Origin of the sequence: Viridibacillus arvi (genome assembly GCF_001274945.1) — a bacterium.
Taxonomy (GTDB): domain Bacteria; phylum Bacillota; class Bacilli; order Bacillales_A; family Planococcaceae; genus Viridibacillus; species Viridibacillus arvi.
On record NZ_LILB01000001.1, the window covers coordinates 650,610 to 702,315 of the forward strand.

53 protein-coding genes are annotated in these 51,706 nt (G+C 34.2%); 17 read left to right on the forward strand and 36 right to left on the reverse strand.

The genetic code is table 11. The annotated features are described in order from the left end of the window. Nucleotides 1-249: 249 nt before the first annotated feature. Complete coding sequence (locus AMD00_RS03075) at nucleotides 250-669, forward strand: hypothetical protein (protein WP_053415613.1); 420 nt, start codon at nucleotides 250-252, stop codon at nucleotides 667-669. Nucleotides 670-837: 168 nt separating this feature from the next. Here the strand turns inward: AMD00_RS03075 and AMD00_RS03080 are convergent, their stop codons facing one another. Together AMD00_RS03080 and AMD00_RS03085 are read right to left on the reverse strand one after the other, a co-directional pair. After that, nucleotides 838-1,449 (reverse strand): DUF4304 domain-containing protein, encoded by a 612-nt coding sequence (locus AMD00_RS03080; RefSeq protein ID WP_053415614.1) that lies wholly within the window; start codon nucleotides 1,447-1,449, stop codon nucleotides 838-840. A gap of 141 nt (nucleotides 1,450-1,590) precedes the next feature. Next, the gene (locus AMD00_RS03085) at nucleotides 1,591-1,848 is read right to left on the reverse strand and encodes a hypothetical protein (RefSeq protein ID WP_053415615.1); all 258 of its coding nucleotides are present in this window, start codon (nucleotides 1,846-1,848) and stop codon (nucleotides 1,591-1,593) included. 358 nt (nucleotides 1,849-2,206) lie between these two features. On the opposite strand from AMD00_RS03085, the gene namA reads away from it, so the two are divergent. Then, nucleotides 2,207-3,226 (forward strand): NADPH dehydrogenase NamA, encoded by a 1,020-nt coding sequence (gene namA / locus AMD00_RS03090; RefSeq protein ID WP_053415616.1) that lies wholly within the window; start codon nucleotides 2,207-2,209, stop codon nucleotides 3,224-3,226. Between the two features lie 110 nt (nucleotides 3,227-3,336). Here the strand turns inward: namA and AMD00_RS03095 are convergent, their stop codons facing one another. The 13 genes from AMD00_RS03095 to AMD00_RS03155 form a co-directional block, all read right to left on the reverse strand. Then, complete coding sequence (locus AMD00_RS03095) at nucleotides 3,337-6,414, reverse strand: AAA family ATPase (protein WP_053415617.1); 3,078 nt, start codon at nucleotides 6,412-6,414, stop codon at nucleotides 3,337-3,339. Beyond that, nucleotides 6,411-7,580, reverse strand: a complete 1,170-nt coding sequence (locus tag AMD00_RS03100) for an exonuclease SbcCD subunit D (protein WP_053415618.1) — start codon at nucleotides 7,578-7,580, stop codon at nucleotides 6,411-6,413. Before AMD00_RS03100 ends, AMD00_RS03095 begins: the two co-directional genes overlap by 4 nt. A 354-nt stretch (nucleotides 7,581-7,934) precedes the next feature. Further along, on the reverse strand, nucleotides 7,935-8,246 hold the full coding sequence (locus AMD00_RS03105) for a CHY zinc finger protein (RefSeq protein WP_053415619.1): 312 nt from the start codon (nucleotides 8,244-8,246) through the stop codon (nucleotides 7,935-7,937). Between the two features lie 3 nt (nucleotides 8,247-8,249). After that, the gene (locus AMD00_RS03110) at nucleotides 8,250-9,056 is read right to left on the reverse strand and encodes an energy-coupling factor transporter transmembrane component T family protein (RefSeq protein ID WP_053415620.1); all 807 of its coding nucleotides are present in this window, start codon (nucleotides 9,054-9,056) and stop codon (nucleotides 8,250-8,252) included. After that, complete coding sequence (locus tag AMD00_RS03115; protein ID WP_053415621.1) at nucleotides 9,056-9,931, reverse strand: ATP-binding cassette domain-containing protein; 876 nt, start codon at nucleotides 9,929-9,931, stop codon at nucleotides 9,056-9,058. The genes AMD00_RS03110 and AMD00_RS03115 overlap by 1 nt, the downstream gene beginning before the upstream one ends. After that, nucleotides 9,916-10,722 carry an energy-coupling factor transporter ATPase gene (locus tag AMD00_RS03120; RefSeq protein ID WP_053415622.1) on the reverse strand — a complete coding sequence of 269 codons (807 nt, stop codon included), beginning with the start codon at nucleotides 10,720-10,722 and terminating at the stop codon, nucleotides 9,916-9,918. The genes AMD00_RS03115 and AMD00_RS03120 overlap by 16 nt, the downstream gene beginning before the upstream one ends. 26 nt (nucleotides 10,723-10,748) lie before the next feature. Then, nucleotides 10,749-11,558 (reverse strand): SDR family NAD(P)-dependent oxidoreductase, encoded by an 810-nt coding sequence (locus AMD00_RS03125; protein WP_053415623.1) that lies wholly within the window; start codon nucleotides 11,556-11,558, stop codon nucleotides 10,749-10,751. A 4-nt stretch (nucleotides 11,559-11,562) separates the two neighbouring features. Next, a complete protein-coding gene (locus AMD00_RS03130) occupies nucleotides 11,563-11,961 on the reverse strand; it encodes a MaoC family dehydratase (RefSeq protein WP_053415624.1) in 399 nt (132 codons plus the stop codon). Then, nucleotides 11,962-12,405, reverse strand: a complete 444-nt coding sequence (locus AMD00_RS03135; protein WP_053415625.1) for an FAS1-like dehydratase domain-containing protein — start codon at nucleotides 12,403-12,405, stop codon at nucleotides 11,962-11,964. Between the two features lie 2 nt (nucleotides 12,406-12,407). After that, nucleotides 12,408-13,565 (reverse strand): thiolase family protein, encoded by a 1,158-nt coding sequence (locus tag AMD00_RS03140; protein WP_053415626.1) that lies wholly within the window; start codon nucleotides 13,563-13,565, stop codon nucleotides 12,408-12,410. A gap of 4 nt (nucleotides 13,566-13,569) precedes the next feature. After that, on the reverse strand, nucleotides 13,570-15,045 hold the full coding sequence (locus AMD00_RS03145) for an AMP-binding protein (RefSeq protein ID WP_053415627.1): 1,476 nt from the start codon (nucleotides 15,043-15,045) through the stop codon (nucleotides 13,570-13,572). 73 nt (nucleotides 15,046-15,118) lie between these two features. Continuing rightward, nucleotides 15,119-15,697 (reverse strand): biotin transporter BioY, encoded by a 579-nt coding sequence (locus tag AMD00_RS03150; protein WP_157059159.1) that lies wholly within the window; start codon nucleotides 15,695-15,697, stop codon nucleotides 15,119-15,121. Between the two features lie 249 nt (nucleotides 15,698-15,946). Beyond that, on the reverse strand, nucleotides 15,947-17,290 hold the full coding sequence (locus AMD00_RS03155; RefSeq protein ID WP_053415628.1) for a sodium-dependent transporter: 1,344 nt from the start codon (nucleotides 17,288-17,290) through the stop codon (nucleotides 15,947-15,949). Between the two features lie 190 nt (nucleotides 17,291-17,480). Between AMD00_RS03155 and AMD00_RS03160 the strand changes: the two genes are divergently transcribed. Beyond that, nucleotides 17,481-18,677, forward strand: coding sequence for a multidrug effflux MFS transporter (locus AMD00_RS03160; protein ID WP_053415629.1), 1,197 nt, complete (start codon nucleotides 17,481-17,483; stop codon nucleotides 18,675-18,677). A 209-nt stretch (nucleotides 18,678-18,886) separates the two neighbouring features. Continuing rightward, nucleotides 18,887-19,684 (forward strand): enoyl-CoA hydratase/isomerase family protein, encoded by a 798-nt coding sequence (locus tag AMD00_RS03165; protein ID WP_053415630.1) that lies wholly within the window; start codon nucleotides 18,887-18,889, stop codon nucleotides 19,682-19,684. Nucleotides 19,685-19,878: 194 nt separating this feature from the next. On the opposite strand, the gene AMD00_RS03170 is transcribed toward AMD00_RS03165, so the two are convergent. Beyond that, on the reverse strand, nucleotides 19,879-20,640 hold the full coding sequence (locus tag AMD00_RS03170; protein ID WP_211258602.1) for a GNAT family N-acetyltransferase: 762 nt from the start codon (nucleotides 20,638-20,640) through the stop codon (nucleotides 19,879-19,881). Between the two features lie 424 nt (nucleotides 20,641-21,064). Between AMD00_RS03170 and AMD00_RS03175 the strand changes: the two genes are divergently transcribed. From AMD00_RS03175 to AMD00_RS03190, 4 genes are read left to right on the forward strand one after another with little or no spacing between them, the layout of a single operon-like run. After that, complete coding sequence (locus AMD00_RS03175; protein ID WP_053415631.1) at nucleotides 21,065-21,370, forward strand: YfzA family protein; 306 nt, start codon at nucleotides 21,065-21,067, stop codon at nucleotides 21,368-21,370. Nucleotides 21,371-21,385: 15 nt separating this feature from the next. Then, entirely contained in the window at nucleotides 21,386-21,757 is a 372-nt protein-coding gene (locus AMD00_RS03180) for a GntR family transcriptional regulator (protein ID WP_038183445.1), read from the forward strand. A 5-nt stretch (nucleotides 21,758-21,762) separates the two neighbouring features. Beyond that, nucleotides 21,763-22,629, forward strand: a complete 867-nt coding sequence (locus AMD00_RS03185; RefSeq protein WP_053415632.1) for an ABC transporter ATP-binding protein — start codon at nucleotides 21,763-21,765, stop codon at nucleotides 22,627-22,629. Then, nucleotides 22,622-23,227 carry an ABC-2 transporter permease gene (locus AMD00_RS03190; protein ID WP_053415633.1) on the forward strand — a complete coding sequence of 202 codons (606 nt, stop codon included), beginning with the start codon at nucleotides 22,622-22,624 and terminating at the stop codon, nucleotides 23,225-23,227. The genes AMD00_RS03185 and AMD00_RS03190 overlap by 8 nt, the downstream gene beginning before the upstream one ends. Before the next feature lie 152 nt (nucleotides 23,228-23,379). Here the strand turns inward: AMD00_RS03190 and AMD00_RS03195 are convergent, their stop codons facing one another. The 10 genes from AMD00_RS03195 to AMD00_RS03250 form a co-directional block, all read right to left on the reverse strand. After that, nucleotides 23,380-23,898 carry a GNAT family N-acetyltransferase gene (locus AMD00_RS03195; protein ID WP_053415634.1) on the reverse strand — a complete coding sequence of 173 codons (519 nt, stop codon included), beginning with the start codon at nucleotides 23,896-23,898 and terminating at the stop codon, nucleotides 23,380-23,382. Nucleotides 23,899-24,280: 382 nt separating this feature from the next. Then, complete coding sequence (speB, locus tag AMD00_RS03200; protein WP_245639427.1) at nucleotides 24,281-25,141, reverse strand: agmatinase; 861 nt, start codon at nucleotides 25,139-25,141, stop codon at nucleotides 24,281-24,283. Further along, nucleotides 25,131-25,985: a polyamine aminopropyltransferase gene (gene speE / locus AMD00_RS03205; protein WP_053415635.1), complete on the reverse strand. Its 855-nt coding sequence runs from the start codon at nucleotides 25,983-25,985 to the stop codon at nucleotides 25,131-25,133. Before speE ends, speB begins: the two co-directional genes overlap by 11 nt. Then, a complete protein-coding gene (speD, locus tag AMD00_RS03210; protein ID WP_179078254.1) occupies nucleotides 25,985-26,416 on the reverse strand; it encodes an adenosylmethionine decarboxylase in 432 nt (143 codons plus the stop codon). The genes speE and speD overlap by 1 nt, the downstream gene beginning before the upstream one ends. Beyond that, nucleotides 26,417-27,916 carry an aminotransferase class I/II-fold pyridoxal phosphate-dependent enzyme gene (locus tag AMD00_RS03215; protein WP_245639428.1) on the reverse strand — a complete coding sequence of 500 codons (1,500 nt, stop codon included), beginning with the start codon at nucleotides 27,914-27,916 and terminating at the stop codon, nucleotides 26,417-26,419. Further along, nucleotides 27,913-29,103 (reverse strand): methionine adenosyltransferase, encoded by a 1,191-nt coding sequence (metK, locus tag AMD00_RS03220; RefSeq protein WP_053415636.1) that lies wholly within the window; start codon nucleotides 29,101-29,103, stop codon nucleotides 27,913-27,915. Before metK ends, AMD00_RS03215 begins: the two co-directional genes overlap by 4 nt. A 1,763-nt stretch (nucleotides 29,104-30,866) precedes the next feature. Beyond that, nucleotides 30,867-31,055, reverse strand: a complete 189-nt coding sequence (locus AMD00_RS03230) for a hypothetical protein (protein WP_169786302.1) — start codon at nucleotides 31,053-31,055, stop codon at nucleotides 30,867-30,869. Nucleotides 31,056-31,291: 236 nt separating this feature from the next. Continuing rightward, nucleotides 31,292-32,098 carry a nucleoside/nucleotide kinase family protein gene (locus AMD00_RS03240; RefSeq protein ID WP_053415640.1) on the reverse strand — a complete coding sequence of 269 codons (807 nt, stop codon included), beginning with the start codon at nucleotides 32,096-32,098 and terminating at the stop codon, nucleotides 31,292-31,294. Nucleotides 32,099-32,219: 121 nt separating this feature from the next. Next, complete coding sequence (locus AMD00_RS03245; protein ID WP_053415641.1) at nucleotides 32,220-32,453, reverse strand: hypothetical protein; 234 nt, start codon at nucleotides 32,451-32,453, stop codon at nucleotides 32,220-32,222. 104 nt (nucleotides 32,454-32,557) lie between these two features. After that, on the reverse strand, nucleotides 32,558-33,376 hold the full coding sequence (locus AMD00_RS03250) for a Cof-type HAD-IIB family hydrolase (RefSeq protein WP_053415642.1): 819 nt from the start codon (nucleotides 33,374-33,376) through the stop codon (nucleotides 32,558-32,560). Nucleotides 33,377-33,505: 129 nt separating this feature from the next. Here AMD00_RS03250 and AMD00_RS03255 point away from each other — a divergent pair, with 129 nt between their 5' ends. Beyond that, the gene (locus tag AMD00_RS03255; RefSeq protein ID WP_053415643.1) at nucleotides 33,506-33,727 is read left to right on the forward strand and encodes a hypothetical protein; all 222 of its coding nucleotides are present in this window, start codon (nucleotides 33,506-33,508) and stop codon (nucleotides 33,725-33,727) included. A gap of 32 nt (nucleotides 33,728-33,759) precedes the next feature. Here the strand turns inward: AMD00_RS03255 and AMD00_RS03260 are convergent, their stop codons facing one another. The 4 genes from AMD00_RS03260 to AMD00_RS03275 all read right to left on the reverse strand — a co-directional run bounded on the left by AMD00_RS03260 (nucleotide 33,760) and on the right by AMD00_RS03275 (nucleotide 38,443). Further along, nucleotides 33,760-34,176: a hypothetical protein gene (locus AMD00_RS03260; RefSeq protein WP_053415644.1), complete on the reverse strand. Its 417-nt coding sequence runs from the start codon at nucleotides 34,174-34,176 to the stop codon at nucleotides 33,760-33,762. A gap of 63 nt (nucleotides 34,177-34,239) precedes the next feature. Next, on the reverse strand, nucleotides 34,240-35,943 hold the full coding sequence (locus AMD00_RS03265; RefSeq protein ID WP_245639429.1) for a methyl-accepting chemotaxis protein: 1,704 nt from the start codon (nucleotides 35,941-35,943) through the stop codon (nucleotides 34,240-34,242). A 228-nt stretch (nucleotides 35,944-36,171) separates the two neighbouring features. Next, nucleotides 36,172-37,857 carry a methyl-accepting chemotaxis protein gene (locus AMD00_RS03270; protein WP_053415646.1) on the reverse strand — a complete coding sequence of 562 codons (1,686 nt, stop codon included), beginning with the start codon at nucleotides 37,855-37,857 and terminating at the stop codon, nucleotides 36,172-36,174. Nucleotides 37,858-38,200: 343 nt separating this feature from the next. Then, entirely contained in the window at nucleotides 38,201-38,443 is a 243-nt protein-coding gene (locus AMD00_RS03275) for a hypothetical protein (RefSeq protein ID WP_053415647.1), read from the reverse strand. An 821-nt stretch (nucleotides 38,444-39,264) separates the two neighbouring features. On the opposite strand from AMD00_RS03275, the gene AMD00_RS03285 reads away from it, so the two are divergent. The 5 genes from AMD00_RS03285 (at nucleotide 39,265) to AMD00_RS03305 (ending at nucleotide 44,901) form a co-directional block, all read left to right on the forward strand. Next, the gene (locus AMD00_RS03285) at nucleotides 39,265-40,920 is read left to right on the forward strand and encodes a peptide ABC transporter substrate-binding protein (protein ID WP_053415649.1); all 1,656 of its coding nucleotides are present in this window, start codon (nucleotides 39,265-39,267) and stop codon (nucleotides 40,918-40,920) included. A 133-nt stretch (nucleotides 40,921-41,053) separates the two neighbouring features. Continuing rightward, a complete protein-coding gene (locus AMD00_RS03290) occupies nucleotides 41,054-41,983 on the forward strand; it encodes an ABC transporter permease (RefSeq protein WP_053415650.1) in 930 nt (309 codons plus the stop codon). Beyond that, a complete protein-coding gene (locus AMD00_RS03295) occupies nucleotides 41,983-42,927 on the forward strand; it encodes an ABC transporter permease (protein ID WP_053415651.1) in 945 nt (314 codons plus the stop codon). Before AMD00_RS03290 ends, AMD00_RS03295 begins: the two co-directional genes overlap by 1 nt. Nucleotides 42,928-42,941: 14 nt before the next feature. After that, on the forward strand, nucleotides 42,942-44,015 hold the full coding sequence (locus AMD00_RS03300) for an ABC transporter ATP-binding protein (RefSeq protein ID WP_053415652.1): 1,074 nt from the start codon (nucleotides 42,942-42,944) through the stop codon (nucleotides 44,013-44,015). Next, the gene (locus tag AMD00_RS03305; protein WP_053415653.1) at nucleotides 43,990-44,901 is read left to right on the forward strand and encodes an ABC transporter ATP-binding protein; all 912 of its coding nucleotides are present in this window, start codon (nucleotides 43,990-43,992) and stop codon (nucleotides 44,899-44,901) included. Before AMD00_RS03300 ends, AMD00_RS03305 begins: the two co-directional genes overlap by 26 nt. A gap of 63 nt (nucleotides 44,902-44,964) precedes the next feature. Here AMD00_RS03305 and AMD00_RS03310 read toward each other — a convergent pair whose 3' ends face one another. Together AMD00_RS03310 and AMD00_RS03315 are read right to left on the reverse strand one after the other, a co-directional pair. Beyond that, complete coding sequence (locus tag AMD00_RS03310) at nucleotides 44,965-45,345, reverse strand: hypothetical protein (RefSeq protein ID WP_053415654.1); 381 nt, start codon at nucleotides 45,343-45,345, stop codon at nucleotides 44,965-44,967. Nucleotides 45,346-45,648: 303 nt separating this feature from the next. Further along, a complete protein-coding gene (locus AMD00_RS03315; RefSeq protein ID WP_053415655.1) occupies nucleotides 45,649-46,305 on the reverse strand; it encodes a DUF4085 family protein in 657 nt (218 codons plus the stop codon). A 376-nt stretch (nucleotides 46,306-46,681) separates the two neighbouring features. On the opposite strand from AMD00_RS03315, the gene AMD00_RS03320 reads away from it, so the two are divergent. Next, nucleotides 46,682-47,083, forward strand: a complete 402-nt coding sequence (locus AMD00_RS03320; RefSeq protein ID WP_053415656.1) for a hypothetical protein — start codon at nucleotides 46,682-46,684, stop codon at nucleotides 47,081-47,083. A 120-nt stretch (nucleotides 47,084-47,203) separates the two neighbouring features. After that, entirely contained in the window at nucleotides 47,204-47,626 is a 423-nt protein-coding gene (locus tag AMD00_RS03325; RefSeq protein WP_053415657.1) for a DUF4395 domain-containing protein, read from the forward strand. A gap of 100 nt (nucleotides 47,627-47,726) precedes the next feature. On the opposite strand, the gene AMD00_RS03330 is transcribed toward AMD00_RS03325, so the two are convergent. From AMD00_RS03330 to AMD00_RS03345, 4 genes are all read right to left on the reverse strand, one after another. Then, nucleotides 47,727-48,449, reverse strand: a complete 723-nt coding sequence (locus AMD00_RS03330) for a nucleotidyltransferase domain-containing protein (RefSeq protein WP_053415658.1) — start codon at nucleotides 48,447-48,449, stop codon at nucleotides 47,727-47,729. Between the two features lie 170 nt (nucleotides 48,450-48,619). Beyond that, a complete protein-coding gene (locus tag AMD00_RS03335) occupies nucleotides 48,620-49,162 on the reverse strand; it encodes a hypothetical protein (RefSeq protein WP_053415659.1) in 543 nt (180 codons plus the stop codon). A gap of 284 nt (nucleotides 49,163-49,446) precedes the next feature. Beyond that, on the reverse strand, nucleotides 49,447-50,259 hold the full coding sequence (locus AMD00_RS03340; RefSeq protein ID WP_053415660.1) for a DUF1835 domain-containing protein: 813 nt from the start codon (nucleotides 50,257-50,259) through the stop codon (nucleotides 49,447-49,449). Nucleotides 50,260-50,269: 10 nt separating this feature from the next. After that, complete coding sequence (locus tag AMD00_RS03345; protein WP_169786303.1) at nucleotides 50,270-50,803, reverse strand: hypothetical protein; 534 nt, start codon at nucleotides 50,801-50,803, stop codon at nucleotides 50,270-50,272. An 83-nt stretch (nucleotides 50,804-50,886) separates the two neighbouring features. On the opposite strand from AMD00_RS03345, the gene AMD00_RS03350 reads away from it, so the two are divergent. Continuing rightward, nucleotides 50,887-51,609, forward strand: a complete 723-nt coding sequence (locus AMD00_RS03350) for a DUF981 family protein (protein ID WP_157059162.1) — start codon at nucleotides 50,887-50,889, stop codon at nucleotides 51,607-51,609. The last annotated feature ends 97 nt before the right edge of the window (nucleotides 51,610-51,706 follow it).

Consider the following 51,706-nt stretch of genomic DNA (forward strand, 5'->3'; position numbering starts at 1 on the left):
ATTTAGGTGGTAGGGGTACCCCTACCACCTAAATCAAAATCATCTATTCCAATAAAATTCTTTCAAAAGTACTTGACTGGAGGTAAGAAAAGAGCTGTCTGAACAACTCAACGATTTTTTGCTAAAGCACCCCGTTAGTTGAAGAAGAAAAGTGAAACAATCGCGCCCTATTGTTGAAATATATGCCCTTAATATAAGGATAAACTTCATCATAAAGGGAATCATATCTTTCAAAAAGGTGATTTGCTGATGAATAAAATTATACTACCCATAATTGTTTTTACTTTTCTTTTACTTAGTTTTGGTGGAACAACTACGGAAGCAAAAGGAAAGACCGAAATTATACCCCAGAATCAATTCCCAAGTTTAATGGAAAGAGCGTTTCTTAGGAGCCTTGGTGAAACTATCCTTGATATAATGAGTAAGCACGGTGATAATCAGTTATTCGAATACGGGAGAATAGAAAAAATATCTGGAAACGATCCATATGATGTCTCATTAAGAGTCATCGGATTCGAAGGAGCGCATAATCCACCATACAAATTAATTCGTATGACCATTCGTATACCAGGGGATAAGGATGCCAATTATAGTGTTTTGTCTTATTCTCATCGGCCCATCTCTGACAAGGAATTTGATAAGCTAACTGAATATCCTGCATATGATTAAAGTGCTATCCTAAAAGCTTTATGTTTTCCGCAATCTGGCCCGATTGTTGAACACAAGATAAACAACACTCTTCAACTAACCTGCCCTTAAGTTGAAGAAGAAAAAGGCTCTACTCCTAAAATTGAAGTAAAGCACCCGTTGCTTAACAAGACTTTCCATTTAGTGAAATCATTTTATCATTAACCCTAAATATTCAGCGAGTTCTTTGGTAAATTCTTTTTGCGAATCCAACTCGGATTCAGTATATTCTTTATTTATTCTATTTTGGGCTTCATTATTATAACCATATGTTTTATATAGAATTGTTAGGAAGTGAGGGCATTCTTCCCAGCCCTGTTCTTCTTTTCTTTTCATCCCTTGGATTACATCTTCAATTGTTTGGAATTTATCAAAGTGTGGAAAAATCACATTTTGTAAGTCACATTGGACTTCTCTTTTAACTTCATCTAAATCGCTTGAGAGACCAATTTTATACCAAGTATCTGGTTCATTTTTTAACTCAGAAATGCGAAGTCTAAGAACAGAATTAACTTCTGTTGGAAATTTTGGTGGTTCCTCTTTATAAAATGGTCCAAACAATTTATCAGTAAAAATTCCAGTATTAAAAGTAAACTCAACATTTTCTTTCGTATTCCACTTAGAAGATTGGATATTTACAGTCCAAGCAAAATCCGAGAATATCTTTGCGAAATTATTTCCTTTCTTTATAAAACCTTTAGCCTTAAATAAAGAAGTAATATCTTCTTTAATAATCTGCTTCAATACATCCTGCATAATCATCGTCTAATTCTCCATTTCCTATTTTCTCCACGAATAATATTCTCCCTTGTTAATTGAATTTCCTGCATACCCTTATTGAACTAAACTGCCCCGTTAGTTCAATAAGAAAAAGGCTCTACTTTTTATTGAAGTAAAGCATCTTTAGTTAAATAATGTTTTATATGTAAATATTATAATTCCGCAAATTACAGCTCCCCCTACTAAAGTGAATAAGTAAAGAAAAGGAGAATTAGCCTTACTAAAAACCACTTCACTTTGAAGTGTCTCTACATTATCCCACGCACTTGTAAAATCGGGTTTATAGTTTCTTGTTTTTATATAACTGACTAACATCATACCGACAAAATAGACTATGTGAATTGCAATTGAACCACTAAATGCTTGGAGAACCAACCTCATTTAGACACCTCCTTATCACGATTATAACCCATATGCCTTATTCAACTAACCTGCTCCGTTAGTTTAAGTACATTTTTTCACAATCTTTATCGTGATTTACTTACATACCTAATTTTGCTAAGAGCAACACCTGTAAGTGTGATTGTAGTTTTGTTAATAACACTTTCTTTATCTTATATAAAGTTCAGATTTTGAAAATCAAGAAAGTTGAAGTGGAATTTCATCATTCTTTCCCTCTTACTAAGAAAATAATAATATTACAAATAAAAAATCCAGGTGTACTTAAGTCTTTTTAATAAACCAATCCCTACTATTTTGCTATAATATAGGCAACAAGAGAATTGGAGTGATTTCATTCATGGCAAAATTATTTGAAAATTATAAAATAGGTAATTTAACGCTAAAAAATCGCATTGTAATGTCTCCTATGTGTATGTATGAATGTCATAATAAGGACGGTCTTGTTCAAGACTTCCATAAAATTCACTATGCAACAAGAGCGGTTGGGCAAGTAGGCTTGATCATTGTAGAAGCAACCGCTGTTCAGCCAGAAGGTCGTATCTCACCTCAAGACCTTGGCATTTGGAGTGACGAGCATACTGCTGGTCTTACTGAACTGAATCGATTAATGCATGGTGCAGGTTCCAAAACAGGTATCCAATTAGCACATGCAGGGCGTAAAGCTGAACTTGAAAGCGATATTTACGCACCTTCTGCTATTGCATTTAGTGAAAATTACAAAACACCGATTGAAATGACAACCAATGATATAAAAAACACGGTAGATGCGTTCAAAAAAGCCGCAATCCGATCAAAAGAAGCCGGCTTTGATGTAATTGAACTGCATGGTGCACATGGTTATTTAATCAATGAATTTTTATCCCCACTGTCAAATAAACGTACAGATGAATACGGTGGCTCAGTAGAAAACCGCTATCGTTTTTTACGTGAAGTAATTGATGCAGTGAAAGAAGTATTTGACGGTCCTCTATTTGTCCGAATCTCTGCGAAAGATTATGCAGAAGGTGGAATGGAACCTGTCGATTATATTACGATGACAAAATGGATGAAAGAGCAAGGTGTCGATTTAGTGGATGTTAGTTCTGGCGCAGTCGTGCATGCAAGAATTCCAGTATTCCCAGGCTATCAAGTACCATTTGCTGAGACGATCAAGCATGAAACACCGATTCCAACAGGAGCAGTTGGTCTCATTACTTCTCCAGTACAGGCTGAAGAAATTCTGCAAAACAACAGAGCAGATCTAGTCTTCATGGCTAGAGAATTACTACGTAATCCATATTGGGCTTACCAAGCTGCAAAAGAATTGGGCGTAGATATTGAAGCTATAAACGATTCATATAAACGTGGTTGGAAATAAGGTCTAACTTGAAAATAAATAAACCTACATGATGATTGAGTGAAACTACTCTAATCATCATGTAGGTTTTTTTTAATATAGCTTCTACATTTTCGTTCTATTCCAATCTCTTACTTTACATGAAATGTTGTATGGCTATGTCCTTCTCGTGATTTTGTGACTTCTAAAATAGCTGGCATTGCTGCTTTTAGTTCTGCAACATGGGAGATAACACCGATCATACGACCAGACTTCTGAAGATCAATCAGTGTATCGATTGCTTTAGTCAATGATTCCTCATCTAACGTACCGAAACCTTCATCTATAAACATCGTATCGATTCTGATATTTCCTTGGAAGCTTTGAATCACGTCTGACATACCAAGTGCTAAACATAATGAGGCATTGAACTTTTCTCCGCCGGATAACGTTTTGACATCACGAGTTTGCCCCGTGTAAGCGTCATAGACATCTAAACCTAATCCACTTTGTTTCCCTCTTGCTTCTTGACGATCACTACGAATCAAATTGAATTGCCCGTTCGTTAGTGGTTTAAGACGTTCATTTGCGGCATGAATAATTTGCTCCAAATACTCGATTTGAACATAACGCTCAAATGAGATTTTCATATGATTTTGACCTCGTAGTAAATCATAAAGACCAATAATTCGGCCACAAGAGGCTTCAAGATCAGCTATATTTTTGCTTACTTCCGATAAATCAATAATCAGTTGGTTTGCATTCTGACGATATTTTTTTGAGTTATTCCATTGTTCGAAAGCCATTTCATAGTTTTGTTTCAACTGATTTACTGCCTCAGTTACTAAAGTAAGATCCACTAATTCTTTACCTGCAACTTGTTCTTTTTCTTCATCAATTTGTGTCGATAATGCATGTATTGTGTTTTTATATTGCTGACATTCTTCTTTTAGTTTTTGACACTGTGACTCGTCTCTTCTCGCTGCTAAGTAATCTTTTCCTTTTTCAAAGCCTGCGTTCTCAACAGCTTGTTTAAAGTCTTCTTGCGCTTGTTCAAGCAATTTACTGGATTCCGCTAAGTCCGTTATCGCATGCTGTAAATTCGCTTGTGCTGTTGTATTTCGTTCATTAGCTTGTTGCATACGCTTTTGAACAAGTGTCCAACTTTCCTCTAATTGAGTTCTTTGTTGTATAGCTTCGTTCGTTAACTGATATAAATGATGTAACGACGTAATGTCTTGAGGAATGGATTTGTGTTTTTCATCATAAATTGCCGTTGCATTATTCAGTGCCTGAAGTTGAGTTTGATAAGTCTTTTCCAGTTGTTGAAGTTGTAGCTGAAATTCATCTACAGCTTGTTTTTGAGATTTCGTTTTCTCTTTTAGTTGGTTCCAAAGCTCTTTTTCTTTCTTCAATTGCTGAACACTTGCAAATAAGTCTTGATATTGATTAGTTAATGTTGGTCCTTCTTCCACTGTAACGCTAAGTTCTTTAAGGTTTTGCTCTAGTGCATTAAATGCTTGCATTTCAGCCTTCAGTTGTCCATTAGTCACAAAGTATTGTTGTTCTATATTTGATGCATATTTGCGAATTTGCTCTAATTGTTGCTCATCAACGACTTCCACTGTTTCTTCATGCTTTGCAACATGCTCCGTGCTGCCACATACCGGACACGGTGCACCGTCTACTAACTGTGATGCAAGAATACTCGCTTGGCTGGCAACCCATTTATCTTGTTCAACCTTCGCTTTTTGCTGCGCTTCTATATATACTTTTTCTTTTGTAATGACTTGACCTTTTAAATCTTGTACCTTTTTTTGTTGTGTAGACCAATGGTGAAAAGCTGCTGCTCGGTCTTTTAATTGAGCTAATTGATCAATTTTGTCATCTAGAGGTTGTATTGTCTCCTCTAAAGTTGCTGATTGTTCTTCTAATGCTTGAAGTGCGAGCATTCGCTCTTTATGTTGTTGACTTTGTGCAGTAAATACTGCTTGCAATTGTTGAACCTCTTGCTGTAATTGATTTTTTATTTGATTTTGCTTTTCTAAATCTTTAAATATAGGTTCTAAAGATTGTAAATGCATGACCCTTTTTAAACTGTCATTACGCTCAGTTTCTTTTTGTTGTTGGACTACAAATTGAGCAGTTACTTCTTCTAATTGAAGTTTCATTTTTTGTTCTGATATTTTGGCTTCTTCAAATGTAGCTTCTTTTTGTAAAACCTTCTGCTTCGCTACACGGTAATATTGCTCTATTGGAATAATGTGAATAGCCTTTTCAGCAGCAGCTAGCTCACGTTCTTTTTCTAGGAACAGAGGCTCTTGCTGTCTTAAAGAAAGAAGTTTTTGTTCCTTCTCTTTAAATGCCTCTATTTTCTGATTTAAAGTGACTGCTTCAAATTGTTGACGTTGCTTGTCTTCAAGTTGTTTGCCGACCGCTTTATAATTAGCTTCATCTTCCGTAATTTGCTTCTCATAGAAGTCTACTTCAATTTTTAATGCATCTACTAGTTGATACATATTAAACTGGTTTGTTTCGAGTAAATCAAAAAGAGCAGATTCTCTCTTCGGAAGCGTGCTTGCAATTTTACTTGTGTGTAAGTTACGGACTGCTATAGCCTGCTGTAGTTGCTTGTCAGCTTCTTCTTTTTTCACTTTAAGCTGATCTGCAATATGTCGATAAGATTCAGTCTTGAAGATTTTACGTAATATCGCTTCTTTGTTTTCTGTTTCAGAAGTTAGTAATTTACGAAACTCCCCTTGAGGCAACATGACAATTTGTTTAAATTGATCCTTTGATAATCCGATAATATCTTCAATTTTTTTATTAATTTCTCCAACTTTTTGTGATTCAACGACTGGTTTTTCTCCTGTAGGTAGAATCTCAACAAGTTCAAATGTTTCACCCGTTGCAGTTTTATTGCCATTTTTTCTATGAGCTAACTGGCGAAGTACACGATATTGACGATTATGAATTTCAAAAATGAGTTCAGCAGATGTGTGGGTATCATCGTCAGCAAAATCGCTTCGAATTTCTTTAATATCTGCACGATCTTCACCACTCGCACTACCATACAACGCAAAACTAATACCATCGAAAATAGTTGTTTTCCCAGCTCCCGTTGCACCAGAAATAACAAATAAACGATGGTCGCCTAATTCACGAAAATCAATTGTTTCTGTCTTTTTATACGGACCAAAAGCGGTCATTTTCAGTTGAATTGGCTTCATTTCACATTACTCCCTACTTCACGTTCTTTCGCTAATCCTTCTTGTAACACTTCTTGGAATAGCTGTTTTGTTGCATCTTCTACTTCTTCCCCAACTATTTCCTTGTAAAACGCTTCAAAAAGCGTCAAATCGTCCATCTTTTGACGAGATGTCGTTAGTTGCTCAGTACCGTCTATTTTTTGATGAATCATTTTACGTTCCACATGCATGGCATTCGGAAAGACTGTACGAATTTTCTCCATGGGTGAAATAATTGGTGTATCATCAAGTAATTTAACGTAAATATAATCTTCACTTACTTCTGATTTAAGTAAATTATCAATTGTATCCTCAACTGTTCGCATATCTCTGCGAGGTTGCAATAATTTCTTCTCAATTGTTACTTGTCCATCTTCTGCTAAATCCACGATTAAATAGCCCTTTTTATGATTCTCTTCAGAAATCGAATATTTTAAAGGTGAACCAGCATAGCGAATTGTTTCATTTAATACGAAATGAGCTTGGTGTAAATGTCCAAGAGCTGTGTAATGAAATGGCTCAAAAAGCGCTGCATCTATACATTCTGTACCACCGATCGCTAATGGTCTCTCAGATTCACTTGTATTCTCCTCTTCTTGACCGTGGGAAGTTACAAATGCATGTCCAACAAAAACATGTCTTTTTTCTGGATCCATCTTCTTTTTCAACTCATCCGTTATACGTTTCATCGCAGATTGGTGTGTTTTAATGGAATCATCATCAAACACATATCTAACTTGAGAAGGGTCAGCATATGGAATTAGGTGAAAATGTACTTCTCCAAACTCATCATTTAGAACGACTGGTGATAGCTTGTCATCAAGATTCCCTACTATATGTAAACCGCTTTCCTTCATTAACTGACTACCGAAATGTAAACGACCTGGACTGTCATGATTTCCCGCAATGCTGATGAGTGGAATATGTCTTTTTAACACAATCTCTGCGAAAATATCATCTAATAATCGAACGGCTTCTGTCGGAGGTACAGCTCTGTCGTATAAATCACCTGCAACAATGATGACATCTGGCTTCTCTTGGTCTATATCTGCCAAAAATTGTTGTAAAATATAAGCTTGATCCTCAGTCATATATACCCCTTGTACAAGCTTCCCTAAATGCCAATCAGCTGTATGAAATATTTTCATGAAAATTCCTCCTTTTAAATCATATTATCTATTTTAACATTCAATTGATGTGGTCGTGATTGAAAAATAGCACACAGAATATACTGCAAATTTATTGTATCACAAACACAATTAAAAGAACGAATGTTCCTATTTAATCTAATGATTTAAATAACTTTCAAATTGTAGATCTTCTGAGAGATGATACAGATTTGGTTGATAATTCATATATACTGAATTTCAGAGAATACATAGTACTGATTATTACTACAAATATGGACCTAACAGAATCAAAAAGAGCGCTCTCTTATGCCGAATTCCGACTAAAGGACGCTCTTTTTGTTTTTCAACTCAAATACTCTTTCGTTATTACTTCTAAACATCAAAATATAAATGATAATGATCTTCACACCGCTCGTTAAATCTAGATCCACATTGTAAACAATGATTTGTCCCAATATACTCTGTAATCGTATGTTCTTTCTTACAAATACCACATAGCACGGCTAACTCATCTGATTCATTTTTTGACCAAACTTCTGGTTCATGAAGTTCACATGCAGCATGACATTCAAAACAAGGATAATATTTATTACAACATTTAAATTTCAATGCTACAATATCCTTGTCCGTATGATAATGTATACAACGCGTTTTATCATCAACTAATAATCCATAAACTTTCACTTTCTAACCCCCTACCATTCTTAGCAAGAAAAAAACACCTACTACTAAAAGACTTATACCAATCACTTGATAATCTCGGTTCTCAAAATGTAATACCTTATAACGTGTACGTCCACTTCCATCACCATAAGCTCTAGCGTCGATAGCATTTGCCAAATTTTCCGCTCTTTGAATTGAAGTAAACAAAAGAGGGATTATGATAGGTATGTAACTAAGTACCTTTTTCACAAATGATTTATCTTCAAAATTAACACCTCTCGCTTTTTGCGCTTCTATGATTTTATCCAACTCCATTACTATTGTTGGTATAAAACGTAATGTTATAGCTAGCATTAATGAAAATTGCTCGACTGGAAAACGCAATCGTTTCAATGGTTTGCAAAGTATTTCAAACCCATGAGCTAAGTCAAGTGGCTTTGTTGTTAAGGTTAGCAAAGATGTGATTAATACGAGTAAAAAAATCCGCAACACTATGCTAAATCCCTCAATAATGCTCTCTTTATATATAGATAAAATACTATACTGAAACAGTAAGTTCTCACCTTTAGTGAACAAAATATGATAGAAAACCGTAAATGCTAGAATAATTAGAATTGGCTTTAAACCCTTTAGAAAAAAGCGTAATGGAATTTGCGATAAAGTAATACAACCAACTACTAAAAGACTAGCTAGTATATATCCTGATATATTATCTATTAATAAAAATGCAATAATGATACAAAATAAACTTATTAGTTTCGAGCGTGGATCTAGACGATGGAAAATAGAAGATGCATCAATAAACTGTCCAATCAATACATTTTCAATCACTAAACTTCAGCCCCTTGTTTCTTAAAATAAGCTATTACTTCCCTAAGAACAACTTCTTCCTGTAAAGACTCTACTTTAATATAATCACCGAAACGTTGCTCAATTAGTTGCAGTAGTTTCACGGTATCTGGTGTATCTAATCCGAATTCCTTTAATTCATAATCATGGTTCAGAAAAAGTGAGAGCGGACTATCTAGGAAAGCGATTTCTCCATTGTTCATCACGAGTACTTCATCTGAATACTCAGCAACTTCATTCATCTCGTGTGTCACGAATATAACTGTACGGTGTCCGCCCCCAGCTTTATACCAATCATGTATTAATTGTAAAATAAGTTTACTTCCAAGTGGATCTAGTCCAGCAGTGGGTTCATCTAAAATAAGAACCTCAGGATTCATCATAAGTACAGTAGCTATCGCCACACGTCGTTTTTCTCCCCCACTTAATTGTAAAGGGGCCTTTTGAAAGTACTCTTCGGATAAGCCTACTAGTTTTATCATCTCCTTCGCTCTCTGATTGACTTCTTTCATTTCGATACCTTGATTTTTTGGGCCAAATACTAAGTCTTTTAAGACAGTTGTTTCAAATAATTGATGTTCAGGATACTGAAATACCAATCCGATATCGGAAATAATTTGAGCTTTACCTTTTTTTGAAAGCTCATTTACTCTTCCATTAATCAATAAATGACCAGTAGTTGGAGCTATTAAGCCTTTTAATAACTTCATTAATGTAGATTTCCCCGAACCAGTATGACCTATAACGGATATCCACTTACCAGCTTCAATTGATATATTAATATTTCGCAAGCTTTCGTAACTATTAATTGAAGAGTTCGGATAAATATAAGAGGCTCTTTCTAACTTGATGTCCATAAATAATCAACAACCCCTTCCAAAGTCATTACCTGTTCTGGTACTTTAATGCCCGTTGAACGTAAGCGTTGTTTTAATTTCAAAGCAAGCGGGACTTCCAATTCATTACTTTCAATATTATTATTAAAAATAGATGCAGGTGTACCATCCGCCACAATAAGACCATCTTTTAAAACAAGTACCCTTGTTGCCACTAGTACTTCTTCCATGTGATGAGTAATGTGAATGATAGTAATCCCTTCTGTATGTAGTTGTTGCATAAGTGTAATAATATTCTGCCTACCTTCTGGATCTAGCATAGCTGTTGATTCATCAAATACAATATATTTTGGCTTCATAGCTAATATTGCTGCTATTGCCACACGTTGTTTTTGACCACCTGAAAGCTTATGAGGTTCTAATCCTTTATACGAAAGCATTTCAACCTTCTTTAATGCATCTTCAGCAATTGATTTCATTTTGTCTGGATCTACCCCAATATTCTCTAAACCAAAAATAACTTCATCAAAAACTGTCGTTGTTATAAATTGATCTTCAGGATTTTGAAAAATCAAACCTACAAGTCTTCTAATCTCTCTTAAACTTTTTGGCATTTGCGTTATTACCCCATCAACCAAAACTTTACCGAGATGAGGTTGGATAAGCCCATTCGCCAATTTTGATAGATTCGATTTTCCAGAGCCATTTGGACCTACGATCGCTAGAAATTCACCCTTATTAATTTGTAATGAAATATTTTTCAATACTAAATGCTGTCCATATGCAAATGACACATTATCAAAACTTAGCAAATCATGCACCCTCTTTTTATTAATCTCTAATAACTAACTATTTTTTTAAATTCTTCTATTGAAAGTTCTGTATGTAAGGGCTTTTCCCAAATACCGATTTTTGAACCATTGACCGAAAAAACTTTACCAGTTACAGTACTGCTATTACTAGCTAATAAAGTGGCTAAATTTGCTACATCTTCAGGTGAGCCTATTTTCCAATAATCCGGAAACTCTTTATTCTCTTCCTTGCACCTTCTTTGAATACGTTCAATGACCGGTTTTGTCATATCTGTTAAAGCGGCTGGTGCTATTGCATTAACTCGAATGTCATAACGTTTTAATTCTTCTGCTAATGTAAATGTGATTCCTAAAATACCAGCTTTTGCTGCACTATAATTTACTTGACCAACTGTTCCTATTAAGCCCGCAGTTGATGTCAAATTAATAATACATCCCCCTTCCCCCCGACTTTTTAAATGTTGAACCGCTGCCCTTGTACACGCAAAAGTGCCTGTCAAATGGACGTCTAGAACTTCTTTCCAAGATTGGTCTGACATTTTCACAAGCAATTGATCTCTCGTTATACCTGCATTATTAATGAGAATATCTAGTTTGCCAAAATTCTCAATAGTTTTATTTACAATTCGTTCAGCACCAACAATTGAAGCAACACTCTCACAAATTCCAATTGCTTGTCCGCCTCTTGTTTTAATATCATCTACTACGGCTTTAACATCATTTGCATTAGTACCATTCACGGCAATTAAAGCACCTTCTTTAGCCATCTGAATTGCCATACTTCTACCAATTCCTCTTGTAGAACCCGTTATTAATACTACTTGTTCTAATAGCAATTCTTCACCCTCCAACATTTGTAAATTGGATAACACCTATAATTGCTATTTTCCCATTTTCTATAGTTACCTCTATTTTAATTGTAATAAAATCTAGGTCTTCATCTATTACTACATATGAAATAGTTAAAAGTTCACCAACCAATACAGGGTGAAGAAATTTCGTTTCATAAGAGACAACAAAGCTAGTTGGAAAAACAACAGACAATCTACTTTCTGCTATTCCCATTACAAGCATCCCATGTACAATTTCCCTTTCAAAGCCTGCTTCTACTGCACTTTGAAAATCTAAATGAATCGCATTAAAATCATTTGAAGTTTCAGCATACTTCTTTACATCATTTGCTGAAATAATAACGCTCTCATTTTCACAAACATAATCTCCTCTTGTGAAAGCAACCAATTATTCCACCTCATTTCCTTGAAATTCTCGTAAAATCAAAGTTGTTTCTGATGTGAAAGATAACTCATCATTTTGATAACCTTCAAGTACATGTTTCAAAATCCAAAGAACCCCTGTAGAACCTTGCTTTTTCTTCACTTCTTTTAAATAGATTTTGCATATATATGTATCTCCTGCAACAATGGGTTTTAAATAGTTAAACTTTTGTTCTCCATGTATTAACGGCACATCCAATTGATCAAGCCAATCTAATTTCGCTAATTGCCAAAATAATATAGGATATGTTGGAGGAGCTAGAAGATCAGGAAATCCAGCATTTTTTGCTTTATGCACATCAAAATGTAATGGGTTTTTATTTTGTATACTTCTCGCAAAGTTTTGAATATCCTGATGCTTAACAGTTACATAAAAAAAATCTGAAGTCATTCCAGCTTTAAAAGACATGGCTAGTTCACCCCTTCAAATAATGTTGCGAGTCCTTGTCCTCCACCAATCCCCAAAGTAGCAATTGCTTTTTTTATAGGTTTTTTCTGCATTTGAGCGAACAAACGTGTAACTAATATAGCTCCCGATGCACCATAAGGATGACCTAATGCAATAGCTCCTCCTCCCGCATTTACTTTTGTTGTTGATATGTTCAAACATTTTAACGAGGCCAGTACTTGCGATGCAAAAGCTTCATTAAATTCAATTTGTTCAATTGAATTTATATGTAATTGATTTCTGACTAATAATTTCTCAACAGCGGGAACTGGACCTATCCCTAAATAATTCGGATCTACTCCAGCTGCAACGGCATCAACGAATTTCATAACTGGCTGCAAACCAAGTTCCCTACATTTATCTCCTGACATCAGTAATACAACAGCTGCTCCATCGTTTACTGGACATGCATTGCCTGCAGTTACAATACCATCTTCTTTGAAAATCGGTTTCAGTGTTGCAAGCTTTTCAATATTTGTTGTTCTCCGTGGGCATTCATCTTCTAATACAGTAACGATTTCATTTTTGGATTTATATATTATCGGTACAATCTCTGTCGAAAAATCTGTTGCAAGCGCCTTTTGATGGCTATCAAGTGCATAACTATCCATTTCTTCACGTGAAATGTTGTATTTCTCAGCTACATTTTCAGCTGCTATACCCATTTCAGGATCACCGATAGTATCTGGCGAAAATTTTGAACGCATATATATTTCTGGAGCACTATTACTATACAGAGATAAAGGTTTCTTCATACGCCAAGGCGCTCTACTTACACTCTCTACTCCTCCAGCTAAGTACATATGACCCGCACCACTTTGAATGAGACGAGCTGCTATATTAATTGCTTCTAATCCAGACCCACATTGACGATCCACAGTGACTCCAGGGACTTCAATAGGTAGATTTGCTGTTAGTAAGGCAAGGCGCGCTATATTACCACCTGGTCCAATTGTATTCCCTATAATGACATCATCAATTTCTTTAACTGGTATATTGTACTCACTCACCATATTTTGAATTACTTGTGCTAACAAATCCTCCGGTTCAATGTCCTTTAAGACACCGCCAAGTTTGCCGATTGGACTTCGTTTAGCTAGTACGATAAACGCTTCTGCCATATTATCAAACCTCCACTATCTGTTTTTGCATTTTATCCCTAGCAATTTTCCCGCTACCCGTATATTGAAAATCCTTTACTGACTTTATAATTTGCGGTATTTTATAAGTTGCTAAATGCTTCCTGCAATATTCTTTAATTTGTAAATGTGACAGCTCTTTATTCGATTTCCATTGAATGATGGCAACGATTTTTTCACCCCAATACGTATCAGGGTGACCATATACCATAACTTCAGATACTTCATCTAACGAGCATAATACATCCTCAATTTCCTCTGGAAATACATTTAGCCCACCTGTTATCATCATATTTTTTGCTCTACCTACAATGTATAAATAACCTTCTCTATCCTTTAAAGCATAATCTCCAAGTGCTAACCAACTTCCTTGCAATACTTTGTCCGTCTCTATTTCATTTTTAAAATAGCAATCAAAAATCATATCACTTGAAACAAATAATTGACCTATCTCACCAGTTTCTACTTCGGTTCCATCATCATGACGAATTGAAATCTTTACATTTGGAAAAGGCTTACCTACTGATTTTGGTTTAATGATTTGTTCAGCAGCTGGTAAATACGCAATATAACTTGCTTCAGAAGATCCGTAAAACTCGAAAACATCACTATTGCTAAATAATTTCAAGACTTCTAATTTAGACTCCTCAGTCCATTTTGCTCCAGAGGAAATAATAGATTTAGGTTCAAAAAAGTTGACTGTATGTTTTCTTAAATAAGAAAGTAGTCCTTCTATCATCGTTGGCACTAAATAGAGCACTGTATTTTCAACTCTTTGCATTACTTGCACTACCTTTACCGGAGAAAATTTATCAATTAATTGGAAGGTAGCCCCTATGAATAGCGTATTAAAAGCGGCGAAAAGTGACATAGAATGTACGAGAGGTCCCGGTGCAATAACGTGGTCTTGTTGTTTCATTAAAAATGCATCTTTTGTTGCATAACAACTTTCAATCCACGAATGGTGAGAACGGACGAAACCTTTTGGATCACCTGTTGTACCAGATGTAAATCCTATGAATAGTGTCGTTGGTTGATGTAATATGGTAGGAATTCTTGTACTATATCGCTGTCTCCACTCAATATAATTTCCCCCTACAACAATGACAGGATAATGTACATTCATTACCTTTCCCTTAAATTCCTCATCAATAAAAAGTACTGTTGGTTCACAAACACTTAGTACATAGCTAATCTCCTTATCACTCCATTTTGGATCCATAGGAATAGGTATGTAACCTGCAGAAATCGCGCCTAGGAAAACTTCAAGAAATTCCACTTTATTGTTCATGAAAATTGCTACTTTATTATTTTTTTCGGTACTTATACTTAATAGACCATTGCCAACTTGATGGATACAATTGATAAAGTCTTTATATGTAATGACAATCTCGTTATATTGAATAGCTATTTTATCAGGAGTTGTTTGTGCATAATCTCTTATTTGATCAACAATATTCATAGAATTACCTCGCTATATAAACTAAATATTTCGGAAAATAAGAGGAGAAGTTCTTGTCTCCTCTTACTTGTTTTTAATTGGAATACTGCATATTTTGTGTTAATATAGGAGTTTTTTTCTTTATAGGACTCACAGCTTTTAACTGAACTGCAATCATTGCAGCAACTACTGCTTTAATCGAATCTCCAGGTAAGAATACAATCGCTCCTGTAATACTTGCCCAAATAGACGTGTCAGTCATAATAGCCATTACCGGTGCTCCAATGATATTAATTAGTAGAACACCTCCAACAAAGTTTACTATTATCAACTTCCACAATTTCATATTGTCCCAAAATTTTTCTGTTAAATATCCGATAGCGAAAGCTGCGATTGGCCAACTAATCAAATAACCAACTGATGGTCCCATAAAAACTGAAAGACCCCCTCTTCCACCTGATAAAAGTGGAGTACCTAACGCAACTAATACTAGAAAAACTAAGACACTTAAAGTGCCTACTTTACGCCCTAAAAAGCTTCCTGCAAGCATAATACCTAAAGTTTGTGCTGTAATCGGTACAGGTATAAATGAAATAGGTATCGGTGGAATAAGTCCTAGAACTGCAATTACAGCAGCAAATAGAGCGGCCATCACCATATCTTTTGTATTCAATCATTTCATCTCCGTTATAGTAGATTTATGTACAATTCTCACATCGTCGACTATGTGAATAATTTCAAAGCGCTTTGATGAGTCGTGAACGACATCAAGAGAATACTATTTGATGGTGATTATCGTACACAATTATGATATTAAAACTTTTACTTCTTTTTGTAAACCTATTTTTTATTTTAGGTTAACACAAAATTATTCATAAAAAAACCTAAGCCAAATTTCCTTGGCTTAGGTTTTCTAATACAGTTAATATTGAATTATAGAATAGACAAAAACGATGGTAATAACGATTGGTACTAACCATGTCATTAAAAATTTCCACGTATTATAATACACAGGAGATAACTTACCACCTTGCATAAACTCTTCTTTCACAAATGATTTCTTTACTTTATGAATGATGAAAATAGCGATTAGTAAGTTACCTAATGGCAGCATAATATTACTAACTAGATAATCTGTCGCATTGAAAATACTCTTGTCGAATATCGCAAAATCACTCAAGCTGCTAGATGATAATGCGGCTGGAATAGCTGCTATAAATACGACAACCCCTAAAGCAAATGCAATATTTCTTCTAGCATTCGGCCACTTCTCTACTAAAGCTGCTACGATAATTTCATATAAACTAAATGATGAAGTAAGTGTCGCGAATAAAAACAGTAATAAAAATATCGCTAAGAATAGTTCACCAAATGGCATTTGACTAAATACTGAAGGCAACACCATAAACAATAAGCCAGGTCCTTCTGCTGGTTCAAAACCAAATGCAAAAACGACCGGGAAAATCGCAAGTCCTGCAAGTAATGATACAAAAATATTCATTAGTACGACAGACCCTGCTGAATTTGGCAAACTCTCATCTTTTTTCAAATACGAACTATACGTTACCATACAAGAAAAACCAACCGCTAAAGCGAAGAACGACTGTCCGAGCGCATATAACACGGCCTTACCTGTAATCTTAGAAAAATCTGGCGCTAAGAAGAATTTTACCCCTTCCATTGCTCCTTCGAGTGATAATGCTCGAATAACAAGTATGAAGAAGAAGACAAATAATAAAGGCATCATATATTTATTTGCTTTTTCAATACCATTTTGTACACCTAGTGAAATGATGAGCACATTGATCAGTGTGAAAAGCGCTAGTCCGACTAATGTGATCCAAGGTGTTCCTGTTATCATGCCAAACAATTGATCTGGCGCTGTTCCACTTTGAATAACATTTCCGACAACAGCCTTGCCACTATATATTAATATCCAGCCCCCTACTACACTATAAAAAGATAGTAATAAGAAGCATCCTGCTACTCCAAGTCGACCAATCCATACCCATACACTTTTTGGTGCTAGTTTTTTATATGCTGAGATCGCTTCTGCACCCGTTCCGCGACCAATGATGAATTCTGAAATTAACATTGGTAAACCAATAAGTAATGTAAAGATGACAAATAATAAAAAGAAGGCTCCCCCTCCACTTTGTCCTGTTACATATGGCATCTTCCAAATGGCTCCTAGCCCAATTGCCGCTCCAGCCGACGATAATATAAAACCAATTTTTGTCGACCACTGTCCTCTTTTTGAATCCAAAGATAATCCTCCTATACTCTGCTCAGCTCAACAATTCTAACAATTGAAGAGACATAAATAATCACTCTCTATTCTATCATGAAAATACTTAATTTTTAAGACAGTTTATTCTTTGTTAAAACATGTTAGACACTATTCATACTTCTCATGTAGACTAGTATTTGCGATATATTTTAGAAGGAGATGTAATATGGAAAAAACAACATTAAATGAGCGCACGATTTCTAAAACGTGGATTGTTCTCATTTTAGGTTCATTAACAGCATTTGGTCCACTCTCAATGGACATGTATTTACCCTCTTTACCTACAGTAGCAACCGATTTAGGGACAACTACATCATTTGCACAATTAAGCTTAACCGCTTGCTTATTAGGTCTTGCCTTTGGTCAACTGATTTTCGGACCTTTAAGTGATATAAAGGGACGTAGAAAACCATTACTTTTTACATTAATTATGTATTCTGTTGCTTCATTACTTTGTGCTTTCAGTAGTAGTATTTGGATGCTAATCGGTCTTCGCTTCGTACAAGGTTTCTCAGGAGCTGCAGGTATTGTTATCGCTAGAGCTTCTGCAAGAGATATGTATGACGGGAAAGATTTAACGAAATTTGTAGCATTACTTGCTTTAGTTAATGGTGCTGCACCAATTTTGGCTCCAATTTTTGGAGGGATGCTATTAAAATTTGCTCCGTGGCCAATCGTCTTTATCGTATTAGCTATTATCGGGATTTTAATGCTTATAAGCGTTATCTTTATCTTACCTGAAACATTGCCAGTGGAACGAAGAGCTACAGGTGGTGTTTTTGCGACAGTCAAAACGTTTGGTGGCTTAGTGAAAGATCGCTCATTCATTTGTTTAGCACTAACTCAAGCTTTCATTATGACAGCCATGTTCGCTTACATAGCAGGTTCTCCATTTGTTTTGCAAAAAATTTATGGACTATCTCCGCAAGTTTTTTCAATGTTTTTTGGACTTAACGGTATCGGTATTATCATTGCTTCTCAAATGACCGGAAAATTATCAGAAAAAGTAGCAGAGATTAAATTACTTTTATCTGGAATATTAATCGCTTTTGTAGGAAGTCTACTATTAGTATCTGTCATTACATTTAAATTACCTCTTGTTTTCATACTTATAGCATTATTTATCATCGTATCGACAGTAGGTATTGTTTCAACAACCGCCTTCTCACTGAGTATGCAAAAGCAAGGTAATAATGCCGGCAGTGCCTCAGCACTCCTTGGATTATTGCCATTTATCGGAGGTGCCATGGTTTCTCCATTAGTAGGAATTGCAGGCGAAATGAACGCTTGGCCAATGGGCATCATCATATTATCTAGCACACTATTTGCTATCATCGCCTTTTTATCAATACCAAAAAAATAATCATCAACCGTCCTATTTGATGCCCTCCAAATAGGATGGTTTTTTTATTAAGTAATCTATCAATATAATCTCCAATACAACAAAAATTCTGCTATAATCCATATTTTTTTCGCAAATTATTAGTATTTCCATTCAATTGCAGACTCTTTGACTACAACAGACATAATCTGTACTATAATAGGAGAAAGCATTGATTTAGGGGGATAATAATGAAGGTTATAACAACAAGACTTGAAGCAGAGGATGCAAAAATCGTATATCAAGAAACAGCTGGTATTGCGATTATTACCATTCACCGCCCACAAGCAAAAAACGCTTTAACAGCGAATATGTGGGATCAACTGCGTAAAATCGCACTACAAACATTAGAAAATCCCAAAAATAAAGTACTTATTATTCGTGGTCATGGTGAACAATTCACTGCAGGCTCTGATATAAAAGAATTTAATTCGATTTCTCTTGAAAAAGCAGAGGAAGCATTTATTCATATGGAAAAAACAATCTCAACAATCGAACGCCTTCCTATTCCAACAATCGCTGTAATCAATGGACCAGCAATGGGTGCCGGACTCGAATTAGCACTTGCCTGCGATATTCGTATCGGTTCAGATAAGGCTAAACTTGGCATACCTGTTGGCAAATTAGGGATTACATTAAACAACAAATTTGCCCAACGTCTTGTCAACTTAATCGGACCCAGTATGACAAAAGATTTAGTATTTACAGGACGTATGTTAAAAGCTGATGAAGCATTTCGCGTCGGTATGTTAAACTACTTAATTACTGAAAAGGACTTAGACCGATACGCAATTCGTATGGGTAAATTAGTTGGTTCGATGTCTCCTGCTTCATTACTTGCTGTTAAGCAATCTGTACAGGAATGCGTCGATTCAGCACCTGTTTTATGGCAGGGATCAACACCATTTGTTGATGCAACTGATTTCCCAGAGGGAGTTCGAGCATTTGTAGAGAAACGTCCACCTGTTTTTGCACGTAAACTGCAATAACACCCTCTTATCGGGTCATTTCTCATAGAAAAATAACGGTTACCTTAGATCATAGGTTGAAAAAAAGCGAGTTGTAACGCATATTTATCTAAATACAAAAAGCCATCGTTTTGAACAATAATTGATCAAAACGATGGCTTTTTATTTATTATGTAATTTTAAATAGTTTAGGTACAACCCTTCACGTCTCATATTTACATAAGCTCTTTCAACCGTTTCATTACCGAATGAACGGTTAATCTGTGAAATGAGATAAGTTTCCCCTTGAAAACGACCGAAAATATTCCATAAGGTGTTGGGGATAACTCCATTAGTTCTTCTCTACTTTTTAAATCAATTATTTTAGCATCTAACCCCAATTCATTTGCACCCACAATTATATTTTCAGTTGCGACTTCTACGTAAGGACATTGAAAAGAGCGTAGTATAGTAAGGTTTTCGAATTTATTAATTCTTTCATCCCAATTAGTAGGAAAATAAGGGAGTAAGGTGCTATTTTCAAACTGATAAACAAGTAGTTCAAAATTAAAAGGTGCCGTATCGACCAATTTAAACTGATTCTTTAAAAAGATATCCTTACTTGGTGTCCAAGAAGTTTCAGGATTTGTAACTACTACTACACCAAGTTTAGTCTGGTTTTCTGCATCTTGAAGACATTTATTAATCAGTTTAGTTCCGTATCCTTTTCCAGTTTCACTTACCCATAGGCAATGGATTACCAAATAATTATTAGCGTGGACAACCCTAGAGGAAAACTCAGCGTCAGTATATTCAATAAAACCTACTTGTTTTTTATTTTCTAATAATTGAATATACTTTAAACCTTTCTCGAAACTTTCGTTTAGCCACTTATTTTTGTTTATGTATCCAAGTGATTTCTTTTTACTTCTAAGACAATAACTCCCCATTCCTTCGAGAATTTCGGTATCTAGCTCAACCATTTGTAAATCTTCCAAAGTAGTCACCCCTTTTCACTATTAAACTATTTCTATTTGTTTTATTATTTTTCCTTTATTATTTTCTTCTTCCACTAAACTTCATCGTTAGTTCAATAAGAAAAAGAGCTCCCTTAGATTAAAGCACTAAGCCATCCATATATTTAAAAAATAAATGCTACACAACAAAAAACGATTAAATCTCATTAAACTAAACTGCTCTTTAACTGAATTAAAAAAAGTAAACACTAAAACAAAAGAAGTAGCTCCTTTTAGATTAATCTTTTTCAATATAGAGGCTTCTTTTATAAAATTCAGGTGGACTATGTTTTTAAAGTTTATTTTAATTTTCTTTCTTTTCGAATAAAATGGTTGCAAGACGATTCCTGCGTGTATATAATGTGAATATAGTATATATACATTATACAGGGATGTGAGTGTTCATATGATAGGTGTAGAAAAAACTCATAAAATTTATCTGGCAAAACGCTGGATGATCACCATTGCTATATTTTTAATTGTTCAATTGATCTTTATCGCCGTTGATGGTACTTTCCTGGAGCCAAACATAAACGATAGTGGTAACTTATTTGCCAGGATAGCAAGATGGATTTTGGACTTGAAGCTCTTTACTAAATGGATTGCCCCTTACTCCTTTCCATTTTTTAATTTGTTCATGACAATTCACGTTATTGCTATACTAATTCAAGCAGTACATGACATTATTTCAAGTATGTTTTCAAAAAAATAAAGAAGAGGTATTAGCATGCAAATTATTATTTCCAACAGTTCGAAGGAGCCTATTTATGAACAAATTACGAATCAAATTAAGTCGTCTATTTTAGCAGGTGAACTACAGGAAGGTTCAGCAATCCCCTCCATGCGTAACCTCGCAAAGGATTTACAAATCAGTGTTATAACGACAAAACGTGCCTATGAGGAATTGGAGAAGGCAGGCTTTATTTATTCCATTGTCGGGAAAGGTTCTTTTGTCGCAGAGCAAAATTTAGAGGTTATAAGAGAGAAGAAGCTAAAGGTCATTGAAGAGCAACTGAGTGCGGTCATAACTAATAGCAGAGAAATTGGCCTGTCACTTGATGAGTTGAAGCAATTATTGAAGATTTTATATGAGGAGTGAAAAGAATGGGAAATGTGGTTGAATTAAAAAATGTTACGAAGAATTTCGAAGAATTTTCCGTTAAAAATATTAATTTACAAGTGAAGCAAGGTTTTGTAACGGGATTCATTGGAGAAAATGGTGCCGGTAAGTCGACAACGATAAAGATGATGATGAATCTATTAAAGCCAGACGCCGGAGAAGTTAAGCTTTTCGGGTTGGACTACAAGAAGCATGAGAAGACGATAAAAGAAAGAATTGGCTTTGTATACGATGGCAATATATTTTTTGAAGGGCTGAACTTAAAAGATATAAAACGTATAGTTGCACCAGCTTACAAACAATGGGATGATACTTTATTTTATCAATATGTTGAACAATTCAAATTACCGCTTAATAAAGCGATAAAAACTTTCTCAAAAGGGATGCAAATGAAAGCTTCATTAGCGATAGCACTTTCACATCATGCAGAGCTGATTATCATGGACGAACCAACAGCAGGCTTAGACCCCATTTTTAGACGAGAGCTATTGGATCTTTTACAGGAATTAATGATTGAAGGTAATCGTACCATCTTCTTCTCTACGCATATTACAACAGATTTAGATCGTATCGCAGATTATATAGCTTTTATGCAAAATGGGGAATTAGTATTTAATCAGTCCATTCACGACTTAGCTGAAAACTATGCACTCGTTAAAGGCGGAATGGATCTCCTGGATAGAGACACTGAAAAGGACTTTGTTCATATTCATCGTTCATCAACGGGGTTTGAAGCATTAACTGATAATATTAAAGAAGTGAAAAATACTTTCGGAAACACAGTTATCATTGAACGCCCCTCTCTGGAAGATATTATGTATTACTTGAAAGGTGGTATACATCATGTTTAATTTAATCAGGCGTGATGTCATACTACAGAAAAGGCAATTATTATTATTTATTCCTTTTATCTTATTCTTTATTATTATGGACTCACATCCAGCTTTGACTTTTCTCATTGCCAGTATTTTTATTCCCTTTAACACTTATGCTTACGATGAAAAAGTAGAGACAAACATATTATTAAATTCCTTACCTTATACACGTACTGAAATTATCGCATCACGCTATCTTGGTGCTATTGTTTATATGGTTTTAGCAATTGGTGTTACAAGTCTAGCATTATTTGCTTTCAATAAACCATTTACGATAATTGATATTGCGATTGGCAGCAGCTTATTCTTATTATTTGCCGCGTTTACCTTTCCATTATTTCATATATTTAAACCAGGCTATATTTCAACAGTTGTAATGATTAGCTTTCTCCTTTTAGCAGCTATAGGACCGGCTATTGTATTGTTTTTAGCTGAACATTTAACAGCAATAACTGATTTTATTAATGGTTTATCCGTCCCGGTTTTATATATAGGAGGGACACTTGTTATTATGTTACTCTATTTTATTTCTTGGGGGACTACGACCGTTATATACCAACGAAAAGCGTTCTAAGTAGGTACATTTAATTTAAATAATTTTAACGTAAATTTTCAATTAAAAATCACCTCTTAAAAAACTAAAGAGGTGATTTTTATCAATCTTTTAGAATATAGGAGTTAAACGATACCTCAAAAGAACAGTTGAATTAAAGGTAGTTCTAAAAATCATGTTTTTGATCGACTATAAATTAAGTGAAGAATGTCTCTACCAAGATAATGTTTCATAAATTCTCCCTCAATTTTCATACCAATTTTTTCAGCAACTTTACATGAAGCTAAATTATCTGGCCTAATTTGAGCAATAACTTTTTCGGCCTTTAATTCATTAAAGGCATATTTCATACAAGCCTCCGCACCTTCAATAGCATATCCCTTGCCCCAAAATGCTTTATCAAGAATATAGGCAATCTCAATATAAGAAACACCCTCAATAGAATCTATCATAGGTCCGATTACACCTATGAACTTCCCAGTTTCTTTTTCAATTGCCGCAAAATAACTAAAGCTATCTTGTTCATATCGATTTAAATTTTTATCTATCCACTCGCTCACTTCTTCATCTGAAAATGCGTGGTCCCATGCGTACATTACTTCTATATCTTGTAGAAAAACGCATAAATTATTAAAATCCTCTTTAGTTATCTTCCTAAATCCAAGTCGATCAGACTGTAAAATCCATTCCATTATATTCACCTCTTAAAATATACATTTTCTCTTAAAGCTGAACATCTCTCTACCACTAGAAAAATTATTCCCAAAAAATCAAGATAATAAATCTTATAGATTAGAATATCATAGTTTTCTAATTATTACTAAAACACAGAATTATTATGTGACATCCAAAAAATTCATAAAAAACTCTTTACACTCTCTTGCTATTCTTTATCTTAAATTGTAATATTTGATTTATTTCTTCTCTCAATATTTTTCTTTGGTCAACAAAAAAAATCCATTTTGAACTACATCAAAATGGATTCTTTCTATTTAAATAGTATTTTCAAAATTCAACTCACAAAGCTGTGAATCAAAACATTAAAATACATTTCTCATTAACAATACGAGCATTCTATTTATCCAGCGTCAATAATAGTTCTCTAATTGTTTTGCACGCCATAGCGGTAGAAGCTCCAGATGGATCGTATGGTGGTGATAGTTCTACCACATCCGCTGCCACAATTTGCTTAAGTGATTGAAATTGATTGATTGCTTCTAATAATTCACGATACGTAATTCCGCCTGGTTCTGGAGTGCCTGTTCCAGGGAAAACACCTGGGTCAAGGACGTCTAAGTCAATTGTAATATAGACCGGAACATCTTGTAGTTCAGCTATTTTCTCTTTTAGTGTGTCTAGAGAAAAACGTTCCATATAAGTATGCTCTTTTGCCCATTCAAACTCTTCTTTTAGACCAGAACGAATACCAAATTGAAAAATTCTACCGTCTCCAAGGAATTCATGACAACGTCTAATTACAGAAGCATGAGACAATTTTTCACCTAAATAATCCTCACGTAAATCAGTGTGAGCATCGATATGGATTAAGTGCAAATCTGGATATTTTTCGTATGCTGCTTTAATAGTAGGCAAACTAACGAGATGCTCTCCCCCTACCATTAAAAACTTCTTGCCATCTTTCAAAACTTCTTGGCAGTAGTCAAAAATTTGATCTAACACTTTAGAAGTATTGCCAAATGGCAAATCCAAATCGCCACCATCAAAAATTGCAGCATCCTCAAGATCTTTATCTAAATAAGGTGAATAGCTTTCTAATCCAAACGAGTCATTTCTAATCGCTTGCATAGCAAAACGTGTACCTGGTCGAAAACTTGTTGTGCCATCAAAAGGGACACCAAACAATACCGTTTCTGCTTCATTATAAGTTTTCTCACAACCTATAAAAGTGTTCATGTTTAAAGCTTTATTCCCCACGCTGTAGAGCCTCCTTTACGTAGCTCGGTAAACCAAATGCTCCAGCATGTAAATTCGTATTATAGTATTTAGTTTTCAATCCAAACTTTTCCCAAGCTTCAACATTTAAGTCTTTCAGTGGATCAAAGGTTTTAGATGCAAAACCAAATAGCCAATGACCTGAAGGATATGTTGGCATATGGTATTGATAAACATGAGTTATTGGGAATATGTCCTTAATCTTTCTATGTGCTTTTTTCATATTAGCAGCATATTCCGCAAAGTAAGGTGATTCATGTTGGTTTATTAAAATACCATCTTCATTTAAAACGCGATAGCATTCTTTATAAAATTCTGTCGTAAATAATCCTTCACCAACTGAAATTGGATCAGTAGAGTCAACAAGAATTAAGTCAAAGGATTGATCAGGTGCATTTTTCACATATGCCAAACCGTCATCAAAAAGCAATTTCATACGGCTATCTTCTTCAACACCGTTTGCAGTTACTGGTAAGAATTCTTGACATAAGCGGAAAACACGCTCATCAATTTCCACCATTACTACTTCTTCAACTGTTGGGTAACGTAACACTTCACGCGCTGTTCCGCCATCTCCCCCACCAATAATTAGTACTTTTTTAATTGAAGGATTTGTTGCAAATGCTGGATGTACAATCATGTCATGGTATACGAATTCGTCTTTCTCATTAACCATCATTAAGCCATCCAAAGTAAAGAATGTACCGAATTCTTCGCCTTTGTAAAAATCAATTTGTTGAAATGGAGTTTTTTCACTATATAGTTCTTTGTCGTAAGCAATTGAAAATTTACATTCATTGCTCCATTGTTCAGTATACCAAGCCATTATTTCACACCTTCTAATTCTATTTTCACTTTAATTTGATCAATTTCTTGTTCTGCGAATTGGCGGATTTTATCTGCCATACCACGCGGAATTTCAAAAGATTCCGTCTTTGTAGCATGCAGTTTTTCAGATAAGTAGTCAGCTGCTTTCCATGGATTTACTGAATCGCCACAAGTATATACATCTACAGAAGCAAATCCATATTCCGGCCATGTATGAATTGTCAAATGTGACTCTTCAATAATAACCGCTCCTGAAACTCCATACGGATTAAAGTGATGGAAAACAGATTCAACAATAGTTGCTCCTGAGTAGTCCGCCGCCTCGTTCATAAATCTTTCTATCAATGCATTATTTTCAATTACCTCACTTGGACAACCGTAAAACTCAATTAAAACATGTCTTCCTAAAGTTGATAATTCTATACCCATTTACGCTTCCTCCTTGATTACAGTTATATGATTTGCTTCTTTTGCTTCTATCAGAACGTTCCCTAAAGTCTGACAATAATAATCGTATTGCTGGAGAACATCTTGAGATATCAGTTCTCCTGGAATAACAAGGGGAATACCTGGAGGATAGATCATCAACGAGTCTGCACTTATCCGACCTACTGCATCTTCAATGGCGATTGATTCATGTTCTGCATAAAATGCTTCACGTGGACTTAAGACCAGTTCATTCGCTTTATTGGCTGTTACATAAGTTGATCGAATCGTCGTATTCTTTCCTATTCTCTTTTCAATGTCCTTTAAAGCAAAAACTAATTTGTCAATTGAATACTTAGTATCTGCACTTGTAATGACCGCCATCACTACATAACCTTCCGCTAACTCCATTTGAATCCCGTACTTTTCTTTTAAAATTGAATACATCTCAAATCCAGTTAATCCAAGATCATTGACCCGTATTACTAATTTTGTCCAGTCGTACGATTGATTAAAATGTGTTTGTACATATTGTGTTGTTAACACTTCATAACGTGAGCCAGTTTCAATTTCTCTCACTGCTTCATCTATAATTGGCTTCAAATCAGCAAATCGCTCTTCACCATATAAAGACAGTTCTCTTCTAGCCACATCTAACGAACTCATTAGTAAGTAGTTTGCACTCGTTGTTTGCAGCATGTTCAATACTTTTTGTATGTGCTCTGGTGCAATTTTGTCATTTTTAAGAAGTAGCAAAGAGCTTTGTGTCAATGATCCACCCGTCTTATGCATACTTATTGTAACGGCATCTGCCCCAGCAGCAATTGGGTCTATGATGTCATCAGACATGAACCTTAAATGGGCCCCATGTGCGCCATCGACTATAACCGTAACATCACGCTCATGGGCGATACGGCAGATTTCTTGCAAATCACTCATAGAACCAAAGTATGTTGGATAGGTCATCAACAGAGCCTTTGCTTCTGGATGTTCATGCAGTGCGTTTTTCACATTCTCAACAGAAATGCCATGTGTAATCCCAAAATGATGGTCGACTTCAGGCTGTATAAATACAGGTTTTGCCCCACTTATGATAAGTCCATCCATCACCGATCTATGACCATTTCGCGGTACCAACAAAGTATCACCAGGCTTACATGTTGCCATAATCATCGCCAGTATTCCTATTGTGGTACCGTTTACTAAAAAATAAGAATGATCCGCCCCGAAAGCTTCTGCAGCCAATTGCTGCGCTTCTTTAATAACACTTTGAGGATGACTTAATAAATCCAGTTCTTTCATGGAATTAACATCCATGCGCATAGTCATTTCCCCAAGTGCTATTTTCAAAGGATTAATTTGTGCACCCATTTTATGACCTGGTACATCAAATGGTGTAACATCTTGCTGAGCATACTGGATTAATGCCTCAAATAACGGCATTTTGTCCTGCTCTTCAAATGTTTTTCTTTCGGTAGCAAGCACTTGCATGTCGTTCATCATTGACCAACTCCAGCAAATTCAAAGCTGGATACAAGTTGTTTCAGTTCGTTCACTTTATCAGTTCTTTCCCAAGGTATATCTAGGTCACTTCTACCGAAATGTCCATAAGCTGCAACCTGTTTATATTGCGGTTTACGTAAATCCAACATGTTAATAATGCCTGCTGGTGTTAAATCGAAAGTTTTTCGAATTGCACGAAGTAACTCCTCTTGTGACACTTTTTCAGTTCCAAACGTTTCAACAGCAATACTAATTGGTTCGCTTACACCAATTGCATACGACAATTGAATTTCACATTTTTTCGCTAGCTCAGCAGCAACAATATTTTTTGCTACATATCTTGCAGCATAAGCCGCAGAACGATCGACTTTCGTAGAATCTTTCCCAGAAAATGCGCCGCCACCATGTCGTGCAGCTCCTCCATATGTGTCTACAATAATTTTACGTCCCGTAAGTCCCGCGTCACCATGTGGTCCACCAACAACGAAGCGCCCTGTTGGGTTAATTAATATACGAAATGTTTGATTTAAGCCGAACTCTCTAGCAGTCTTTTTAATTACATTCTCAATTACAAAATCTTCAAATAATTCTTTATCAAAATCTTCATCATGTTGAATTGACATCAACACCGTATCAATTATTGGTGTACTTGGATTTGTATAATCGATTGTTACTTGAGATTTCATATCTGGGCGTGCCCATTTAAAAGCTCCACTTTTTCTTAGTTGAGATGCTTTTTTTACTAGGGTATGTGCCATTTCGATTGGTAATGGCATCAAGTTTTTCGTTTCATCCGTTGCATATCCGAACATAATTCCTTGGTCTCCAGCTCCAATTGCTTGAGTATCACTTGAAGAATCGATACCCATTGCAATATCAGGTGATTGACTGTGAATTAATACTTGTACATCACAAGTATGCCCGTTGATTCCTAGACGTTCATCAATGTAACCAATTTCGATCAATGTATCTCGCGCGATTTTCTCAATATCTAATTTGGCTGTAGTCGTAATTTCACCGCCTACAATTACTGTGTTTGTAGTGTCAAACACTTCACACGCCACTCTAGAAAATGGATCTTGCTCAAGCGCTGCATCCAATACTGCGTCAGATATCTGATCTGCAATTTTATCTGGATGCCCTTCTGAAACAGATTCGGAAGTAAATACAATTTTTTCAACCAACATTAACCACTCCTGTAAAATAAATTCATTTTTTAGGCATAAAAAAAGCTCTCCTCCAACCAAAGGAAAGCTTCGATTAATATCAGCTGCTTATCCTCTTATCGTTCACAAAGTTAAACTTTGCGCTCAGGTTGGGCACCCATGATCTGATTCACTCTGAACCAAATTGGTTTGCCACCGTATCTTCGACCCCTCGTCTCAACGGCTATTAATAAGATGACTTTATTTATGATGGTGCTAATGTTAATAGATTTTAATAATCATGTCAATTTATTTTTTTTAGATTTTTTAGTGAAAAAAGAATCTTCTTTAAATAGCCCAAAAAAGTTTTAAGGGATTTCTCTGAATCTCTAAATTTCACAAAACATTAAAGAGTGCCAATCAATTTAATCAGCCTTTACAAGTACATAATCAATTCACTATTTTTATGTAAATCAATTTCGTAGTGAAAAAATAGTAATTCATCTCCATAAAACCTAGTAAACCTCTAGGTAAAGATACATACTTGAACTTTTATTCAATTTATATAACTCAATAAGTAAATAAAGAATAATTTTATATATAAAATCGATTTTTCGGTTCAAATAAACACTGCTGAATCTATTTTATTTATTAACTATTTAGCTAAAAAGAGCACTTGTAATAAGGTTAAATTACCAATAAAAAAAGTGAGTTATATTTTCTGTGTTTAAATAAATACAATAATACTGTTTACAATAAAATTTTAAATTTACATAGTTATTCTGATATTTAAATCAATTAAGAATTACAATTTTTTCTATATTTATTTTTCAACAATTTTATAATTGCTAAATTTCCAGGTGAAACAATCGGAATTTCTTCTACCTTTTACTCTTTATAAAGATACAACAAGCCATCTAAATTCAAGTGAAAAACAAGGTTACAATATAAATACAAACTTGATTTTCTCCTTAACTAAGTAAATCTCAATTTGTCTTTTTTCTATACTAAGTCTTCGAGTATATCAACTTAGCCAACATTATTTAATCCTTAAAATGCTCTCCGTCTTATCGATAAAAAAACACATTTTAAGACATAATCATCTTAAAATGTGTTTCTTAGTTTATTCCATATATAATTTTTTCTTTGGATAACATCCGTAATAGCAATATTAATTACTAGTCTTGTTTACGATTGGACCGCATCATTTCCACTTTAATATAAAGCCATATATAGCATAAAGCTATCAAGATAATGGAAATTATTTTCAACCATATGCTTATTGAGGCATCAATTACTGCAAATACTAAACTTGCGACTAGTAAAGTGCCTATAATACTAAATAATTTGTAAACCATTCTTATTAATCCTCACCTATGTATTTAGTTAATTAGATTTTTACGATTACCTTATTAATGAACGTAATAATTTTTTCTAGAAAGGCATCTAAAACGCTAAATAAAAACTTTGCTAAAGAAGATTGTTTCCTTCTGTATTCCTAATGCTATCATGAGTTGCTCTATACATACAACTACTAAGGGTAAAATGAAACACAACAATATCAAAGGTTTGATCTTGGCTCCTTGTATCATTGCAATCATAAAGACAATTAAGCAAAAACAGCCTATGAGGATTGACCGTAAAGAAAGTCCATATTCCTGTTTCATTAACATAAAAAATATGAAAGTGGGCATCCAAATAGCATTCAACAAAATGTATTTAATAATATTCATAATCAACATACTCACCTTAATTCTATTTGGTAACACTGCATTCATAATCATCTCTTTTAATTTCAGTAGCTTTCACTCAGCTAGTTCCCAATCTATAAATTCAATTGAATCTATTTTCCGAAGTTTAACTTCTTTCGTTTTACCTAATTCATGAAAGCGATCTGGATCATTATAATAAGGTGCAAGTGTAACTGATACACTCCCCAATTTATAATGATTCATCAAAAATACTGCAGGACCTATTTGACTACCATTCTTCAATTGAATTCTAACGAGTTCACCCGTTTCCAACCCATTTAAAAATGTATAGTCATTATGTAGTCTTTGTTCTTGTTTTTTTCCAAAACATTACCTATTTTGAAACTAATCAGCAATAATACAATGATAAAAATAGTCTTTAACCATATACTTAGTGCTGAAATAGAAATCATCGAAAATATAACAACCAAAATAAATCTACTTAAAATTTCAAATATTTTATAATTCATTTTTTAACCTCAAATCATTTGTATCTGATTAACCGTTATTCGTATTTCTGCTAGTTCCAAGTCAAAATGAGTATCGAATTGTTTTACGATATCTTTTTGCAAAGCCATCATAGCATCTGGTATAGAGTAATCTATTGGACCTTTCAAAGCTACTGTAATATCTACAGATGGCAAAGGTAATTGCTGATAGTGAATTTTGCTGGACTTTTCAATATAAGAATTGAGCTCGCAAGTGATTTTCACTATATCAGTAAACGCTCTTTTTTGAATAGTGATTGTTTCATCATGAAAATCTGGTTGAACTATCGTGGTTTCCCCTATTTTTTCACGCTTTGGTGTGAAAATCTCGACACCCTTTTGAATAAAGCGTTTAAAGAAATTTTGTTCTACCTGCTTCAATGGAATTGGCATAATATGCTTACCTTCTGTTTTACGTATAAACTGCGCAAGCTTCATCTCACCTGAGGAACGTAAATTACTTATATAATAAAAATGAGCTATACTCCCACGTTCAAGTCTCATAGCAATTTGCACTGTCATTTTATCGGAAGTACCAATAAGCAGTAATTTCTGCGGTTGATGTTGATCTATCGCTTCTTGAACGTCTTTTAAATGCTCTTCATCCATGAATATCGCACGTTTCACAGCTTTAAAAGGAGACTTCTCAAATTTCGCAGATATCCCTGCTACCTTTTCACCGTTCACGATAAGTAGTCCATCATCGATAATAGCTTCGATTTGATGTGTATGCGCAAACTCAAGCGCAATAGAGCTTTTCCCCGTTCCACTTGGCCCACTAAGTGAAAATATCTCCATACTACACCTCCAATGAAATAAATTCATTTCTAATACTTGATTTATATTGGCTCTATTTACATTTCTTTAAACCATTTATTTTAGCATATTAGCAATTAATACGAGGATGTTGTGATAAAAATTACTGAACATCCCAATCTCTTTCCTCGATATATTTCTCTTTTGCTGTTTTTTCTTTATCTAACTTAAAATCATGTCTCTTCAGTCTATTGTTCACTTCATTAAGAACAATTAAACCTCTAATCAAAACACCAATTATAATACCAAAACCGATTATTATAGCTATATTTCCGAGCGCTAAAAAGGCGATTAAACTGGTGATAATCCCCATCAATATGTATAACGTTAGTTTCATATTATTCTCCTTAAAATACACTTTTTTTATTATTATACTAAAATATAATTTCTGATTCTAGATAAACAAATAAGCACTCAATTTATTACATTGAGTGCTTATCGTTATTTCAATATAAATTTCTCTATCGCTTTAGCAACACCTTCATTGCTGTTTGTATCTGTAATATGTTGAGCTATTTCTTTAACAGCAGGAACTGCATTGCCCATTGCAATTGGCAAACCAGCAAATTTTAACATCGTCAAATCATTCATGGCATCTCCAATAGCCATTACGTTATCAAATGTCACATTCAATGAATTACTTAATTCCCTTAATGCATTGCCCTTATTTGCAGTACTTGAATTCACTTCAACATTTTGCAGAAACGATGTTGTAATGTTGTATCCAAGCTCCTCTAGTTGATCCCACATTGCAGCACGTTCCTCAACATTTTTAAAAAATAGATTAAATTTGTCGATTGGTAGATTTCGTTCAATTAAATAATCATGAATATTCGGCACAGGAGTACGCGTTTTGATTATAAAATCCGCAAAGTCCCCTGCGCCGTATTCTATAGGTCGATCATAACAATGTTGACTTATATAGGCTTTACCATCCGCAAATGCTTCTATACGTAAATCTATTGGCTTAAGCAATTGCATAATTTCCAGCGTTTGTTCAAACGTTAATATATCTTCGTATATTTTTTGTTGCTTAGCCAAATTCCATACTGCTGAGCCATTCCCGGTGATTGCATATTTAACAAAAGGTAAATCCATAAAGACATCCTGTAATTCATCAAGCGTTCTTCCTGTACAAATAGCAACTTTTACATTGCGTTCAACTGTGTTTTTAATTGCTTCAATCGTTCTTTCTGTTAACTGTAATGATGGCGTTAAAGTAGTTCCATCCATATCTAAAGCTATTAATTGAATACTCATTTCTTTTCCCTCTATTCCATTTTTGCTAGTAATAATGAATTGAATTATATAGGTTTCAATATTAGAACAACCTTCAGTATGATAATATTGAGTCATATGATTGATTAGTTAAAGGAGCTCCATTATATCATGTCTAAAATTGTTCCATATATGTTAAATCCATTTTGTATTACCATTGTCGTCGTATTAATAATACTATTCGGCAATCAAGCTTTGGGTAAATACGCCAATAAATCTTATCCCCTTGCTATTGTATTCTTAATACTTATGATTGCATGTATCACTTTTGTCTTTTTTTTAATAAAGGCATTCAGATTAAAGGCAAAAACTAGGGAAGTTGAAAATGAGTAAAAGCTAGCGTATGCTAGCTTTTTAATTTCATTTTAAAAAACCTCTCGCCATTGTGCATGATTCTTCAAATAAGGATCTAATTCTGGATATCTTGCACAATACGCAAAGCCTTGAGGTGGTGAAAATTGGTACATTTCTTTTAATATATTTAGTGGAATAGCCTCTGTTAACTCATATAATTTTAAAATGGGATAGGCATATGTATATTTTGAATTACCCTCATTAAATGATAGATCACCGTTACCAACCTCTTCTACTTTATCCGGAAAATGAACCGGTGTACCGACTATGGCACAATATTTCAATGATGAACTAGGTGCAGACTCATAAACCCAGAAATATTTAATTGGTTGCTTCGGGATCTTTGATCGAAACTCATTGACTTTTTCTCTTGATTTTATCAGTTTGCAATATGGCGGTTTAATGCTAATGAAAATTCCATTTGTCAATTTACTTCCCCCTCCCTCCATATTACAATAAAACCCTCTACTAAAAGTAGAGGGTAAAGAAAACTAATACTTAAATTGACTCACTAAAAGTTGTAGTTCTTCTGCCATTTTAGACATCGTTTCAGCTGATGATGTGATTTCTTCCATTGTAGCAAGTTGTTCCTCTGATGCAGAGGCAACTAATTGCGTTGTACTTGATGAGTTTTTTGCTATGTTCAAATTATCTTCTACTGATGAATATACATCATTAACTGCGTTATACATATTCTTCGCAATTAAATTTACTTCTTCAATTCTCTCTGTTACTTGATCCACCGATTGCAGGATTTTCTCAAAGCCTTGTTTTGTTTCCTCGACAACTAGCATACCAGAAGCTGTTTCCTTAGTACCAAGTTCAATTGCTTTTACAGCCTTTTCAGTTCCTTTTTGTGTTTGTAAAATTAACTCAGTAATTTGAGATGCCGATACTTTGGACTGTTCGGCTAATTTTCTTACCTCATCTGCAACTACAGCAAAGCCCTTCCCATGCTCACCCGCTCGAGCCGCTTCAATTGCAGCATTCAAAGCTAATAAATTTGTTTGTTCAGAGATTGCTGTAATAACAGCTACAATATTACCTATTTCATTTGATTGCTTGCCCAATTCGTCGATAGATTGACTAGCATTTGAAGTAGCGTTATTTATGACATTCATTTGATGAATTACTTTCCTTAAAGTATCATTACCATTTAATGCTTCTAGACTTGTTTCTTTCGCTACTAGTGTAACTGTAGTAGATTGGTCCACAACTTTTTGTAGATTAGAACGAACAGTCTCAATTGACTTGAAACTATTTTGGGACCCGTTTTCTTGCATTTCAGCACCCTCTGCAATATTATGAATCGATTGTGCAATTTGACTCGTTGCTTCAGTTGTTTGTTCAGCATTGGCTGTTAATTCCTCAGAAGCTGCTGCAACATGTACTGAAGAATCGGCTACTTGCTTCATCATTTTACGCAAACTTCCAAGCATTTGATTAAAGGAATGTGCTAATTCACCTGTTTCATCTTCCGTCTTTACAATCAGTTCTTGTGTAAGATCGCCTTCACCTTCTGCGATTTCTTTTAACTGGCGATTAATTTGTTTTATAGGTCTCACAAGAGCTCGTGTTAATAAAATACTACCAAGAATCGCAATTGTACCTCCAACTAACAATGCCAATACTATTTTCAGCACTAAACTCTGAGTGATTTCATTAATCTTAGTAATAGGTTCACCTATAAACCACATACCAATCACTTTACCAGAGGTGTCTTTAATCGGTTGATAAACTGTTACATATTTTTCACCAACTACATCAGCAACCCCTACATAGGTACTACCTTTCTTGAGAACCTGATCAACAACAGTGTCAGATGCCTTTGTACCTATAGAACGTTGTCCGTCTACTTGTACATTTGTGGCAATACGTGTATCTCCATTGAATATCGTAACCGCACCACTCAATGTTTTTCCTATTTCATCGACTAAAGTCGTATCATTCGTAAAATTATGCTCTCCTTTATATAGTTCTCCACCTTTAATAGTCCAATCGCCTGTAAATCGGTCATTTACTATAGTCTCTCCTAAAGTAGATGCCTCAATTGCTCGGTCTTCAAACGTTTCCATTAGGGACTTCTCAATCTCCCATTTTGCTACTACAGTGATCAGAATGCATAAAAACAAAATAACAAAAACTTGTAACACATTGAATTTCATACCTATTTTAATATGCTTTAGTTTGTTCAAAAAAACCTCTCCTGTCATGTCATGTTATTCAATTTTATTGTTTAGAGCTTTATGCATGATAAAGGTCTTAATTAACTTCATAAAAATACTAATTATTAGATAATTATATATACTATAGTAAACAGGCATTAAATCATAGTAGGTTTTTTAAATAATTTTGACAATAAAAAAACACCTATCTCTTAAACTCTTAGAAAAGAGATAGGTGTTTGATAATGCTGCATTTTTTTAGACTTTAAATCGTTGTGTTAATGTCTGTAATGCTACTGCTTGTTGGCTTAATTCTTGTACTACACTATTTATTTCCTGCAATGTTGCATTTTGTTCTTCAATTGCACTTGCAATATTGGTAGATTGAGTTGCAGCAATTTCTGCATTTGACGCAATCTCTTCTACAGAGGCTGTTACTTCTTCAGTACCTGCAGATAATTGTTCGGAAGTTGCTGTAATGTCTTCCAATTGAGTTGTCATTTGAGATACAGAATTCACAATATGACCAAATGACTCACTCGCATTGTCAATTACGTAAACACCTTGGCTGACATTCTTGAGTCCTTCTTCTACTGAAGCTGCAACAGTTTTTGTATCATTTTGGATTGTTTGCGTTAAATGAACAATTTGTGATGCCGACCCTTTTGATCCTTCAGCTAGTTTACGTACTTCTTCTGCTACTACAGCAAATCCTTTACCATGCTCTCCTGCACGTGCCGCTTCGATTGCAGCATTCAATGCTAGTAAATTCGTTTGATCTGTAATATCTGTAATCACTTTTGTCATTTTTTGAATCTCAAGCGTTTGTGTCGTCAGTTTTTGTATTAGCTCATTTGTTTCGTTTGTCGAATTTGAAATGACATGCATTTGCTGTTTGGCAACTTCTAAAATTTTTGTTCCATCACTAGCTATTTTTGTAGTATCGACAGCATGATCAAATAATAGTTGCGAGGCTTCAGCAATTCGCCCAACACCGATTGCTGTTTCTTGCATAGCAATGGCGCTATCCTTCGCTATTTCAACGGAATCGACAGATCCTTTAGAAGTTTTCTCAACGCTATTCGACACACCTTCAGCAGATTGTGAAACTTCAGTTGTACTTGCAGATAGCTCTTCAATTGCTGCACTTAATTGACTTGTATTATCCGATATACTAGTAATCAATTCTTTTAGATAGCGCTTCATTTGATTGAAGGATACTGCTAATTGACCGACTTCATCTTTAGTCTTAACTTCAAAATCCGAATGTGTTAAATCTCCAGTAGCAATTAAATTAGAACCTTTTACAATTGCCATTAAGGGATTAGCAACTGTTTTCTTAATGAATATGATGAAGAAAATTGCTAGAATTATGCTAAGTAAAGAGATGATACTTGCTAGACGCATAGCTTGTTCTGCTACTTTATGAACACCTACATTTGCCTCATCTAATTCTTTTTTCTGAAAGTCCATAATTTCAATAGCAGATTCTAGAATCTTTCCATTTGCTACCGAACCAACTTCTTTCAATTCTTTATAAGCAACGTCTTTATTGCCTTTTTCATATTCTGAAATGACCAAATCTGCAGAATTATCAAATTTGTCTTTATTTGATTTAATGTCAGACATATAAGAATGCATTTTTTCCGACATTTCTTTACTATTTAAATCAGTTAATGATTGATTAAGCTTTTGCTGATAAATTTGTAAATTCCTTTTTTCTGTATCATTACCTTCTATTAAATAAGAACGTAAATACAAACCTTGCGCAGCAAGATTGAATTGAATATCATTCGCTAACTGGATTTTTTCAAAACGATCTTTCGTTACTTCATCGAAAGCATCTTCAACCGCTGATAAACGATTATAGTTAAATACTAAAATTACTAACAGCATGACAATCATCGTAATAAAGCCTAAACTAATTTTCTTTTGAATAGACATTTGCCTAACCCCTCGCATCCCAAAATTAAGTGAACATATGAATATACATGAACTCAACTTAAATTGTCCAATTCTAAATATATCACCAACATAACTATAGCATTATGGTCAGTCATATTTACTGATTCAATTGGACCAACAATTGGTTATCTTACTTAATTTTTTTCTAACTAGAAGGCCTATAACTGAATCTTTTGAATTATAAATAAGTTAAATTTTTCATTGGTAATTGTTTCTATATAATTTCCTTAGTAATAATCTGTTATCTTATTATAAAAGCTATACATAGTAAGTTTATATAAATCTCTTCATATATAATAGCTCTTTTATTACGCTTCATTTTCTATTCATCAAATTGTCCTTCATTATATCGTTGTACTAAATAATTTTTCACAAACTCTCTACAGCTATTTGAAAGCTCACTTTTTGTAGGATGAATGACATCTCCATAGGGTAATTCCCCTACAAAACGCACCATCCCAGTAAATTCACTTTTCAATTCATCATCGTAACCAGAGAATTTTACAAAGCACGTTTGAGGTCCATTATGTGCAAAGTCAACGATCATTACTTTATGATTATTCATATTTCCACCACTTCCACATTTAATTTCACGTTTAAAAGTAACGGTCCATTGCGTTTAAAATACGCAATGGACCCTTTTTCGTAGTTCCTTCATTACACATTCTTACATTTTGATTCTCTTTGGTGTAAACCCATCGTTCAATATAACTGCTCGATACAAGAAAATCAATAAATTGACCTCTACCTGATTTTAAAAACACTATAGGGGTAAGTAACTTGGACAATTATATCATCTCCAATATAGAAACTTATACAGTAGTTAAATTTAGAATCGCACTTACTAATCCATCATTTTCGTATACAGATCAGTAATAATTAGACTAAAAGTTTTGTATTAACCAAAATGGAACTCTATTTTTAATAAGAACAACATAAAAGATGGCGTTAAATCTGAAATTATACATTAATTCATAAAAAAACACTTTGAAACATATAATTTAAGGAGTAAGTAGTTTACGAAAAAAGTATATTAATGTAGAAATAGAGCGAAATTGAGAGAATGTTCAGTATTTAACTGTGTAGTTATTTCGAACTATTTTTAATATTCTGAAATTATATTTTTTATTATATTGATAACATAATAAATATCCATGTTAGTATTTTTCTTTCAAATATATTAAATTACTATTTTTATTATCATAAAAATACCACAAACCCACTTTGATAATTCAACGCACTAAATCTACCAATGTTACTATTAAAAAGTTATTACCCTAATAAAATATATAAATGGATTTTATTTGTTTCTATGGAATTCTTTTTTTGTTATATTGAAATTAAGCTTTTCACAAGGGCTTATTATTTTAGATAAGGGGGATTTAAATGGCTAAAAAGAAAAAGTACGTACTGTTTACTCTTTTAGCAATCATTTCATTGATCTTAGCTGCATGTAATTTTGGGGGAGAAACAGCTAAAGAAAATGAAGGTGATAAAGGCACTGGAAAAGAAGTCCAAGAAAAGAAAAAAGCTTTAAATTTAGTAATTGCTTCTGAACCACCTGCAATGAATCCGCAGTTGGCTACTGATACAACTTCTGGGAATATTTTATTAAGTCTTTTTGAAGGTTTAACTAGACTTGATAAAGATGCAAAATATGAAAAAGCATTGGCTGAAGATATTCAAATTAGTGATGACCAATTGACTTACACGTTTAAATTACGTGATGCTAAATGGACAAATGGTGATGCTGTTGTTGCAGGTGATTTTGAATACGCTTGGAAGTGGGCTTTAGATCCAGCAAATATATCTGAATATGCATCTCAACTTTACCCTATTAAAGGTGCTGAAGAATTTAATACTGGTAAAGGTTCTGCTGATGACATTGCTATTAAAGTTGTAGATGATAAAACATTGGAAGTTACTTTAGCAAATCCTACTTCTTACTTCCTTGAGTTAACAGCATTCCAAACATATATGCCTATTAACAAAAAGGTTGCTGAGGCAAACAAAGAATGGTACGCAGATGCTGGTGAAAACTACGTAACAAATGGTCCATTCAAATTAGCTGAATGGCAACATGATGCCTCTCTAAAATTAGAAAAAAATGCTGATTATTGGGATGTTGCAAATGTTAAATTAGACGAAGTAAATATTGGCATGGTAGAGAAAGAACCTACAGCTGTTAGTAAGTTTAAAGCTGGTGAAATTGATTATCTAGGTTCTCCGTTCCAAACTGTGGCACTGGATTCAATTGATGAGTTTAAAAAGAGCAACCAATTAAATATTCAACCAATGGCTGGTGTATATTGGTACAAATTAAACACTAAAGGTAAATTCACGAAGAATGCTAATATTCGTAAAGCTTTGACATTAGCTATTAATCGTCAAGAGTTAATTACAAATGTAGTAAAAGGTGAACAAACACCAGCGTTAGGCATGGTTCCTCCTGCTATAGCTGGTTTTGAAGAAGACCGCGGTTATATTAAAGACAATGATATTGAAGGTGCAAAAGCTGCACTTAAAGCTGGTATGAAAGAGCTTGGCATTAAAAAAGCATCTGACATTGAAATCGGCATTTCAATTAATACAAGTGAAGCACATAATGCAATTGCACAGTTTATCCAAGAAGGTTGGAGTAAAAACCTAGGAATCAAGGTGAAAATTGATAACTCTGAGTGGCAAGTATATTTAGAAAAGTTAAATAAACTTGATTATGAAACAGGTCGTATGGGTTGGATTGCTGACTATAGAGACCCTTACACATTCCTGGAAATGTACTCTACTGCTGATAACGGCAATAATGATACTGGTTGGGAAAATCCTAAGTACAAAGAGTTGATGAAGAAATCAGTAGCTGAAAAAGACCCTGCGAAGCGTCTTGAAATTTTAAAAGAAGCTGAAGGAATTGCAATGGGTGAACTACCAGTTGCACCTATCTACTACTACACTAGCCTTTTTGTTAAAAAGGATTCTGTAACAGGTATGGAACCTGATCCAATCGGTAATATCCAGCTTAAAAGAGCAGATATCACTGAATAGTACGCACGCAGTACACGCTTGATAAACTGTTAGATATTCTATCAACAGCAAAGAGCTGCCTCATAGTCGTTTATTCGGCTTATGAGACAGCTTTTTTTAAACTAAACTCTAAGGAAAAAAGGAGGAGTTTCATGTGATTAAATACATTTTAAAAAGACTGATGTACATTTTGCTTGCGCTTTTTGTCATTATTTCTGCCACTTTCTTCTTAATGAGATTTGCCCCAGGAAGTCCATTTGCAAGTGAGCGTAGTTTTCCACCTCAAATTGAGAAACAGTTAAATGCAAAATATGGGTTAGACAATCCTTGGTATATCCAATATAAAGATTATCTTATCGATTCAGCTTCGTTCGACTTTGGTGAATCGATGAAATATAAAATGCGTTCTACAAATGATATGATTTCTGAGGGATTCCCTATTTCTTTAACTCTGGGTATTGAAGCCATGCTACTTGCTGTGGGACTAGGCATACTTTTAGGTGTCATTTCAGCTCTTTATCACAATCGTTTTCCCGATTATTTAGCTACTACAATTGCTGTTGTAGGAATATCAATCCCCTCTTTTGTATTGGCTGGTTTATTGCAGTATTTCGTAGCTTTAAAACTAGGATGGTTCCCAATAAGTGGTTGGAAAGGCTTTATCTATAGTGTTTTACCTGCATTCGCTATTGCCATGACACATATGGGTTTTATCGCCAAACTTACACGATCCAGTATGCTTGAGCAAAATAATAGTGATTATGTCAAAATGGCACGGGCAAAAGGAATTGGCAAATGGACAATCGTATTCCGACATACATTACGTAATGCCCTGTTGCCAGTCGTTACATATATAGGACCTTTAACAGCGGGTGTTGTGACGGGAAGTTTTATTGTAGAACAAATTTTTGCAATACCAGGACTTGGTAAGCACTTCGTTACAAGTATTTCGAATCGTGATTACACAGTTATTATGGGTACTACCGTGTTCTACTCTATCATCCTTTTACTTGCGGTATTTATCGTAGATATTTTATACGGTATTATCGATCCACGTATTAAGCTGAGAGGGGCGAAAAAATAATGTCACAACAACAATTAGAAAAAATCGAAAAAGAGATGTTTGAAATTGTCGGAGGAAGACATGAAGAAACAGAAAAGCTAGCAAAGAAATCTGTGTCTTTTTGGAAAGAGGTTATCATTCGATTTGCTCACAATAAATTAGCTATATTCGGTTTAATAGCACTTGTGACTATTTTATTAATGGCTATTTTTGCACCTATATTCTCACAGTATACTTATAGTGAACAACTTGGATTATATAATAAGGCTCCATCAGCAGCCAATTGGTTTGGTACAGATGATTTAGGACGAGATGTATTTGTTCGTGTTTGGGAAGGTGCAAGAATTTCTCTGTTTATTGGGATTACTGCTGCTATTATTGATTTAGTTATCGGGGTAGTATGGGGCAGTATTTCAGGTCTAGCTGGGGAACGTGTAGATAATATTATGATGCGTATTGCAGATGTTTTAACTGCAGTCCCCTATTTACTTGTTGTAATCGTTTTATCAGTAGTTTTAGGAAATGGAGCTTTTGGAAATGGCTTGATACCTATGATTATAGCACTTTCTGTCACTGGGTGGATTAATATGGCTCGTATAGTTCGTGGTGAAGTACTATCTATCAAAAACCAAGAATATGTCTTAGCTTCCCGTACGCTTGGAGCTAATACGAAACATTTAATTATTAAACATTTAATTCCAAATGCATTAGGCGCTATTTTAGTCACAATGACATTAACCATTCCTACTGCTATTTTCACAGAAGCTTTCCTAAGTTATCTTGGCCTTGGTGTATCCGCACCATTAGCAAGCTGGGGTACAATGGCTTCTGAAGGAAACAACGCTATTACAAATGCGCCTTGGAGACTAATCTTCCCTGCGCTAATGATTTCTTTAACTATTTTTGCATTCAATGCAGTTGGCGATGGCTTAAGAGATGCACTAGATCCAAAATTACGTAAATAAGGAGGTTGAACAGAATGAGTGAACCAATTTTACAAGTAAAAGATTTAAGAATCAATTTTAAAACGTTTGCGGGTGTCGTACAAGCTGTCCGCGGTGTAAATTTTGAATTAAATGCCGGAGAAACACTTGCCATTGTAGGCGAATCTGGCTCAGGTAAAAGTGTTACAAGTAATGCCTTGATGAAACTGATTCCAGAACCTCCTGGTATTTATGAATCTGGTGAAATCATCTTTAATGGTCGTGACTTAATCCCCCTATCAGATAAAGAAATGTCTAAAGTACGAGGCAATGATATCTCGATGATTTTCCAGGATCCAATGACATCATTGAATCCAACTATGCGTGTCGGTAGGCAAATTACTGAAGTAATTTTAAAACATAAGAATATATCAAAGTCTGATGCAAAAAAACGCGCAATTAAATTATTAGATCAAGTAGGAATTCCAATGCCTGAAAAACGCTATAAACAGTTTCCGCACGAATTTTCTGGAGGTATGCGACAACGTGTTGTGATTGCTATTGCTCTAGCTGCTGAGCCTAAACTATTAATTGCTGACGAACCGACAACTGCTCTTGACGTAACAATTCAAGCACAAATTTTAGAACTTATGAAAGAAATTCAAAAGACGAGTAATACATCGATTATCTTCATCACACATGATTTAGGTGTTGTTGCCAATGTTGCTCATCGAGTGGCAGTTATGTATGCTGGACAAATTGTTGAATATGGAACTGTAAATGAAATTTTCTATAATCCTAAGCACCCATACACATGGGGATTACTCGGTTCTATGCCAGACATTGATAGTAATTCTGATGAATTATTACGAACTATCCCAGGTTCACCTCCTGATTTAACTAATCCGCCTAAAGGAGATGCATTTGCAGCTCGCAATGAATTTGCTTTGGCAATTGATTATGAAAAAGAACCACCTATGTTCCAAGTAAGCGAAACGCATTTCGCTAAAACATGGCTATTACATCCTGATGCACCTAAAATTCCAATTCCTGAAGCTGTAGCAAAACGAATTGAAGGATATTTAGGAAAGGAGAATGTGCTAAATGGCGAAAAAACTATTAGAAATTAAAAACTTAACTCAATATTTCGGTTCTTCGAAAGAACCCGTAAAAGCTGTTGATGGCATTAGCTTCGACATTTATGAAGGTGAAACTCTTGGTCTAGTAGGAGAATCTGGCTGTGGTAAATCTACAACTGGCCGCTCTATTATTCGCCTATATGATATAACGGATGGACAAATTATCTTTAATGGTAAAGATGTTCATAGTAGTAAATCAGCAAATGAGATGAAGCAATTTAACCGCCAAATGCAAATGATTTTCCAAGATCCATACGCTTCACTGAATCCTAGAATGAAAGCTGGTGAAATTATTAGTGAAGGATTTGATATTCACGGTCTTTATAAAAACAAAAAAGAACGCCGCGAAAAAGTAGAATCCTTACTGGAAGCTGTTGGTTTAAATAGAGAACATGCAAACCGCTATGCTCATGAATTTTCTGGAGGACAACGACAACGGATTGGTATAGCTCGTGCGTTGAGTTTAAATCCAAGCTTTATCATTGCAGATGAACCGATTTCTGCACTTGATGTATCAATTCAAGCACAAGTTGTAAACTTATTAAAACAATTACAAAAAGAATTTAATTTAACTTATTTATTCATTGCTCATGATCTTTCTATGGTGAAATATATTAGTGACCGTATAGCAGTTATGTATCGCGGGAAAATCGTTGAAATTGGATTAGCAGATGATATCTATCATTCGCCTGTCCATCCTTATACGAAATCCTTGCTCTCTGCTATTCCATTACCAGATCCATTATCAGAATCAAAACGTACACGAATTTCTTATGTACATGAAGACTTAGATGAAAGCGCTTCATTTTATGAAGTTGCTGATAAACACTTCGTTTATGGTACCGCTGCATCCGTAAAGAAATGGCAAAATGCTTAATAACACGACAAAACCACCGCTCATTATATGAACGGTGGTTTTTCATTATGTTAAGCAATAATATTAGTTTTCTTTCACAGCTGTTCCCTGCTTCACTTTACGCCATTTTGAGCGTAATTCCCAAACAGTGATAAGTAATACGAGCCAAACAAACCCATTGTTGAAGCTAATACCACTTGATGATTCACCACCAAGAAGTTGCATCACTATTATTGTTAAAATGATATAACCTACTAAAAAAGCATGCCACTTAAATTCATCTAATGCATTACTATTCGATTGTTTAATTGGTAAAAAACTGATGACAAGTAATATTAATATAAAGATTACGATAGGTTTTTTCGGAATCACTGAAAATATCTCCAATTGTGAGAAATAATCCATTACAAATAGTATAGTTAATCCACTTAATATAAAAATATGTTTGGTTTTTAAAAAGGACATGACAGCTATCTCCTAGTTTTCTTCTAGTATATCAAAGTCAGTCGAATGAGATCGCATTATTTTCGTATATTAGTGAACTTTTCAATATCTCAAGTTATGAAATTCATTCTATCAAACGTACTTCATTTGAATCTGTTGGGTATCCAAATCTACAGGTGAATATACCTTATGTACTCATATAAAACTCCTCTAAAGAGCCATAAGAGGTGTTTGTAAGTATGATTTACTGTTTGAACCAATATTATCATCAAAAAAGACGTACAGCATCGATATAGTTCAATGCCGTACGTCTTTTCTTATTTACTATTTAGATTCAATCACAACATCTTTGGCAACGATAGAAAATTCAGCTAATGGGCTATCAAACAAAACACTTAATCTAAAACCGCCTTCAACTATTGATATCTCTTCGTACAGCCACCATGAGCCATTTCTGACAGGTGCAGTACTAGTAAATTCACTAACACCAATGAAAGTAATCGTTAACATATCCATTTCATGATACGTATTTTCTAAATTCAACTTAATTGTACATGTTTGGTCAGCATTTCTTTCTATTGTTTGAATTATTGCGTCATGAAATGAGCTATCAAATAGATCACTTACGGTTTTAGAAAGTTTACTTTTAGCTGCAATAAAATCTGCTGCACAGCTTTCAAACTTTTCATTTGTCAAAGTATCGAAATGCTCCAGCCAGTTTCTTGCCAAGCTCCGCAACTTATCACTAGGAGACCCTTCGATAATAGAGCCATCTAAAACATATGGGTGGAACTCTTTAGGTAAAAATTTTAACAACTTATCTCGATCACGTTGTAATTCCATTTTGCGTTCTTGTTCTAAATCTATGCCATACTCTCTATAATAAGCTTTTTCCTCTTCCCAATCGCCCATGGTAACAAGGAAAAATAAATAATTAGATAATTGATTTTCTTCAAACCACTGCTTTGTAAAATATTTCATAAATCCATTCCCTTCCTTTAATACAGCTTTTATAAACTTGTTAAAATAACATAGATAAAGTGATTGATAAAGCTTAAAAAAAGATATGGGTAAATGCTGGGGTTTTTATATAGACTATCGAGGTGTCTATAATTCTATTTTATATTTACATATATTATTATACATCCTTTATATTCCTTGTAAATATAAAATTTATTAAAATTTGGTAATAATGTAAAATAATTATTTATAACGTTCACAAAATAGTGATATTATATTGAGTAATTTATAATGCACAAATTCAAATATCAGGTAATTGTGATATGATAAAAGTAACCATATAGGGAGTGTCATTCGACTATATTCTATATGGGTTTAATCTGTAGGGGGTTTTTATATGAGCTTATTTAACATTAAACACACAGAAGGTATTCACAGCATTACAGATGTCAAAAAACATAAGAACAATATTGAATTACATACGATTACGGGAGAAGAATTATATATCGTAGCCTTTTCTGATGAAACATACACGGTGTATGATGATCGCTTTGCGGGTGCTTCAAAGCAAATGAATTCAATTGAAGCTTATGAGATTGATGGGAGCTTCCGAAACTTAGACTTCGATGCAATGCGCAGCCTATTTTCAAATTCATTTGATCGCTTAATGGATGAGCTTTCAACTTATGTAGGGTCGAATAAACTTGTCAATCTGGATGATGTAAAAGAGGAAATTACGAAAGAAATAAAAGGTATTCACTTTAAAATCATTACAGACACAAAGAAATATCAATATTAATTGTGTGAAGCTGCTACCCTTTTGGTGCAGCTTTTTCCTTTTAATTGTAGTTTTGTCTTCACAAATTAAACAATTTCGTATAAAATAATATTATTCCAATAAGAAAGGTTGGTTTTTTGTTTGAGTACCGTTCCTTTTATTCCAAGACCATTAGTTCGTGTAAATCAATGGACTATACTTTTAAGCGTTATTTTAACTTGGATTACAGGTCAGCCTTGGATACTAGCCATTCCTTTATTGGCAAATTTACTTGGTTTGATTTTTAATTATAATCCCATTATGAAATTTGCTCGTCGCTTTTTGAAAAAAGAACCTTCTGCTTATATACCTGAAGATGTTGGCCAACAAAAGTTTAATTCATGTATAGCTATTTCTTGCTTATTTCTTGGCTTAATTGGCTATTTGGCTAATTGGTCAGTACTTGCATATACATTTACGATCATGGTCGCTGTTGCTTCTTTTATAGCTATTTTAGGGTTTTGTATCGGTTGCTTTATTCTTTTTCAACTCAAACAATTTAAGTATCGAATCAGTAAAACTTAATCTTATGAAAAATGATTATTTATGATAAATGCGCCATAGAAAGAGATCACTTTAAAGCGGTCTCTTTCTATGGCTTTATTTCATTCTTTAATTAATGATTTTACTTAGCTTTTCCCATCGAAAAGCCTTCAAATAGACGACCTCCAAAAGGTTCTATTACCATTTCACTTAAATGTATAACTTTACTTTTCTCAGCCGTTTTATAATACGTATCAAATGCATCAACAAATACCTCAGTAAACTTCTCATCATAGTTCTTTAATGCCCGAATTATCCATTTAGAGGATCCTATCCACTGATCATTAGTTCTTAACACAAATTCATGAATAAGCTCAGCTAATGCGTTAGCTATAAAAATCTCTTCTGCACGATTTTTACAACCTATAAAATCATCTAATACATCTGTTATAAAATAACGCTTTGTTGTAATGATTTCTTCTGACCATCTTTCAGGTCCCTTATCTAATATCTCTTTGGCTTCTCGCTTTATTGGTTGAATAATCTCTTCATCTTTTAATATTATCCCTTCCCATAACATCCTTTGCATAGAAGGCTTAGCATCTCTGTAGTCGAGTTCGAAAAAATATTTGTAAGACGTTAAATTATGTACAAAAACTTCGATTGGCCAATCAAACTCTATCAACGACTCTCTATAACTTGAATTTAGACTGCTATCAAATACGACTATGTCAAGGTCAGATGTATCTGTTCCCTCTCCTCTGACAACACTTCCGGCCAACACCGCTCCTTGACAATTTGGAAAATACTTATTAATAAATTGATGTGCTGCTGCAATTGGACTTAATTTCTTTAAATCTCCCATGATCATCACCTCTGATTGAATAGAATTTTCATATTTATTTCCATATTAACGAATAAACGAATAAACTACTAGAAAAAATTTCAAAATACAAGAAACCCTTAACAAAATCAAAAAAAAACGATTAATACTCAAAAATGAGTTAACCGTCTTTTCGAAAATATCATCCTTATTTACTTTTTTATTGATACATTATATTTATCTAAAGTTTCTTCTAAATTTTTCAAATACTTCTCAGACATGCTTTTATTCGTAGCATAAGTAGTCATATAAAATTTATCTTGCTCATCTGCATATGATATCAAGCTTTTGTATATACCTTTTTGATAACCTATATAGTTATTGAAGGCATGATGAATTTCTTTTTCAGCTTCAGTCTTAGGCGATATGTCGACAGTTTTCAAATAAGTTATTTGCTGATTGGCTAATTTTAGAAATTTTTCTCGATTATCTGCATTCTTTAAATAAGAATCATCATTAACAATGCTTTTTACAACACTGTGTATTTCTTCTTTAGATGTTGGCAATTCGACTTTTAATACTTCTTCTACGCTTTTCTTAAAGTCTTTTGAAACTTTTGCATCAGCCTCAGCAACAACCCCAATAGTTTCAACCTTTTTGGCTGTCTTATCACTACTACACCCTGTTATTAATATAGAACCTGCCATTAATACTGAGAGGAATGAAAGAGTTTTTTGCTTAGTAAATTTGCGCATGAATTGCCTCCTAAAGTTATCTTTAATTTTAAATATTCCTAATACTAATGTGTTTTTTTCATTTTAAAGCAGTAAGAATAATTCATAACATATTCTTATTTTTAAGTGTCTCCTTTTTCTAATTTTTTTAATCCTCTATCCAATAATTCAATTATATTTTGTCTGAACCTCTAAGATTTTCCTGTTGTATATAGTTATGCCACAATTTTTACTTTCTACTCCTTATTTGTCTATTTACTTCCTTTTCTTCTCTAAGCATATCAATATAAAAAAACTGCCTCATTTTACATGAAGGCAGCCTTTAATTTTACACTATATAAATGCATTGCACTTGTATCTCCTTTTACTTCAAACATACCGTTTGTTATTAACTCTCTTAAACGATACTCAATATATGCATCACCGATATGATTTTCAATTTTGCCATATGCTTCCCCAACGAACCTAGCTGCCTTCATAAACTCCTCGGGCTCTTCTTCTTTTCTATCCAATATTTCTCTATGTAAAAATTCAGCACATTCAATGATGAAATCATCATAATAATTAGCTTCTGTAGAAATAATCATGTCCTCTTCTAGATAACGCAGAACATTCTTTGTCTTTGAAAGTTGCTGCCACTCATTTACATAACGTGTTTTTTCTAATTTAGTGACTGGCTCGCAATATGGCATCATTTTAATTAATTGTTCTGAAATCACTTCACCTGTAGTCCTAGGTACAAACCTTGGTTCTATTGGTTTAAATTGTGTACTAACATTCACTATTTGAATTGGATTTTGTGCATTTTTTAATTCATTCATTACAAACCGTAACCCTACTTGTTCATGTGCACCATCAGATATCCAAATACAAACAGATACATCATCTTGTAAGCTTTGTAATTGATCGCTTTGTAAAGGAAAGTAAGACTCATCCACATCTCTAAAAATATGTTCTTGCATCCACCCTTTACGAGCATGTATATCATTTAACGGTCCTATGGAAAAAATATCTCTAACGACAATAACCTTTTCTTCATTTGTTTTTTTCATTAAACGTAGTGCATATTTTAAACTGCCAGCAGCTGAGTCTCCATATACGATATGTATTTTGTCCAAAGTATCACTCCTATTCGTTTTCTATTTTAGTCATTTCACCAGTGTATGGATAAAACAAAAAGCGATTTTCTTTTTTGCCCTCTCGACCAACAATCAAATAGCAATCTGTGTGGAATGCAAAGACATCAGTGTTGTAAATGATTTTACCACTCTTTTCTGTTATTACTTTTACACCATATTTGTCAGCGACCTTCACTTCTGCATCAGCAAGTGTAAATGATGGCTTATACAATTCAAAGCTGAAAATTAATAAAAGGACGATAATGATACAGGAAATAGAAAAGCGAAAACTAATGTGTGCATATTGATTCTCTTGACGTTGCAATATGTAATAGATACCCAATCCCATTAATAAAACAATAGGTATTGCTGTAAAACTTTCTAAATTATCTATAAACACATAACGCCTTGATCCAATGTAAAAATATACTGCTATCATCAATAATATTATTGAAGTTATTGGTAACACCTTCTTTTTCAATTCTCTCACTCCTTTCAAAATATCTAGGTTCACCATTTCTACTGTTCCTCTTACACTTTTCATTTATCTTGATAAGTATGCATGTTTTTCTCACTAATGTTGACACTAAGTCCATTCTTTCTCTGTTGGGAGTGATAAACATTACTATGGATTTCGGAACGATACAGTTCAATAGTGCCCTTATGTCCATTACAATTGGTGTTGGATTACTGTTAATAGTTCGATTTATGAAGCATTTGAAGAGATCAAAAATTGGTCAATTGGAAGGCTGGTCAATTGGATTTGCCATTCCAGGTTTTATTTTAACAATAACTGGAGCAAATATGTCTTTAAAAAGGCCATTATATAAATTAGATTTTCATATTAACAATATTATCTTCGGTGAGTTTTCATTAGCTTTTGGTGTTCTATTATTAGCGGTAGCAATTCTTCTATGGAGAAAAGCGAATGTTTTCACGAAAAATAACTTTGATTATATTGATTCAATGACTATTTCTCGAATATTAATGAAAGAGGCACCAATATTGCTAAAACCACTTTCTTATTTTACATTTGCATTGGGTTTAGCACTTATATCTATTGCCATTGCAAGTATCCGTCTTCAATTACTCTCAACTTTAAATGGCGAACTAATAACTAGTTCCTTTACCAAATACCCCTTAGTTGAAGGTCTTTTCATATCCGGTTTATACGCACTCACAGGAATTGGCGCTATCTTGTTACCTTTTACTTTAAAACAATATGCAAAACCAAGTTTCTTCAAAGTTATGATCACTTGTTGGCAAATCGCAGGGATTGCCTTTATTTTATTTGGCATGATGATTTATTTTACTCTTAGCGAGATAATAATCCATTTAATGGGCAAATAAAAAAACGTAGTAGACATTATAGGGACTGACCCCAAATGTATAGACAAATAAAAAAAGCATCTTCGATTGAATTCGGGTTTAGATACCTAAAATTCAA

Coding starts and splice junctions, on each gene's coding strand:
- speE (WP_053415635.1), bottom strand. CDS start 25,985: ATGGCTTGGTATACTGAACAATGGAGCAATGAATGTAAATTTTCAATT.
- AMD00_RS03320 (WP_053415656.1), top strand. CDS start 46,682: ATGAGCTTATTTAACATTAAACACACAGAAGGTATTCACAGCATTACA.
- AMD00_RS03100 (WP_053415618.1), bottom strand. CDS start 7,580: ATGAAAATATTTCATACAGCTGATTGGCATTTAGGGAAGCTTGTACAA.
- AMD00_RS03270 (WP_053415646.1), bottom strand. CDS start 37,857: ATGTCTATTCAAAAGAAAATTAGTTTAGGCTTTATTACGATGATTGTC.
- AMD00_RS03255 (WP_053415643.1), top strand. CDS start 33,506: ATGTCTAAAATTGTTCCATATATGTTAAATCCATTTTGTATTACCATT.
- AMD00_RS03195 (WP_053415634.1), bottom strand. CDS start 23,898: ATGGAATGGATTTTACAGTCTGATCGACTTGGATTTAGGAAGATAACT.
- AMD00_RS03075 (WP_053415613.1), top strand. CDS start 250: ATGAATAAAATTATACTACCCATAATTGTTTTTACTTTTCTTTTACTT.
- AMD00_RS03350 (WP_157059162.1), top strand. CDS start 50,887: ATGGATTTCGGAACGATACAGTTCAATAGTGCCCTTATGTCCATTACA.
- metK (WP_053415636.1), bottom strand. CDS start 29,103: ATGTTGGTTGAAAAAATTGTATTTACTTCCGAATCTGTTTCAGAAGGG.
- AMD00_RS03285 (WP_053415649.1), top strand. CDS start 39,265: ATGGCTAAAAAGAAAAAGTACGTACTGTTTACTCTTTTAGCAATCATT.
- AMD00_RS03140 (WP_053415626.1), bottom strand. CDS start 13,565: ATGGCAGAAGCGTTTATCGTACTAGCTAAACGAAGTCCAATCGGCAAA.
- AMD00_RS03215 (WP_245639428.1), bottom strand. CDS start 27,916: ATGATGAACGACATGCAAGTGCTTGCTACCGAAAGAAAAACATTTGAA.
- AMD00_RS03080 (WP_053415614.1), bottom strand. CDS start 1,449: ATGATTATGCAGGATGTATTGAAGCAGATTATTAAAGAAGATATTACT.
- speD (WP_179078254.1), bottom strand. CDS start 26,416: ATGGGTATAGAATTATCAACTTTAGGAAGACATGTTTTAATTGAGTTT.
- AMD00_RS03185 (WP_053415632.1), top strand. CDS start 21,763: ATGGGAAATGTGGTTGAATTAAAAAATGTTACGAAGAATTTCGAAGAA.
- AMD00_RS03175 (WP_053415631.1), top strand. CDS start 21,065: ATGATAGGTGTAGAAAAAACTCATAAAATTTATCTGGCAAAACGCTGG.
- AMD00_RS03145 (WP_053415627.1), bottom strand. CDS start 15,045: ATGAATATTGTTGATCAAATAAGAGATTATGCACAAACAACTCCTGAT.
- AMD00_RS03180 (WP_038183445.1), top strand. CDS start 21,386: ATGCAAATTATTATTTCCAACAGTTCGAAGGAGCCTATTTATGAACAA.
- namA (WP_053415616.1), top strand. CDS start 2,207: ATGGCAAAATTATTTGAAAATTATAAAATAGGTAATTTAACGCTAAAA.
- AMD00_RS03250 (WP_053415642.1), bottom strand. CDS start 33,376: ATGAGTATTCAATTAATAGCTTTAGATATGGATGGAACTACTTTAACG.
- AMD00_RS03295 (WP_053415651.1), top strand. CDS start 41,983: ATGTCACAACAACAATTAGAAAAAATCGAAAAAGAGATGTTTGAAATT.
- AMD00_RS03335 (WP_053415659.1), bottom strand. CDS start 49,162: ATGCGCAAATTTACTAAGCAAAAAACTCTTTCATTCCTCTCAGTATTA.
- AMD00_RS03165 (WP_053415630.1), top strand. CDS start 18,887: ATGAAGGTTATAACAACAAGACTTGAAGCAGAGGATGCAAAAATCGTA.
- AMD00_RS03305 (WP_053415653.1), top strand. CDS start 43,990: ATGGCGAAAAAACTATTAGAAATTAAAAACTTAACTCAATATTTCGGT.
- AMD00_RS03315 (WP_053415655.1), bottom strand. CDS start 46,305: ATGAAATATTTTACAAAGCAGTGGTTTGAAGAAAATCAATTATCTAAT.
- AMD00_RS03190 (WP_053415633.1), top strand. CDS start 22,622: ATGTTTAATTTAATCAGGCGTGATGTCATACTACAGAAAAGGCAATTA.
- AMD00_RS03115 (WP_053415621.1), bottom strand. CDS start 9,931: ATGGACATCAAGTTAGAAAGAGCCTCTTATATTTATCCGAACTCTTCA.
- AMD00_RS03275 (WP_053415647.1), bottom strand. CDS start 38,443: ATGAATAATCATAAAGTAATGATCGTTGACTTTGCACATAATGGACCT.
- AMD00_RS03160 (WP_053415629.1), top strand. CDS start 17,481: ATGGAAAAAACAACATTAAATGAGCGCACGATTTCTAAAACGTGGATT.
- AMD00_RS03240 (WP_053415640.1), bottom strand. CDS start 32,098: ATGGAGATATTTTCACTTAGTGGGCCAAGTGGAACGGGGAAAAGCTCT.
- AMD00_RS03095 (WP_053415617.1), bottom strand. CDS start 6,414: ATGAAGCCAATTCAACTGAAAATGACCGCTTTTGGTCCGTATAAAAAG.
- AMD00_RS03310 (WP_053415654.1), bottom strand. CDS start 45,345: ATGTCCTTTTTAAAAACCAAACATATTTTTATATTAAGTGGATTAACT.
- AMD00_RS03135 (WP_053415625.1), bottom strand. CDS start 12,405: ATGTCTTTTAAAGCTGGAATGACTTCAGATTTTTTTTATGTAACTGTT.
- AMD00_RS03345 (WP_169786303.1), bottom strand. CDS start 50,803: ATGAAAAGTGTAAGAGGAACAGTAGAAATGGTGAACCTAGATATTTTG.
- AMD00_RS03245 (WP_053415641.1), bottom strand. CDS start 32,453: ATGAAACTAACGTTATACATATTGATGGGGATTATCACCAGTTTAATC.
- AMD00_RS03300 (WP_053415652.1), top strand. CDS start 42,942: ATGAGTGAACCAATTTTACAAGTAAAAGATTTAAGAATCAATTTTAAA.
- AMD00_RS03330 (WP_053415658.1), bottom strand. CDS start 48,449: ATGGGAGATTTAAAGAAATTAAGTCCAATTGCAGCAGCACATCAATTT.
- AMD00_RS03085 (WP_053415615.1), bottom strand. CDS start 1,848: ATGAGGTTGGTTCTCCAAGCATTTAGTGGTTCAATTGCAATTCACATA.